Origin of the sequence: Bifidobacterium ramosum (genome assembly GCF_009299505.1) — a bacterium.
Classification (GTDB): domain Bacteria; phylum Actinomycetota; class Actinomycetes; order Actinomycetales; family Bifidobacteriaceae; genus Bifidobacterium; species Bifidobacterium ramosum.
Map to the genome: position 1 here is coordinate 115,343 of NZ_WBSM01000002.1, position 57,671 is coordinate 173,013.

General features: G+C 62.8%; 43 protein-coding genes, 2 tRNA genes and 4 pseudogenes (2 of these 49 running past the window's edge). 40 read left to right on the plus strand and 9 right to left on the minus strand.

The genetic code is table 11. The features are described from left to right. From DSM100688_RS03265 to rlmH, 3 genes are all read left to right on the plus strand, one after another. A protein-coding gene (locus DSM100688_RS03265; RefSeq protein WP_152357741.1) for a glycosyltransferase crosses the window boundary here: on the plus strand, positions 1-1,820 show its 3' portion. Its footprint begins 259 nt before the window's first position; the window shows 1,820 of its 2,079 coding nt (coding positions 260-2,079); its start codon lies off the left edge, out of view; it ends in the stop codon at positions 1,818-1,820. Positions 1,821-1,972: 152 nt separating this feature from the next. Next, a complete protein-coding gene (glf, locus tag DSM100688_RS03270) occupies positions 1,973-3,151 on the plus strand; it encodes a UDP-galactopyranose mutase (protein WP_152357742.1) in 1,179 nt (392 codons plus the stop codon). Positions 3,152-3,270: 119 nt separating this feature from the next. Further along, positions 3,271-3,750: a 23S rRNA (pseudouridine(1915)-N(3))-methyltransferase RlmH gene (rlmH, locus tag DSM100688_RS03275; RefSeq protein WP_152357743.1), complete on the plus strand. Its 480-nt coding sequence runs from the start codon at positions 3,271-3,273 to the stop codon at positions 3,748-3,750. 379 nt (positions 3,751-4,129) lie between these two features. Here the strand turns inward: rlmH and DSM100688_RS03280 are convergent, their stop codons facing one another. Further along, positions 4,130-4,513: a hypothetical protein gene (locus DSM100688_RS03280; RefSeq protein ID WP_163146813.1), complete on the minus strand. Its 384-nt coding sequence runs from the start codon at positions 4,511-4,513 to the stop codon at positions 4,130-4,132. A 608-nt stretch (positions 4,514-5,121) separates the two neighbouring features. On the opposite strand from DSM100688_RS03280, the gene DSM100688_RS03285 reads away from it, so the two are divergent. Next, positions 5,122-5,541 (plus strand): glycerophosphodiester phosphodiesterase, encoded by a 420-nt coding sequence (locus DSM100688_RS03285; protein WP_152357745.1) that lies wholly within the window; start codon positions 5,122-5,124, stop codon positions 5,539-5,541. A gap of 270 nt (positions 5,542-5,811) precedes the next feature. After that, a tRNA-Ser gene (locus DSM100688_RS03290) sits at positions 5,812-5,899 on the plus strand. A gap of 589 nt (positions 5,900-6,488) precedes the next feature. Here DSM100688_RS03290 and DSM100688_RS03300 read toward each other — a convergent pair. Then, on the minus strand, positions 6,489-7,133 hold the full coding sequence (locus tag DSM100688_RS03300; RefSeq protein WP_152357747.1) for an NAD(P)-dependent oxidoreductase: 645 nt from the start codon (positions 7,131-7,133) through the stop codon (positions 6,489-6,491). A 171-nt stretch (positions 7,134-7,304) separates the two neighbouring features. Here DSM100688_RS03300 and DSM100688_RS03305 point away from each other — a divergent pair, with 171 nt between their 5' ends. The 8 genes and pseudogenes from DSM100688_RS03305 (at position 7,305) to DSM100688_RS03345 (ending at position 19,005) form a co-directional block, all read left to right on the plus strand. After that, positions 7,305-7,634 (plus strand): winged helix-turn-helix transcriptional regulator, encoded by a 330-nt coding sequence (locus DSM100688_RS03305; protein WP_152357748.1) that lies wholly within the window; start codon positions 7,305-7,307, stop codon positions 7,632-7,634. A gap of 322 nt (positions 7,635-7,956) precedes the next feature. Continuing rightward, positions 7,957-8,310: pseudogene (locus DSM100688_RS03310) on the plus strand (DUF488 domain-containing protein); the annotation flags it as partial. Between the two features lie 364 nt (positions 8,311-8,674). Beyond that, positions 8,675-10,216 carry an AlbA family DNA-binding domain-containing protein gene (locus DSM100688_RS03320; RefSeq protein WP_152357749.1) on the plus strand — a complete coding sequence of 514 codons (1,542 nt, stop codon included), beginning with the start codon at positions 8,675-8,677 and terminating at the stop codon, positions 10,214-10,216. Positions 10,217-10,548: 332 nt separating this feature from the next. After that, positions 10,549-12,660 (plus strand): InlB B-repeat-containing protein, encoded by a 2,112-nt coding sequence (locus tag DSM100688_RS03325; protein ID WP_163146812.1) that lies wholly within the window; start codon positions 10,549-10,551, stop codon positions 12,658-12,660. A 296-nt stretch (positions 12,661-12,956) separates the two neighbouring features. Then, a pseudogene (locus DSM100688_RS12310) lies at positions 12,957-13,115 on the plus strand (S-layer homology domain-containing protein); the annotation flags it as partial. 6 nt (positions 13,116-13,121) lie between these two features. Then, positions 13,122-15,212 carry an S-layer homology domain-containing protein gene (locus tag DSM100688_RS03330; RefSeq protein WP_239519320.1) on the plus strand — a complete coding sequence of 697 codons (2,091 nt, stop codon included), beginning with the start codon at positions 13,122-13,124 and terminating at the stop codon, positions 15,210-15,212. Between the two features lie 124 nt (positions 15,213-15,336). Then, entirely contained in the window at positions 15,337-17,229 is a 1,893-nt protein-coding gene (locus DSM100688_RS03335; RefSeq protein WP_163146810.1) for an S-layer homology domain-containing protein, read from the plus strand. A 969-nt stretch (positions 17,230-18,198) separates the two neighbouring features. Continuing rightward, complete coding sequence (locus DSM100688_RS03345) at positions 18,199-19,005, plus strand: hypothetical protein (protein ID WP_152357754.1); 807 nt, start codon at positions 18,199-18,201, stop codon at positions 19,003-19,005. 115 nt (positions 19,006-19,120) lie between these two features. On the opposite strand, the gene DSM100688_RS03350 is transcribed toward DSM100688_RS03345, so the two are convergent. Next, positions 19,121-20,752, minus strand: coding sequence for a hypothetical protein (locus DSM100688_RS03350; protein ID WP_152357755.1), 1,632 nt, complete (start codon positions 20,750-20,752; stop codon positions 19,121-19,123). Positions 20,753-21,020: 268 nt separating this feature from the next. After that, positions 21,021-22,034: a ribose-phosphate diphosphokinase gene (locus DSM100688_RS03355; RefSeq protein ID WP_152357756.1), complete on the minus strand. Its 1,014-nt coding sequence runs from the start codon at positions 22,032-22,034 to the stop codon at positions 21,021-21,023. 212 nt (positions 22,035-22,246) lie between these two features. Between DSM100688_RS03355 and rpsF the strand changes: the two genes are divergently transcribed. From rpsF to DSM100688_RS03410, 11 genes are all read left to right on the plus strand, one after another. Further along, positions 22,247-22,543: a 30S ribosomal protein S6 gene (gene rpsF / locus DSM100688_RS03360; RefSeq protein WP_152357757.1), complete on the plus strand. Its 297-nt coding sequence runs from the start codon at positions 22,247-22,249 to the stop codon at positions 22,541-22,543. Between the two features lie 57 nt (positions 22,544-22,600). Further along, a complete protein-coding gene (locus DSM100688_RS03365) occupies positions 22,601-23,278 on the plus strand; it encodes a single-stranded DNA-binding protein (RefSeq protein ID WP_152357758.1) in 678 nt (225 codons plus the stop codon). A gap of 125 nt (positions 23,279-23,403) precedes the next feature. After that, on the plus strand, positions 23,404-23,652 hold the full coding sequence (gene rpsR, locus DSM100688_RS03370) for a 30S ribosomal protein S18 (RefSeq protein WP_033496388.1): 249 nt from the start codon (positions 23,404-23,406) through the stop codon (positions 23,650-23,652). Between the two features lie 19 nt (positions 23,653-23,671). After that, positions 23,672-24,118: a 50S ribosomal protein L9 gene (gene rplI, locus DSM100688_RS03375; protein ID WP_152357759.1), complete on the plus strand. Its 447-nt coding sequence runs from the start codon at positions 23,672-23,674 to the stop codon at positions 24,116-24,118. 490 nt (positions 24,119-24,608) lie between these two features. Further along, positions 24,609-24,682: transfer RNA gene (locus DSM100688_RS03380), tRNA-Lys, on the plus strand. A gap of 292 nt (positions 24,683-24,974) precedes the next feature. Next, on the plus strand, positions 24,975-25,706 hold the full coding sequence (locus DSM100688_RS03385) for an MIP/aquaporin family protein (protein WP_152357760.1): 732 nt from the start codon (positions 24,975-24,977) through the stop codon (positions 25,704-25,706). Between the two features lie 211 nt (positions 25,707-25,917). After that, entirely contained in the window at positions 25,918-26,889 is a 972-nt protein-coding gene (locus DSM100688_RS03390; protein ID WP_239519319.1) for a DUF3152 domain-containing protein, read from the plus strand. 4 nt (positions 26,890-26,893) lie between these two features. Next, complete coding sequence (locus tag DSM100688_RS03395) at positions 26,894-27,934, plus strand: glutamyl-Q tRNA(Asp) synthetase (protein WP_152357761.1); 1,041 nt, start codon at positions 26,894-26,896, stop codon at positions 27,932-27,934. A 198-nt stretch (positions 27,935-28,132) separates the two neighbouring features. Next, on the plus strand, positions 28,133-28,972 hold the full coding sequence (locus DSM100688_RS03400; protein WP_152357762.1) for a YggS family pyridoxal phosphate-dependent enzyme: 840 nt from the start codon (positions 28,133-28,135) through the stop codon (positions 28,970-28,972). A gap of 339 nt (positions 28,973-29,311) precedes the next feature. Then, positions 29,312-30,328 carry a class C sortase gene (locus DSM100688_RS03405; protein ID WP_239519335.1) on the plus strand — a complete coding sequence of 339 codons (1,017 nt, stop codon included), beginning with the start codon at positions 29,312-29,314 and terminating at the stop codon, positions 30,326-30,328. A gap of 125 nt (positions 30,329-30,453) precedes the next feature. Further along, a complete protein-coding gene (locus tag DSM100688_RS03410; RefSeq protein WP_152357764.1) occupies positions 30,454-31,275 on the plus strand; it encodes a fumarylacetoacetate hydrolase family protein in 822 nt (273 codons plus the stop codon). Positions 31,276-31,747: 472 nt separating this feature from the next. Here the strand turns inward: DSM100688_RS03410 and DSM100688_RS03415 are convergent, their stop codons facing one another. Beyond that, on the minus strand, positions 31,748-32,677 hold the full coding sequence (locus tag DSM100688_RS03415; RefSeq protein WP_152357765.1) for an AEC family transporter: 930 nt from the start codon (positions 32,675-32,677) through the stop codon (positions 31,748-31,750). A gap of 238 nt (positions 32,678-32,915) precedes the next feature. On the opposite strand from DSM100688_RS03415, the gene clpB reads away from it, so the two are divergent. Beyond that, complete coding sequence (clpB, locus tag DSM100688_RS03420; RefSeq protein WP_152357766.1) at positions 32,916-35,576, plus strand: ATP-dependent chaperone ClpB; 2,661 nt, start codon at positions 32,916-32,918, stop codon at positions 35,574-35,576. Between the two features lie 91 nt (positions 35,577-35,667). On the opposite strand, the gene DSM100688_RS03425 is transcribed toward clpB, so the two are convergent. Then, positions 35,668-38,448 (minus strand): HAD-IC family P-type ATPase, encoded by a 2,781-nt coding sequence (locus DSM100688_RS03425; RefSeq protein ID WP_152357767.1) that lies wholly within the window; start codon positions 38,446-38,448, stop codon positions 35,668-35,670. A gap of 133 nt (positions 38,449-38,581) precedes the next feature. Here DSM100688_RS03425 and DSM100688_RS03430 point away from each other — a divergent pair, with 133 nt between their 5' ends. The 12 genes and pseudogenes from DSM100688_RS03430 to rho all read left to right on the plus strand — a co-directional run bounded on the left by DSM100688_RS03430 (position 38,582) and on the right by rho (position 51,012). Further along, a complete protein-coding gene (locus DSM100688_RS03430) occupies positions 38,582-38,863 on the plus strand; it encodes a metal-sensitive transcriptional regulator (protein WP_152357910.1) in 282 nt (93 codons plus the stop codon). 95 nt (positions 38,864-38,958) lie between these two features. Next, entirely contained in the window at positions 38,959-40,314 is a 1,356-nt protein-coding gene (locus tag DSM100688_RS03435; protein WP_152357768.1) for a DNA recombination protein RmuC, read from the plus strand. Positions 40,315-40,340: 26 nt separating this feature from the next. Beyond that, the gene (locus tag DSM100688_RS03440; RefSeq protein WP_152357769.1) at positions 40,341-40,997 is read left to right on the plus strand and encodes a type I phosphoribosyltransferase; all 657 of its coding nucleotides are present in this window, start codon (positions 40,341-40,343) and stop codon (positions 40,995-40,997) included. A 60-nt stretch (positions 40,998-41,057) separates the two neighbouring features. Next, positions 41,058-41,582 (plus strand): annotated as a pseudogene (locus DSM100688_RS12315) (RNA methyltransferase); the annotation flags it as partial. Between the two features lie 45 nt (positions 41,583-41,627). Then, positions 41,628-41,939, plus strand: a pseudogene (locus DSM100688_RS12320) (TrmH family RNA methyltransferase); the annotation flags it as partial. Between the two features lie 73 nt (positions 41,940-42,012). Beyond that, positions 42,013-42,312 (plus strand): Asp-tRNA(Asn)/Glu-tRNA(Gln) amidotransferase subunit GatC, encoded by a 300-nt coding sequence (gatC, locus tag DSM100688_RS03450; protein WP_152357771.1) that lies wholly within the window; start codon positions 42,013-42,015, stop codon positions 42,310-42,312. Between the two features lie 8 nt (positions 42,313-42,320). Further along, positions 42,321-43,859, plus strand: a complete 1,539-nt coding sequence (gatA, locus tag DSM100688_RS03455) for an Asp-tRNA(Asn)/Glu-tRNA(Gln) amidotransferase subunit GatA (protein WP_152357772.1) — start codon at positions 42,321-42,323, stop codon at positions 43,857-43,859. 27 nt (positions 43,860-43,886) lie between these two features. Continuing rightward, a complete protein-coding gene (gene gatB, locus DSM100688_RS03460) occupies positions 43,887-45,383 on the plus strand; it encodes an Asp-tRNA(Asn)/Glu-tRNA(Gln) amidotransferase subunit GatB (RefSeq protein ID WP_152357773.1) in 1,497 nt (498 codons plus the stop codon). A gap of 205 nt (positions 45,384-45,588) precedes the next feature. Then, positions 45,589-46,686: a GNAT family N-acetyltransferase gene (locus tag DSM100688_RS03465; RefSeq protein ID WP_152357774.1), complete on the plus strand. Its 1,098-nt coding sequence runs from the start codon at positions 45,589-45,591 to the stop codon at positions 46,684-46,686. Continuing rightward, a complete protein-coding gene (locus tag DSM100688_RS03470) occupies positions 46,686-47,000 on the plus strand; it encodes a DUF2469 domain-containing protein (RefSeq protein ID WP_033494454.1) in 315 nt (104 codons plus the stop codon). The genes DSM100688_RS03465 and DSM100688_RS03470 overlap by 1 nt, the downstream gene beginning before the upstream one ends. Positions 47,001-47,104: 104 nt before the next feature. Then, complete coding sequence (locus tag DSM100688_RS03475; RefSeq protein WP_152357775.1) at positions 47,105-48,694, plus strand: NAD(P)/FAD-dependent oxidoreductase; 1,590 nt, start codon at positions 47,105-47,107, stop codon at positions 48,692-48,694. A gap of 194 nt (positions 48,695-48,888) precedes the next feature. Beyond that, on the plus strand, positions 48,889-51,012 hold the full coding sequence (gene rho, locus DSM100688_RS03480) for a transcription termination factor Rho (protein ID WP_152357776.1): 2,124 nt from the start codon (positions 48,889-48,891) through the stop codon (positions 51,010-51,012). 252 nt (positions 51,013-51,264) lie between these two features. On the opposite strand, the gene DSM100688_RS03485 is transcribed toward rho, so the two are convergent. Then, the gene (locus DSM100688_RS03485; RefSeq protein ID WP_152357777.1) at positions 51,265-52,542 is read right to left on the minus strand and encodes a pyridoxal phosphate-dependent aminotransferase; all 1,278 of its coding nucleotides are present in this window, start codon (positions 52,540-52,542) and stop codon (positions 51,265-51,267) included. A gap of 170 nt (positions 52,543-52,712) precedes the next feature. Between DSM100688_RS03485 and DSM100688_RS03490 the strand changes: the two genes are divergently transcribed. The 3 genes from DSM100688_RS03490 (at position 52,713) to DSM100688_RS03500 (ending at position 56,072) form a co-directional block, all read left to right on the plus strand. Continuing rightward, the gene (locus DSM100688_RS03490; RefSeq protein WP_152357778.1) at positions 52,713-53,210 is read left to right on the plus strand and encodes an Lrp/AsnC family transcriptional regulator; all 498 of its coding nucleotides are present in this window, start codon (positions 52,713-52,715) and stop codon (positions 53,208-53,210) included. Positions 53,211-53,274: 64 nt separating this feature from the next. Continuing rightward, positions 53,275-53,715, plus strand: coding sequence for a chorismate mutase (locus tag DSM100688_RS03495; RefSeq protein WP_152357779.1), 441 nt, complete (start codon positions 53,275-53,277; stop codon positions 53,713-53,715). A gap of 86 nt (positions 53,716-53,801) precedes the next feature. Next, positions 53,802-56,072 (plus strand): hypothetical protein, encoded by a 2,271-nt coding sequence (locus DSM100688_RS03500; RefSeq protein ID WP_152357780.1) that lies wholly within the window; start codon positions 53,802-53,804, stop codon positions 56,070-56,072. Between the two features lie 94 nt (positions 56,073-56,166). Here the strand turns inward: DSM100688_RS03500 and DSM100688_RS03505 are convergent, their stop codons facing one another. Next, positions 56,167-56,643, minus strand: coding sequence for a hypothetical protein (locus DSM100688_RS03505; RefSeq protein ID WP_152357781.1), 477 nt, complete (start codon positions 56,641-56,643; stop codon positions 56,167-56,169). A gap of 338 nt (positions 56,644-56,981) precedes the next feature. Next, positions 56,982-57,671: the 3' end of a valine--tRNA ligase gene (gene valS, locus DSM100688_RS03510; protein WP_152357782.1), read on the minus strand. The gene runs 2,079 nt beyond the window's last position; 690 of the gene's 2,769 nt are visible here — the last part of the coding sequence; the start codon falls outside the window, past its right edge; the stop codon is at positions 56,982-56,984.

Below are 57,671 nucleotides of genomic sequence, written 5' to 3' on the forward strand. Positions count from 1 at the left end.
ATTCGACCGGCAGCTACTACAACGCGTTCCCGGCCGCCTACTGGGCGCAGTGGACCAACGTGCAGAACGTGGCACTGCGCATGCAAGTACGCGGCAACGCGACCGTCACCGTGCACCAATCCGACTCCCATGCGCGTGACCGTATCGTCTCGACTGTGCCGGTATCGTCATCCGCGACCCCGCAGACGGTGGAAGCCACCATCTCCATAGCCGGTATGCGCGCCGGCGGCTGGCTGTGGTTCGACGTCGCCGCGAACGATACGGATTCGGTCACATTGGCCGACGCGGTATGGCTGTCTGCGGCTCCCGAAAACCGCACGCTGACCGCATCGCTCGCGATCACCACCATGAACAAGCCCGAATGGTGCATCCGGCAGTTCAACCTGCTCGCCAACATGGCCGACATGAGCCTAATCGACGCGATCTACGTCGTGGATCAAGGCAGTGATCTCGTCACCGAACATGACGGATACGCCGAGGCGAAAAACCGGCTCGGCGACAAGCTTCGCATCATCCGCCAGGGTAACGTCGGCGGCTCCGGCGGCTTCGCACGCGGTATGTACGAGGTCGAACGGCACAACGAAAGCGGCTACGCGCTGCTGTTGGACGACGACACCGTGCTCGAGCCGGAATCGATCTCCCGCGCCATCGCCTTTGCGAATCATTGCATCAAGCCCACGTTGGTCGGCGGCAACATGCTGTTCCTGAGCGAACCGACCAGGCTGTGCGCGCTCGCCGAAGTCTTCAACCGCACGCGCGTGTTCTGGACGCCGGCCGAAGGCACGCCGAAGTTCGACGATCTTGCCGCACGGCCGTTCCTCGACTCAACGTACCTGCACAAGCGCGTGGACGCCGACTACAACGCGTGGTGGATGTGTCTGATCCCAGTCGAGGCGATCCGCAAGATCGGTCTGTCGTACCCGTTCTTCATCAAAAACGACGACGTCGAATACGGCGTGCGCGCGCAGCAGGCCGGCTTCCGTACCGTCACTGTGCCCGGCGTATGCCTGTGGCACCAGTCGTTCGTCGACAAGGACGACATCCTCGACTGGCAGGCGTACTTCCACGTGCGCAACAAGATCATCATGGGACTGCTGTATTCACGGTTGCCGTGGGGCGGCGATCTGTTCCGCGAAATGCTGCGCGCATCCATGTCCGCGGCGATCAAGATGCGGTATTCGGCGGTGACTCTGCACCAGATGGCCGTGAACGACGTGCTGCAGGGCGCCGAACATATCGGTGACATTCTCGAATCGCGACTGCCGCAGATTCGCGCGGCGCGAGAGGCCGAGCCGGATACGCGGATGGAACCGTTGAACGAGTTGCCGGATACGCTGCTGGTCAAGGATACGAAGACCGCCGGCGAGGCCTTGAGCGGGATGGGAGCCATGCTGCATCAGCTCGTTCCGCCGCGTCGCGATGTTCGCAACGTGGTTGACGGTTACGTGGAGCCGCAGAAAGCCTACTGGAAGGTGGACGATACGCGTGCCGGACTGGCTGCGAGCGTACCATTGGACGGTTCTGCCGAGGGTATTCAGTCGACGTTGGATTCGCTCGACATGGTCGCGCACGATTCCACCGAGCATTGGCGCGTGATGGGGCACATGGATTCCGCGATCTTCGTGAACAAGGACAAGGGCACCGGTGTGCTGCTGCGTCGCCGTCCGTTCATCGCCGCGCTGCGACTCGCCAAAGTCGCGTTCCTGTACGGCCGGCTGGCGTTCAGGTGGCGCAAATACCAATCCGCCTACCGCAAGGCGTTCGCCACGATGGTGTCGCCCGAATGGTGGCAGCGGTATTTCGCCGGACCCGTTGACTGACGATTCGTCCTGCGTCTGACGGTTCGGCATGGTGCCGGGTCGAGACCAGACGCGACAATGAAAGGAAACATTGCCCATGTGCGATCGCCGGTAACCGGTGTGGTTCCGGTGCGGCACACGGGCACTTTAATGACAACGGAAGGTTGTGAGGTATGGCGGAAAACGTGCAGTATCCGGATTTGGTGATCGTCGGCGCTGGCCTGTTCGGTCTGACGGTGGCGCAGCAGGCGGTCGAGCGTGCGGGCGCGCGCGTGCACATCATCGACGTGCGCGACCACATCGGCGGTAACGCGTACTCGTACTTCGACAAGGAGACGGGCGCTGAGATCCATAAGTACGGCGCTCACCTGTTCCACACGTCCAACAAGCGCGTGTGGGAGTATGTGAACCGCTTCACCGAGTTCACGAACTACGTGCACCGCGTCTACGCGACGCACGACGGCGTGGTCTACCCGCTGCCGATCAACCTCGGCACGATCAACCAGTTCTTTGGCGCGTCCTACACGCCCGACGAGGCACGCAAGCTCATCGAGGAGCAGGCGGGCGAGCTGGCCGGCACCGACCCGCAGAACCTCAACGACAAGGGCATCCAGCTGATCGGCCGCCCGCTGTACGAGGCGTTCATCAAGAACTACACCGGCAAGCAGTGGCAGACCGACCCGGCCGACCTGCCGGCCGACATCATCAAGCGCCTGCCGGTGCGCTTCAACTACGACAACCGCTACTTCAAGGACACGTGGGAGGGCCTGCCGAAGGACGGCTACACCGCGTGGATGGAGCGGATGATCGACGACCCGCGCATCACGGTGTCGCTGAAGACCGACTTCTTCGACGAGTCGCAGCCGTACAACAAGAAGGCGCTGCTCGCGGCCGGCGTGCCGGTCGTGTACACCGGTCCGGTCGACCGCTACTTCGACTACGAGCTGGGCGATCTCAAGTGGCGTACGGTCGACTTCAAGGAGGTGCGCTACGACGAGGACGACCACTTCGGCTGCCCGGTGATGAACTACTCCGACGCGGACGTGCCGTACACCCGCGCGATCGAGTTCAAGAACTTCAACCCGGAACGTTACGACTCGCAGAACCACGAGAAGACTGTGGTGTGGGAGGAGTACTCGCGCTTCGCCGAGCGCGGCGACGAGCCGTACTACCCGATCAACACCGACGAGGACAAGGCGCTGTACGCCCGCTACGCCGAGAAGGCCGCGGCCGAGCCGAAGGTCGTGTTCGGCGGCCGTCTGGGCACGTACAAGTACTACGACATGCACAACGTGATCGACACCGCGCTCACCGCGTTCGACGAGCAGGTGCTCCCGCTCATCGCGAAGTAACACACGCCCGGATGCCGGGCGGGGATGACTGAGGGTAGTCGGAAGGCCGGTCGTTGCCGGCACTCCGACTACCCTTTTTGTGTGGGGCTTCTGCGGTCAACGAGTCATAAGGAGAACGTATGCAGATCGACATCATCGCCGTCGGCAAGGTCAAGGAAGCATATCTGCGCGACGCCATCGCCGAGTACAGCAAACGGTTGAGCCGTTACTGCAAGCTCGACATCATCGAGGTCGCCGACGAGAAGACGCCCGAGCATGCGAGCGAGGGCGTCGAACGGCAGATCAAAGCCAAGGAAGGCGAACGGATCACGCGTCATCTGCGTGACAATGCATATGTTATCGCCCTTGCGATCGATGGCAAGATGCTCTCATCGGAAGGGCTCGCGAACGAGATCAACCAGCTGGGACTGCGCGGCGTGAGCCATATCCAGCTCGTCATCGGCGGTTCGATCGGACTGGATGACGCGATCCTGCGTCGCGCGGACTACAAGCTGAGCTTCTCGAAAATGACGTTCCCACACCAGCTCATGCGGGTCATCCTGCTCGAGCAGATCTACCGCGCGTACAAGATCAACGCGCACGAGCCGTACCACAAGTAGCTGTCGCTGATGTGCGGAGACGTCGGTGGCACGCGGCAGGTGCCGGTGGCGAGTGTGCGTCCGCAGTATACGGGTATCAACGGTGAGCGGACATCGGCAGCACGCTGACATCGCGTCGGCAGCGAGTGGACGTCGGCAGTATGCAGACATCGGCAGCGAGTGAGCATCGGCAGCGAGTGAGCGTCTGCAACGGAATTCTGTTCTTTTGCCTCTCTCCCGTCACCTGTCTCTTCCCCTTAACGGACATACAGCCGATTTCGGCCACGTATCGGCTGTATGTCCGTTAAGAGGAAGAGCGTGCGGGGAGAGGGAAGCTCAAGGGGGAGGGGCGTGACGGGATGATGGGGCGAGTGTATCGCGTTGCGCTGCGTGTCGTACGTCAGGATAACGGATGGAGCGCGCGGTACTGCGACGAGTATCGGATGCGTGCAGGCGGATTTGGCACGGCAGTGTCGGTGGCAGTTGATGCTGCCGGCTGTGGCTGCTCGGCGTCCGCTTGCCGAAATTGCGTTCGCGGGATGAACGATACCGCGGCGACGGGACGCATGCGGCCGGTGTTGGTCGGGAAGAAGCTGGGCGGTAACGGTTCGGTGACGTCGGATGTGCGTATGCGGGCCTCTTCGGGATCGACGGCATCGTCGTCATGCTGGAATTCGTCACGTGGAATGACGCGCGTCGACATCAGCGGTGCAGCCGTCTCATCATGGTGACAGTCGATGCCGTCGTCATCGGCATGATCCCGGCGATCCCCTAGATCATCCATGCGCGGCTCCCATCGCGATCGTCTCGACACAACTCCACCGAGCGTACCGCGATTACGCACATCCGCGGTCATCGACCCGATTTTGTGTGCAAATTCCCCACTATACGGTGATTATTCCGCGTTTTCTTCACATATTCAGGGCAAAGATGATCACTACTGTTCATTTTTGCCCGTTATGCCGATATCGCCGTTGTCGCCGTAGCGGCGATCATCAATCGATCGCAAGGTAACGTTTCCGCACGGCAATCGCACACATCGGCGGCGGCAGGCGGCCTGTCCTGTATTCACGGTGACGGTCGGTCGTCGCACTCGTGAACAACACGCCGTCATGATCATAAACGAACATCATATATGTTCATTTATGTCATTGCCGCACAATGCGTAGGATGCGCGTCGTTGCAACGGCATGCGATGTCGGAAGTGCGTAGTGAACCCGGAAAAATCGCACAATATTAACGATATTCGCACATTGGAACCATGCTAACGTAGGTCATGTCAGATCAAGCGGTAACCGATATCACACCAAGAATATGAGCGTTTTACGTGGTAGAAATATCATGTTCATGTTCTATTTAACGGTGCGACGCGGCGTCAAGGAAAGGAACATCATGGCAGACGACAAGACGATCACCGTCAACACCGCCCTGTTCGCGCACAATGCGGAGGAGAAGACTGCGGAGGCCAACAAGGTCGCGAAGTCGTTCGGCATCAGCGACAAGGCGCTGGCCGCCGTGGAGGATTTCAAGAAGCAGCTCACCGACAACAACGCGTGGGATCTGCCGTTCATGGGGTATGTGAATGAAGACGGCTACGGCTACGCGTACGTGCCGGATCGCGCGGTCTCGCCGACGACCGGCTGGGATGCGCACAAGGCGTTCAAGGAGCTGCCTGAGGACGTGCAGACCGCGTTCGCGATCCGCATGCTGTTCACACACCGCGACGTGGATCGCTACGGCGCGGATATGTTCCTGCACTACGAGCGCGGCTTCGTGGTGCGTTTCGAGGGGCCCGGCTCCAATAATTACTGATCGGATTGGTCGCGTCGCGTCGCCCGCTCGTCTCCGTGCACACGGCGCGACACGCCGAACGGCACTCATGCAACACTGTTCCGCGGATACCGTTGCCTGTTGGCGAAAGCCGTTGGAAACACTGGGAAAACATGGAATATACCATCTTGGTGATGTGCCTCACGAGTTCGAATCTCGTATCCTCCGCCGGAACCTGATTTGGCATATCCGGAAAACATGCTAATATCTACTGACTGTGTGCTGATGCGTTTTTGCTGAGGTAACACGAATGGAGGATTCGCCTAGTGGTCTATGGCGCACGCTTGGAAAGCGTGTTGGTGTAACAGCCTCACGAGTTCGAATCTCGTATCCTCCGCCAGAAGGTCCTGAAAACCGTTACGAGAGAACGGTTTTCGGGCTTTTTCGTTTTTGCTGGCAAAATGCCGGGGTTAAGTAAAGAAACGTGGGTCTTATCCGCGCGTGTTACCGGCGTGTTGGAGGGGATTCAGCACGGGCGTCCCGCCCATCCTGTTCTAATACCGAACCCTCCCTCGTAGGCGTCGATCCCCTCGGCCGGCAGCTGCACCATGGTCGCGGTTCCCGGCACCGGTTCGTCGTCCCCGACGGGTTTCCTCCCCGTTGCCGCCCAGTGCGCGGCGGTGACGAACGACGCGGGGTCGGGCTCCGCGGTGAGCATGTATATCGTCCATTCGCAGCAGCGTTTCATATGCGCCTCCGACAGTCCCCGGTGATGGTCGAGCGTGCGTTTGACGATGGCGTTGACCCTTAACCCCCGTTTTTTACCAGGACATGAGGATACTGGACGCAAGCGGACGCGCGTGGGGGGGGCGGAAGCGTCCGCTTGCGGATAGAGCGGAGGCCATTCCTGAGGAAAGCGGACGCCTATGGGGCGCTGCTGGATCGCGGCCGGGACTTGCCCGGGACGGTAGTTGTCGCGACTATCATGACTACCAGCGCACGGAGATGCGTTCGTTGACGTGCGCTGCGGCCGGCTCGGCGACGGCCTCGTCGACGATGGCGATGGCGTAATCGGCGTAGCTGATCGCGCTCTCGCTAGTCGTCTCGTTCACGCTGAACTCCTCGCCGGTCAGCGCGTACCTGCCCGTGCGTGGGCCGCCCGCCTGGAAGTCGGCGGCGGGGGAGACGAACGTCCACTTGACGTCGCTGCGATCGCGCAACTCGGCGAGTGCCTTGCCCTGCGCCTTGGCGAGCGGCTTGTACTCGTCCGGGAAACCGTCGGTGTCGTAGAGCTGCGTGGTGTGTTCGGGGTCGACGTACAGGCTGCCGGCGCCGCCGACCACGATCAGTCGTGTGTCGGTGCCGGACAGGATGTCCGCGAGATGCTTGAGCGACGTGGAATGCTGCGGCAGCGTTTCCGGCGTCCACGCGCCGAACGCGTCGACGACCACGTCGAAACCGGCGAGATCGGCCGCGGTCAGGTCGAACAGGTCCTTGGTCAGTGCGTGCGGGGCGACGGTCTTGTTCTCGGCGCGCACGATCGCGGTCACGTCGAGTCCGCGATCGACGGTCTCCTTGACGATGAGACGGCCGGACTTGCCGTTGGCGGCGACGACTGCGATGCGCTTGGTCATGGGGTGCTCCTTGCTGATGTGGTCTTTCGTTGTGTTTGGCGGTCTTGTGCTTCCGCCGTTGTGACAGTACGATATTGGAGTACTGATCAAAATGGAAGAAGGCACCATAAAGTGCCATAGTTACATAAATGGAACTATTGGAAGATTCCAACGATTTGAGGAGGTTGATTCATGGTCGATGTCAACACGCTTCCGGCGTGTCCTGTGGAGACGACGCTCACGCTGATCTCCGACAAGTGGAAGATTCTCATCGTGCGTGACTTGCTGCCCGGCACCAAGCGTTTCAGCGAACTGCGCCGCTCGATCGGCCACATCTCGCAGAAGGTGCTCACTTCGAACCTGCGCAAGATGGAGGCCGACGGGCTGGTGCACCGCAAGGTCTACCCGGAGGTGCCGCCGCGCGTCGAATACTCGCTGACCGACACCGGCCGCAGCCTCAAAACCGTCATCGACGCCCTATGGGACTGGGGCGAAAACTACAAGGCCAAGCTCGAGGCCTAACTTGCTGCTGCACCGTATCCGTCTCTGAGCCGGTGACAAATGAGAGAAGCTTGTTGCTTCGGTATTCATCGTCTATTCGAATCTCTCTGCGTTACATTGAGGCGTCGTCGCAAGGCTCGGGCACCGGTGCATGAGGTGCATGAGATGCCCGTAATGTCGGCCTTGAGAAGATGTGTCGCGTACTTCATCTAACGAAAATGCGGGCGTCGTAAGGGTGCCGTAAGAACGCGAAAGGCCGCCGCGTTTCGCACATCACGGCAATGACGAACTCGAAGTCGAGCAGCGCATTGACTTGCCCGTCTCATGGTCCGATGATGGTGGCGTGAACATCATGGTGAAACGCATCTACGACGAGCCGGAATCCGGTGACGGCTACAGAGTGCCGGTGGACAGGCTGTGGTCGCGCGGCATGAGCAAGGAGCGCGCCGCCCTCGATCTGTGGATGAAGGACATCGCGCCGTCGCCCGGATTGCGCAAGTGGTTCGGCCATGATCCGGTCCGCTTTGATGAGTTCGCCGAATGATACCGGGCGGAACTGGACGCCAACGTGCAGGCCGTCGACGAGCTGCGCGACATCATCATGGCCCGCGGAACCGTCACACTCCTGTACGCGGCAAAAGACCCGCTGATCAATCATGCGGTTGCCCTGCGCGACTATATGAACGACGTCGTTAGCTCACCGTCGGCGAATGACCATCCGGCCGCTCAGCGGTGGCCTGCGCAGCCTGTACCGGACACGACACATGACGTATGCTGCGGCGAGCGTGCGCGACGGCACGGTGCGATTGACGACGTTCGTCTGTCATCTTATTTCCGGCACGCCTCGGCTTATCGATACGCGGATATCCGATAGCTGGAACCGGCTGAGATGCCTCGGTCGGATTGGGCGCCGGTCGATAGGGGAGTGGTTGGCATCACTCAAAGAAGCAGATACTGTACTGCGCGCCACCGGTGGTGTGACACCCATACGATTTCGTGTGTCGAGTTACCTGGATTGACCTGCGTTACACTGGACGAACAGACGATCCGGGGGAGGCGACATGAACGCTACGGAACTTTCCACCGTGCTTGAGTGCGGTGAGAACATCTCAGTCGAGTTCAAGCGCTGCGGCGTCCAACCAGAGGCGGATACGTTCGAGACGGTATGTTCGTTCAACAATCGATTCGGTGGTTCGATTTATCTTGGGGTGCTGAATGACGGGACTGTCGAAGGCATCGATCGTGAACAGGCTATCGCCATCGAACGTAATCTTGTGAACGTGATCGGCAATCCCAAACTGTTCAACGTCGCGCCGGCCATCGAAACCGAACGCATCGAATACGACGGCAGGCTCGTGATCCGCGTCTGGGTCCCCGCCGGCCCGGCGGTAGTCAGTTTCAAGCATGTGATCTACGACCGTGTGGCCGACGTGGACCGGCGCATCACCAGCGAGACGCAGATTGCGCAGATGCACATCCGCAAGCAGAACCATTTCAGCGAACAGCGCGTGTACCGGTACTTGAAGCCGTCGGATTTCCGATTCGATCTGCTGCCGCGCGTGCGCAAACTGGCCGCACTGAAGACCCCCGGTCACCCGTGGACCGAGATGGACGACATGGAACTGATGCGCAGCGCCGACCTGTACGGCGTGAACTACGACACCGGCGAGGAAGGCTTCAATCTTGCCGCCGTGATGCTGCTCGGCAAGGACGAGGTTATCTCGCGCATTGCGCCCGCCTACAAGACCGACGTGATCGTACGTCGCGAGAACCTGGATCGTTATGACGACCGGCTCATCGTGGCCACGAATCTGATCGAGGCGCAGGCGCGGATCTCCGAGTTCGCGAAGCGATATTTGCCAGACCGGTTCATGCTGGAAGGTGACCAGACCGTCAGCCCCCGCGACATCATTATCCGCGAGCTGGTCTCGAATCTGATGATCCACCGCGAGTTCGTCAGTCCGTACCCGGCCAAGTTCCTCATCCTCAACGACGGCATCCGCACGGAGAACGCCTCCAAGGCCATCTTCCAGGGCCAGCTCGCCATCACGAGCTTCAAGCCGGTGTCCAAGAACCCGTTCATCGCGAAGTTCTTCCGCAACATCGGCCTGGCCGACGAGCTCGGCAGCGGCATGCGCAACCTGTACAAGTACTCGAAGCCCTACTCCGGCAAGGACCCCGTGCTTGACGACGGTGACGTGTTCGAGGCGTTCGTCCCCGTACGCTGGGTGGAAGGCAACACCGATGAGGGCGACGTGACGGCTCACGATGAGACCGCACGTGACCCGAGTGAGCGGGAACATGACCTGAATGAGACTGTAAACACTCTCAATGAACAGGAAAATGACCCAGATGAGACTGTAAATGAGACTGTAAATGAGACTGTAAATGAGACCGTGCCAAGAGAGCTTCGACTTTTGGAGTTGCTTCGCCTGAATCCGTCGATTACCTACCGACAGGCAGCAACCGCACTGGACGTATCCTACGCCACTGTGTGGAGGACGTTTCACGTACTACGCGAATCCAAAACTATCGAGCGTGTCGGTTCGGACAGACGTGGCACATGGCGCGTTCTCACCCCGCCACAACCATCACGTAAGTAACGTGAAGACCTGCGTCGATGCACCAAGAGGCGGCGCGGGAACAGACCCCATCAAGAGCACGCCGAATGAGCGAGATGATGAGTCTGTAAGTCTGACGAAACGCGAAAAGCCAACGGGGAATAAGGCTCTGGCATTGCGAAGGTCGGTGTCTCGTATCCTCCGCCATCGCTCTTTTCCTGCCCAAAGGAAAAGGGTTTTTATTGTTAAACGGCGGTATTCCAGAGTTATAGGCCAAAATGTGTGTCCGATGGTCTGGCCTTTGTCGGTCTCCACGGTTTCGTTACGTCGTGTTCATTCGGGGGGAGGCTAATGTTTTCAGGGAATCGATAAAATTGAAGGCGATTGTTGCATTATTCGTTTATCGGGAGATAGGGGAGAAGATCATGCAACACGATTCAGGGAAAAACAGGAGCGCGAGCCCTTTCGGCGCGGGGTCGTTGACTCGGTTGTGGAGGGCATTCGTCGCCGTCCTCGCTACCTGCGCCATGATGCTCGTAGCCGTTCCTGCCGCCAGCGCGAATCAAGGGGATGACAGCGCTGATACTGCGAAGCCCATCAGTACTGGTCAGACGGTGAGTGGGAAGATCCTTTATGGCAAGGATGCCGGCAGCGATGGTGATTTCGATTGGTACAAGTTCTCGGTGCCCTCCGCCGGCACAATCAGCCTGACGTTCTCGAACCAGCAGGGGTCATCGCAAAAGTGGGAAGCGACGCTGTACGATTCCAACCTCAAGGCATTCACCTCCTATACGTTTGGCGCGAATGCCATCAATCATCCTGACACTGCGAAGATCGGCGTTCCGGCCGGCACGTATTGGGTGAGCATTGACAGCAGTCATTGGGATTTCGACAGTTCCTATGCGGGAGGTCTCGAATACCATTTCCGTGTCAACTACACGAAGACATCCAATTGGGAGACCGAATGGAACAACGAGGCCGAGCATGCCGATCCGATATCCACCGGCCAGACGGTGAGCGGCACGATTCTCTACAGCCGCGACATCGGTGGCGATGGTGATTTCGATTGGTACAAGTTCTCGGTGCCCTCCGCCGGTGCAATCAATCTGACGTTCTCGAACCAGCAGGCGTCGCACGGCCAATGGACTGCGACGCTATACGACCCCAATCTTCAGGAGTTCGCCTCCTATACATTCGGCGCGAACGCCGTCAACCATCCTGATACGGCGAAGATCGGCGTTTCGGCCGGCACGTATTGGGTGCGCGTCGACAGCAACAGTTACGACTGGTATGACTCTTATGCAGGCGGGCTTGAATACCATTTCCGCGTGAACTACACGAAGACGTCCGATTGGGAGACCGAGTGGAACAACGACTTCGACACCGCCGATCCGATATCCGTCAACAAACCCATCAACGGCGTTTTGATGAACGGCGATGACGTCGACTGGTACAAATTCAGCACGTCCAGCGCCGATACGTTCAGAATCCAGTTCGCCAATCAGCAGAAGGCCGAAGGCGAGTGGTACGTCTCCGTGAAGGACAAGGACCTCAACGAGGTATACGGGGAGAAGTTCTCTGCCGCAGGGACGTCCCATTCCGGAAAGACGGTGACGCTTCCGCGGGGCGTTCACTATGTAACGGTGGACGGTAAGGATGACGTTACCGGTCTACGGTACACGCTCACTGCGAATTGGGGCAAGCCGCGGTTCACGGTCCGGTTCGACTCGAACGGTGGCTCCGGTGTCGCGTCGCAGACCGTGGTGCAGGGCGCGAAGGCTAAGCGGCCCGCGAATCCAACGCATAGCGGCAAGGTGTTCGCCGGCTGGTATACGGCGAAGTCCGGCGGTGCGAAGGTCGATTTCAACAGGGCCGTGAATGGCAATGTGACATACTATGCGCATTGGAACGATCCGCCGTTCTCCCGGTTCTGGGACGTGACCCGGGATACGCCGCATGGTGAGGACATCAACTGGTTGGTGGGTCAAAAGATCACGACCGGATACAAAGATGGCTCGTTCCGTGGCGGTCGGTCGGTGGTGCGTCAGGATATGGCGGCGTTCCTGTACCGTCTGGCGGGTTCGCCTTCGTTCAACGAGAATAAGGCGCGCAATCCGTTCGTGGATGTGAACCGGAATACCCCGCATTACAAGGAGATTCTGTGGCTCGCGTCCACAGGTATCTCGACCGGTTGGAATACGCCGCACGGCAAGGAGTTTCGTGGTATGCGGCCCGTGGTGCGTCAGGATATGGCGGCGTTCCTCAAGCGGTTCGCGGATTACCGTAAGGCGAAGCCGAAGCTGGGTAACGCGGTGAACTTCCGTGATGTGAATGGTTCAACGCCGCATGCTGCGGATATTGCGTGGCTGGCACGTACCGGTGTGACGACCGGTTGGAAGGATGGCACGTTCCGTGGAATGAACGCAGTGGTGCGTCAGGATATGGCGGCATTCTTGCATCGCATGAAGGCCAACGTCGTCAAGTAGCTGCGGGTCTTTTCCGCTCCCCCTCACTTCGAGGGGGAGCGGAATGATGAACGGGTTCTTCCTGACGAGATTGGCGATGATAGGATTGTGGCAAGGGCGACGGGGTGGTCGTGACTGTTGCCTGGACAGGAGAGTCCCGCAGGTGGAAGAGGGTTGTCATGGCTGGTTTGCGTAATGGTGCGTGGTACGTGTTGCGTCGCGTGTGGGGAGTGGTGTGTGCGTCGGCGATGTTGTCGTCCGTGGCAGTCGCGTCGCCGACCGTGGCGCTCGCCGATGATGATGCGGCGGGTGCGTCTATGGTCGGTGATGCGCGTGCCGCGTCGTCGTTCGTGGATGTGAACACGCGGACGCCGCATGCGGACAGCATTGCATGGTTGGCGAAATCTGGTATTTCGTCTGGTTGGACTCGTGCGGACGGGCGCAAGGAGTTCCGTCCGGCGAATGAGGTGACGCGTCAGGATATGGCGGCGTTTCTGTATCGCTTGGCGGGGTCGCCGAAGTTCGATGAGAAGCAGAATCCGTTTGCGGACGTGACGAAGGATACCCCGCATTACAAGGAGATTCTGTGGCTGGCTGCGACGGGGATTTCGACGGGTTGGCCGGATCATACGTTCCGTGGGATGGACACGGTGAAGCGTCAGGATATGGCGGCGTTCCTGCATCGGTTGGCCGACTATCGGAAGGCGAAGCCGAAGTTGGGGAACGCGATCAGCTTCAAGGACGTGAATGCATCGACCCCGCATCGGGCGGATATCATCTGGCTGACACGTACCGGGGTGACGACGGGTTGGAAGAACGGCACGTTCCGTGGCATGAACGCGGTGATTCGTCAGGATATGGCCGCGTTCCTCCAGCGGATGAAGACGAATGTACTGGACGCCAAGTCGAGTGATGTGAAGCCTGCGGTGTCCGCGAAGATTCGGGAGGCCGGTGATGGTTGGGCGATCGATCGTGACGGCTACCTGTGGACGTGGGGTGACAACGAGTATGGGCAGGTCGGTGATGGTACGACGAATACCCGTCTGACCCCGTACAAGGTACAAGGCCCGAAGAACGTGAAAACGTACAACGACGGGTACGACGGACACTACGTCACGCGATATGCGATCACCGCGAATGGCGAGTTGTGGACGTGGGGCGATAACAGCTATGGCCAGGTCGGCAATGGCGGCAAGACCGGCATAGGCACGGACTCGTGGCTTACTCCGTATAAGGTGCCGTTGCCTATGGCGGTGAAGGATGCCGAGATACGCAACGGTGCCATGTATGCGGTGACTGTGGATGGTCGTCTGTGGGCGTGGGGTGACAATCTGTACGGCCAGTTGGGCGATCCGAGCGCTGGAGAGGGACAGACGACGCCTCATCAGGTGCCGGGATTGACGGGCGTCACGCTGATGGATGCTCCTCTCAATGTTCTTACGATGTTCGTCACCACCGGTGACGGGAGTCTGTGGGCGTGGGGCGATGGTGGCGCCGGAACGGTCGGAGACGGGCATTCGGGTGAGCTGAGGAAAGATTGCTTATACGCTTGCCCATACTACCGAGCCACTCCGTATCGGGTGCCTGGTCCGACGCATGTGCGGCGGATAATGGCCGATGATATGGGGTTCACTGTCTATGCGATTGATGGTGACGGGAATCTGTGGGCGTGGGGTAATAACCACAACGGTGAAATCGGTGACGGGACCAGACAGGGGGATGATGATGGGTCTCATGCGACGCCCTATAAGGTGCAAGGGCCGACGCATGTTCGTTCCGTGACGGTTGGCGGGTCCGGTTTTCAAGTGGTGCTCGCCGTCGACGGTGACGGCGGCGTCTGGACATGGGGGAGTGGCGCGAACGGTCAGCTCGGCAATGGTGACTATGTGCTCTATCAGCTCACGCCGTATAAGGTGCAAGGGCCGACGAACGTGGGATCCGCATCGGTGGATGGCATGGGAACGGCGTATGCGGTGGATGGCGCCGGTGATTTATGGCTCTGGGGGCGTTGGGGCGATCGTCTTGCCAGTGGATATGGTGATGATGCCCTTGCCCCGTTGAAGGTCCCCGATCTGCATGGGGTGACGTCTGCCGTCACTGATGGTTTCGGCATGATGTCCGTGACCACGCGGGACGGAGCCTTGTGGCGCTGGGGACGCAATGATAGGGGTCAGGTCGGCGATGGGACGAAGACCGATTGGAGGAGGACCCCGTACCGGCTGAATGATCTGACCGGCGTAAGTGCCTCGGACAATGGTCTTCTGACGCAGTCTTCGACTGTGAACCACGCCATTTCCGGTGACGGAAACCTGTGGACGTGGGGGCAGGGACTGTATGGCGAAGTAGGTGACGGTTCCACGAAGAATCGCCTGGCTCCATACAAGGTTTCCGGTCCCGCGAAGGTGAAGCAGGTGATGTACCATGAACACAGTCTGTTCGACACGGTCGCTTATACGGTCTATGCGTTGACTGAGGACGGCAATCTGTGGTCGTGGGGATACAACAAGGAGGGCGCCGTCGGTGACGGCACTACCACGAACCGCCTCACCCCGTACAAGCTGCAGTTCAAGTGAGTCAGGAAGCAACGGAGACGACAGAAGGGAGACGGTCATGGCTGGTTCGATGACACGATTAATGCAATCGGTGGGGCCGGTGGCTGGTTCAGTGGGGCGGTCGGCACATCGCCCGATCCGTGCGATGATCTTCGCTGTCGCGGCGTGTGTGGCGGCGGCATGCATGTCGCTGTCCGGCGCTGTTCCGACCGCCGTCGCGGAGGGCGTCGGCGATGTGCCGGCATCGTCCGACAACATGTGGCGGAACGACTACGAAGGCAATTGGGCCGCCCCTGTATCCAGCTATCTGCATCAGCGCGACGACGGCAGCCTGGAACGCGTGGAGTGGATTACCGGCTGGTCGGGCTCGCGAGAGGTCCGGTCGTTGCGGGTGGAGCGGTACGACGCGTCGTTCCGGTACCTGTCAGGGAAGAACATCGACACATCGCTCATCAGACCGACCGGGCTGCGAACCGACGACGGTCTGCTGTGGGGCGGATTCTTCGCCGGCTCAAGCGCGAACTACGTCGTGACGGGCCAGGCGAACCGTGCGGAGAACGACGCCCTGCCTGTGGTGCGCATCACGAAGTTCACCAAGGATTGGCGGTACGCCGGCAAATGCGAGCTGTCCGGCATCAACACGTACATCCCGTTCGACGGCGGCTCCCTGCGCATGACGGAGCTGGATGGTCAGCTGTGGATCCGTACCGCGCACACGATCTACAAGCTCGCCGACGGCCTGCATCATCAGACGAACATGTCGTTCGTCATCGACGAGGCGACGATGACGGTCGTCGACAAGGCGGTGAAGGTCGCGGACAGTCGGTTCGGCTACGTGTCCCATTCGTTCAACCAGTTCATCCTGACGACGGGTGGTAAGGTCTACGCCGTGGATCACGGCGACGCCTACCCGCGTGCGATCGTGCTTACTCAGGTCGACGGCGGCAGCCGTCAGGTTCATCCGATCGCCGGCGAGATCGGCGACAACTACACTGGCGTCGCGGTGGGCGGTTTCGAGTCGGCCGATGCCGGTTCGCGCTTCCTCATCGCGATGGCGGTCGATTCCGTCGGGGGACTCGGCTCCGATACACGCAAAAGCCCGGTCTTGCTGACGGTGAACGGCGCCGATCCGGCAACGGCTACGGTTGCGGAAACGGTGGTGCAGTCATATGCGAAGGGTGGTGCCACGGATGCCACGAATCCGCAGCTGGTGAAGATCGGCGAGAACCGGTTTCTCATGATGTGGGGTGAGCGTCGGGAGCATAAGGAGTCCATCCGATACGTCTTCCTCGACGGGCACGGCAATCGTCTCGGTGCCATCCGTTCGGCCGACGGCCGTCTGTCCGACTGCCAACCGATCGTCGTCGGTGGCAAGGTCGTCTGGTATGTCACCGACGATTCCGCCCCGACGATGTACGCGATTGACGGCGGTTCGGGCGCGTTCTCCTCCGTTCGTACTTATACGCCGTTCTCCGACGTGAATGCCGGGACTCCGCACGCCGCCGACATCACGTGGCTGTCACTGCGTGGTATCACGACCGGTTGGATCGATGCCGACGGCAGGAGCACGTTCCGCGGAATGAATGCGGTGACGCGTCAGGATATGGCGGCGTTCCTGTATCGTCTGACGGGTTCGCCGAAATTCGATGAAAGCAAGGCCAGAAACCCGTTCGTTGATGTCACGAAGTCAACTCCGCATTACAAGGAGATCTTATGGCTTGCCTCCACCGGTGTTTCAACGGGTTGGAAGACGGCTCGCGGTGCGGAGTTCCGTGGCATGAACGCTGTGGTGCGTCAGGATATGGCTGCGTTCCTGCACCGTCTCGCGGATTATCAGCAGGCGAAGCCGACATTGGGTAAAGCTGTCTCATTCAGAGACGTGTCCAAGTCGACGCCGCATGTGGATGACATTGTGTGGTTGTCTCGCACGGGCGTGGCCACCGGTTGGAGTGACGGTACGTTCCGTGGCATGAACGCGGTTGTCCGTCAGGATATGGCGGCGTTCCTGCACCGCATGAACGCCAATGTCCTCAAGTAGGTGGTTTTCCTCGTCAGAGTGAGCCGGGGCCGTTAGATCGTGCCGTGTCGTTTTTCAGCTCTTCTTCGCATGTCGGCGCAGAGAACCGGAGGGTGAGCGTTGAGTAATTGATATCTGTCCGACTCGTCCTGCAATACACTGGACTGGCGGACGATTCAAGGCGGCAGCATGAACGCTGCGACACCCAACCCGAGGCAGACATGTTCGAGACGGTGTGCTCGTTCAACGACCGGTTCGGCGGGTCGATCTGCCTCGGCATGCTCGATGACGGTGAAGTGTTGAGTTGTTTGTCCCTGTACGCTGGGCGGAAGGCAGCACTGCCGAAAACGGTTTATCTGCTCGTGGTGAGAGTGTAACAAAAGAGCAACGGCTTCTGAAACTGCTTCGCCGCGATATGTCAATCACCTATGCCACTATGCCGAGAACCTTCCATACACAGTGGGAATCCACGGCAATCGAGCCATCGGTTCGGGCAGACGCGGCACATGGCGATCGGATGCGGCGGTGAGCCGGCGAAAACTAGCGTTCGATGCCGTATTCGGCGTACATGTAGGCGTCGTACTGGCTGTCGTTGGCGTACGACGCGGTGCCGTGGTACATGTCATGATGGTTGTTGTTGGTCTGCATGATCATTCCTTTGTTCAAGCCTCATCACTGTCAGGATCCGGTCTACTCCATGCGTGTTTCCGTGGGGTATGTGTTCGGCCAAGCGTAGGTGAACGCATGTCGTCGTCATCATGAATCGGCGGACCGGCGATGCCTCAGTACGATACGGCGGTGTGATACGGCCATGCGACGGTCTTACGGCAACCGAACAGGATCATGTGCGTGTTGCGGCCGCTTGCGACCCGCATCGCCGCGTGATATGCTGATCCCCGCTATGCAGCGATAATCATATTCCTTTCTGCGATCAAGGGCCTCGGGGCCATTTCCGGGGAGTAGTGCGCCCTTGCACAGGAAAGGAAATCCATGAACCTATCGGCGCTCGCCGAACGAATCCGAGCCATCCGCACCACCGACGTCACGGATACCGGCGCCGGCCTTATCGTCCGGGACTCACGGACGCCATATCTCAAACTGTACATTCGCCCGACAGGCCAATGCCGATCTCGTTGGGAATATCCGCAGCCGGACCGCCGCGGACGCATCCCCGGGCTGACCGCGGCCGATGCGGCGGCCGTCGCCCGCATGCCGAGACGAACCGTCGACCTCGGCGCGTTCCGGCTCCCTGACGACCTTTCGGCCGCGACGGACACGGTCCGGCGGCATCTCGACCGTCAGGCGTTCCAGATCGCGCCGCACCGTCTGCATCACCCGGCGCCCCAACCGAAGGTGCTGCAGACCTACCGGCATCTGATCGACGACCTGCTCGACCCTGATGTTCCCGACAATGATCCGCTGGTGGTGCGCGGCCGCGCCCTGCTGGCGAGCGCGTTGGCCACGCCGGCCGGACCGAACCTGATCGCCGCGTTCGTGGACGATGAGGTGGAACGTCTGACCGAGCGCCGGCAACCAAGACACATGCCGTCCATCCGGATACGGTATGAAGGCCATGACCGGTCGGCGGTCAGGAACGCTGCCGCGCTGTTGGCCGCGTCGCGGACCGTATTATCGGCCGCGGACCCCCGACGGCTCGACGTCATGCTGACGACGCTGCTCGACCTCGTCAACCGCGTGCCGGATCGCGTGTTGGCCGCGAACCGCATGTCGCGCGTCGAGTATGCGCCGGCGCTCGCGCTGATCGCGTGGTGGTCGCAACAGGTGCCCCGGTCATAACGTCCGCGCACGGCTGGAATCCGCCGGTCGCGCAGACACTCGCAATGTCGGTGCGACCGGCGAATGCGTCCTTGGCGTATGAATTCACTCAATGTATGAACGCGTCTGCATCACATCACGCATCGACCTCCTCATCGTCCACCTCGACGTCGAGATCCATCCAGTCCGCAACCAGCCGCGCGTACCGTCCCATGTCTCCTTGAATCAGCGCGGCCGCGCAACGTCGTGCCACCGTACGGTCGGGGATTCTCGCCAACATCACCGCGGCCATATCGGACTGTGCGCGTGCCATCTCGCGCAGCACCCGCTCCCGTTTGCCCGGCGCCAGTTTCATCAGCTCGTCCATCTCCAACGATCGATCATGAATCTGCGCCACGGGCAGTAATATCACGCCTTCGGATCGCGCCACTTCGATCATCGTCTCCAGCCGGGCGACGCCACGGTCGAACCGATCCTGATCGCGCGCGTTGAAGCCACACACCAGATCCGCAGCCAGTCCGGCGCCCATCAGCGTCGACGCGATCATCGACAGATACACCACGTTGCGCCACAACGGTTCGTCCGGTATGCCCCGTTCGCTTTCGATCATCGACAGCCATTCGTCCGCCGTCGGCGTGCCTTCGTTCCATAATGAACGATATGCGGCGATCAGATGGCGCGCATCGTACGCATACCGCCAATCCATGTCCGTCAATTCCGGGGTGCCGCCGTCCTCGCGACCGGTCAACGCGTCGATGTCGGCATCCTCCAACCCCAGTCCCCGCGACGCGAGGCCTTTCGACCACGCATACTGGCGATCGGCCTGATCCCGCAACTCGTCGACATACGCCATCGTATGCCGATGCCGCATGTCCGGCGCGGCACCCATGCTCATCACCGCTCCATCCTCGCGCAGCAGCCGCATGCCAAGCTCCGGCCGGGTGAGCAGCATGAACGCCACCATGCCGGCCCGTGACTCGTCACCGCCCCACCGCAGCATGGAATACGCCGCCAGCCGGTGCATCTGCTCGCAATGCTCCCACATGTCCTCGGTGAGCTGACCGCGAATGCCGTATCGCGACGGTCCTTTCGTGTGGGCGCGCCGGCGGAGTTTCTCCGGCCCGAGCATGCGGATCAGCAACGGCATCCGGTCGGACGGTTCGCTGACGAACACGGCTTTGGTCGAATCGTTGATCAGGTCGTACAGCCAGACCGCCATGCCGTACCGGCGCACCGTATTCGCGCAACCGATCAGGAAACGTTTGCAGTCGTCGATCAGACCGGCATCGAAGCTGGACGCCGACACGCAGAACATGGCCGGCCACGACGTACCGCCGAACAGATCGGTGACCAACTGGAACAACAGCTCGTCGTACGGCGGCGGATCATCCGTGAGGGAACGCTCGTCGCCGGTGCGGTTTTCGATGTCACGGTCTTCGGTGTCGATGATGTCGAACGATATGCTGCTAGGCACCACGTCAGCCGACCCGCCAGTGCCGTACAGCATCGCGTGTTCGGACTCACGCATCTGTCTCAATAATTCGGCCTTGCGCAACGAATGATCGCATTCATGATCCAGCCCGTCTGCGCTGCTGATTGCGCAGCCCTCCACGCAACCGTCCGCCGCGCCGCCGTCCCGTACCTGCCGCCTGTGACGCTCCACCGCAACTCGCAGGGCCTCCGGCGACGTCAATTCGTCGAACCGCCGTTCCAGACGGTTCGCCAGTTGCAGAAATCCCGTGCCGTCCATCGTATATGAGTCGTCCATGACCATCCCTTCCGTACGCGCCATACCATGCCGCACCGTTTGCGGTTCCGGCGCTTGTCGGCCGGTCTCGTCACTCTCGCACATCCGCCGACACGCCCGCAACCACCTCCTGGGAAATTGTGGATATGTGGACAAATGTGGATAACTCATGGGTTTCGGGAGATGGTGGGGTGGCGAAACATTGAGACGGAGAAACAGGGTGATGCAACAAAAAGGTTGGAATCAGCGATGCCGATTCCAACCTTGGACCAGAACTATAGCGTGCGTGTCACGCGTAGATGTTGCGGGGGCGCATGTCCGACGGCAGCCCCTCGAGCAGGTGCGTGACCGAGCGCGACTCGAACACGGAACGGATGCCGGCGGCCAGCAGCGGCGCGACCGACAGCACGGTCATGTTCGGCAGACGCTTCTCCTCCGGCACCGGCACGGTGTTCGTGACGATGATCTCGCGCGCGCCGCAGTCGCGCAGCCGTTCGATGGCCGGACCGGACAGCAGACCGTGCGTGGCGACCAGCGTGACGGACGCGGCGCCCGCATTGCGCAGCGTCCGCACCGCCTCGCAGATCGTGCCGGCGGTGTCGATCATGTCGTCTACGACCACGCAGTCGCGGCCCTTGACGTCGCCGATGATGCCGTGTGCGGTCGCGTGGTTCGGGCGCGTCGTGTCGCGCGTCTTGTGGATGAACGCGAGCGGCAGGTTGCCGAGCTTGGCGGCCCACTGTTCGGACACCTTGATGCGTCCGGCGTCCGGCGAAACGATCGTCGCATGCTCCATTGGCACGTTGTTGCGCACGTAGTCGAGCAGCACCGGCGTGGCGGTCAGGTGATCGACCGGACCGTTGAAGAAGCCCTGCTCCTGCGCGGCGTGAAGGTCGATCGTCATCATGCGGTCGGCGCCGGCGGCGCGGAACAGGTCGAAGATCAGGCGGGCGGTGATGGGCTCGCGGCCGAGGTGCTTCTTGTCCTGACGCGAATAGCCGAGGAACGGTGCGACCACGGTGACGGAGCGGGCCGATGCGCGCTTCATCGCGTCGATCATGATGAGCTGCTCCATGATCCACTTGTTGATGGGGTCGGTGTGGCACTGCAGCACGAACGCGTCCGCACCGCGCACCGGCTCGGTGTACCGCACGTACATCTCACCGTTCGCGAAGTCGTACGCCGTGGTCTCGAGCACCTGTGTTCCCAGGCACGACGCCACCTCATCCGCCAGTTCCGGGTACGCGCGTCCGGTCACCAGCACGAGTCGCTTATCCGGTGTGCCCTCGAGAATCGCCGACATAATCCGCCTTCCAAACCAATAACAAATACGTGGAAACAAGCCACATTCCAATATAACAACGACGGTGGAGACGACACTCACCGCGTGAGCACGACGACTGTCCGACGGCCGGGTTATTCTGTACAGGTTGCCCGCGCCGCGTGCGCGAGCGACGCGTATACACACTCCTGCCGCGGAAAGTCCGTGGCCGAATAGTCCGAAGGAGGTGGGTGATGTCTGCGCATAAGTACGAACTGATGTTCATTGCCGATCCCGAGCTGGATGAGCGCGGTCTGAAGAAGCTGACCGAGCAGTATCTGGAACTCGTCACCAAGGAAGGTGGTTCCGTCGAGAACACCGACATCTGGGGGCGTCGCAAGCTCGCTTACGAGATCGCCGGCAAGACCGAAGGCAACTACGTCGTGGTCAACTACACCGCCGAGCCCGACACCAGCGCTGAGCTCGATCGTGTGCTGAACCTCAACGAGTCCGTGATCCGTACGAAGATCCTTCGTAAGGACGCCAAGTAAAGCTTTCCTCAGCGATACCGCTGAATCGTAAGCAACCGTAAGTAAGAAGGTAACGTCATGGCAGGCGAAACGATTATCACCGTGGTCGGCAACCTCACGTCCGACCCCGAGCTGCGTACCATCGGCTCCGGCGCGAACGTCGCGAGCTTCACCATCGCCTCTACGCCGCGCACATTCAACCGCCAGTCCGGCCAGTTCGAGGACGGTCAGGCGCTGTTCATGCGGTGCAGCGCATGGCGTGATCTGGCCGATCACTGCGCACAGACCCTGACCAAGGGCATGCGTGTGATCGCGCAGGGCCGTCTGCAGCAGCGCTCCTATCAGGCGCAGGACGGCTCGACGCGCACGGTCGTGGAGATGCAGGTCGACGAGATCGGTCCGTCGCTGCGTTACGCCACCGCCCAGGTGAACCGCATTTCGAGCGGTCAAGGCGGTTTCGCGGGACGCGGTCAGGGCTTCAACGGTGGCCAGAACGCCGGCAACGGCGGTTTTGGCGGCAATGGCGGCTATTCGGGTGGTGCCGGTTACTCCGGCGGCAACGGATACCAAGGCGGCGCCGGATATTCCGGTGGCGCGTCCGCCTCGCACGCACCGCAGTCGGCTCCGGCCCAGCAGCAGCCCGCCGCGGATCCGTGGGGTTCCCCGGACACCGCGAGCAGCGGCATGACGTTCGGCGGCAGCTCCGATTTCGGTGGATCCACCGACTTCGGCGCATCCGACGAACCGGAGTTCTGATCCGGGCCCCGTACCACGCCACGCCGCGAACGTCCCGTCGCACCGCGCACCGTCGCATGACGTGCGCGACCGCAGCGTTTGCTTACGAAGCGAATAATTCATGAGTTTGTAAGGAGAACATCCAAATGTCACGCAAGAGGCCGCAGCCGCCGGTCAAGCCGTTCAAGAAGAAGCCGAACCCGCTGAAGGCTGCCAAGATCACCACGATCGATTACAAGGACGTTGCGCTGCTGCGCAAGTTCATCTCCGATCGCGGCAAGATCCGTTCCCGTCGTATCACCGGTGTCACCGTGCAGGAGCAGCGCGAGATCTCGAAGGCGATCAAGAACGCCCGCGAGATGGCCCTGCTGCCGTACGCCACTTCCGGCCGCTGATCTGAGGAGGTAAAGGAACATGGCTGATACCAAGGTTATTCTTACCGATACCGTTGCCAACCTCGGTCACTCCGGTGACGTCGTCGAGGTGAAGTCCGGCTACGCCCGCAACTACCTGTTCCCGCAGGGCCTCGCCTTCGCGTGGAGCAAGGGTGCCGCCGCCCAGATCGAGGCGATGAAGCGCGCCCGTCTGGCCAAGGCCGTCGCCACCCGCGAAGAGGCCGTCGCCGCCAAGGAGATCATCGAGGGCACCACCGTCGAGATCGCCGCCAAGGTGTCCGAATCCGGCAAGCTCTTCGGCTCCATCACCGCCGAGAAGATCGCCATCGCGCTGTCCGACAAGGCCGCCGTGAACCCGAAGAACATCGAGGTCGAGCCGATCAAGACCACCGGTGACTTCCCGGCCAAGGTCGCCCTGCACCCGGAGATCACCGCGTCCTTCTTCGTGAAGGTCGTCGCCGAGTGATTCATTCCGGCTCGCGCCGGGATCATCCAGACTCTATAGGGATATAAGTCTGAGCTTAAGCATTGCCCCGTCATGCGGTTCGCCGCTGGCGGGGCTTTTTGTGTATCCGGGCGGGGTGTGGGCGGTTGCGTGTGCCGAGGGGCCGAGTGTGCGTGCTGAGGAGATGGGCGTGTGTGGCGGCATACCTGCGTGCAGAAGCGCCTCTCCTGTGACGTTCTCATTTTCTATAACGGACATACAGTCGATTCCGGGGAGGTGATCGGCTGTATGTCCGTTGGGGAGGGGAGGGGTCGGCGTGGAAGGATATATGTAATGAAAATGTGAAGATATGATTCCGGTCGATGATTTGCAGTCTCCTGCGGTGGTTTCCGATGAAAAATCGCGATTTTGAAATCGTTGGAAATAAAGGCGACACGCCGTGAGTTGCGCGCCGGAAGAATCTGAGTATATTTATCACTCGTTGCAAGGAACACTTCAACAGCTAGCCAACGCCCCTGTAGCTCAGTTGGTTAGAGCAGCTGACTCTTAATCAGCGTGTCCAGGGTTCGAATCCCTGCGGGGGCACAGATAAGGCCGGAATCGCAAGATTCCGGCCTTTTTTTGTTTTTTCGACTCGGTTTGCTGATGGCGGTTTTCGCTCGCTGAGACGATCGTTGGCGAGCGAAAACCGCCACGCAGTATGTGGCGTGGCAGAAAACGCTCGCTGACGGACGCCTCAGCGAGCGTTTTCTGCCACGCGGAGACCGGAGGGGGTAAGGGCTGTCGTACGTTTAGCCCTCGGCGTAGAATTACGGAGTTTGCTTGGCGCGTTCGCGCCGCAGTCGCATCATCCGTTCAAGAGAGAAAAGAAGCAGCAGTGGAATACTCCCTCTTCACCAAACTGGCGGCCGAGTTCTTCGGCACCGCCATTCTCATGATCTTCGGCAACGGCTCCGTGGCCAACGTCGAGCTCAAGAACACCAAGGGCCATCACGCTGGCTGGCTGAACATCGCCATGGGTTACGGCTTCGGCGTCATGTTCCCGGTCCTCATGTTCGGCGCGGTCTCTGGCGCGCATATCAACCCGGCCATGACCCTCGCGCAGGCCATCAACGGCATGTTCCCGTGGAACGAGGTGCTGCCGTACATCATCGCGCAGCTGCTCGGCGCGGCGCTCGGCCAGTTCATCGTCTATCTGACCTACTACCCGCACTACAAGGACACCGAGGACGCTGAAGCCATCCTCGCCACGTTCTGTACCACCGACGCCGACAACAAGAAGCTCAACTACTTCCTCAACGAGATGTTCGGCACGCTCGTGCTCGTCTTCGGCGCGCTGTGCTGCCTGATGGACCCGTGGGGCGAGAAGGACCCGGCCGCGGCCGCGATCGTCGTCGGCTTCATCGTGTGGGGCCTCGTCACCTCGATGGGTGGCCCGACCGGCCCTGGCCTGAACCCGGCCCGTGACCTCATGCCGCGCGTCCTGCACGCCATCCTGCCGATTCCGTCCAAGGGCACCTCGCGTTGGAACGAGGCGTGGATCCCGGTCGTCGCGCCGATCGTGGGTGCGATCATCGGCGCGTGGCTGTTCAACGCGTTCTTTGCGTGATCCGCTGCCGACGGTGGCGGATGCACCGCTGATGATGGGATCGGAGGTGCCGGTCCGATCATCGCGGTGACTGTGCGGGCGATCCTCCTGCCGATGCGGGAGGGTCGCCCGCATTGATATGGATGTGGCTATACTGTGTGCGGCATGCGATGGTTGTGCTGAATATGTGATCGTTGATCGCATGTCGTGAAGAAATCGTTGAGGGGTGATCATGAAACGGCCGATACTGCCTCCGTTCCGTTTCCTCGATCTGCTACGCGGCCGGCTCGGTGGCCGATGGAATACGGATCGCGTATCCATGATCCGGCGCGTCGCCGTCGTGCTCGTGGCCGTGCTGCTGACGGCGGGTGTATGGTGTTCGACGGCTTCGGCGGGATGGATGCTGCGCGGATACCGCGTGGCGGCGATGACCGGATCGTCGCAGGCCGCCGACGACCGTTCGACGAATGATCGCAATGCTGCGGAGGCGACGACCAAGGCGGATGACGGTCACGGCTCGTCCAAGACCTCGAAACCGTCCGGCACCTCAGAGCGGGCGAACGATGCCGCCAAGACGACGGATGTGAAGGCCGCCGACCGCGCCGCGATGCTGGCGGCCGACACCGCAGCGAAACCACTGAGCGATCGCGAGCAATCGGCTATCCTGCGGAAGGCCGAATCCACGGCGAAGGCCGCGAACGACGGTGCCGACCCGGTCGTATACACTTACTGCCTACAGACCCGCGGCGACGTGGGCAGCACGACCGCATTCGCCAATACCGTCTTCTCCACGTTGAACGATCCACACGGATGGCCCCGGGCCGGCGCAACGTTCCGCCCGGTCGCGGAGCGCGACTGCGGCACCGCCGACATGGACATCATCCTCGCCGCAGCGAACACGATGTCCGAGTTCTCCCCGTACTGTTCGCCGGAATACAGCTGCCGTGTCGGCCAGCAGGTCATCATCAACGACGACCGTTGGAACAACGCCGTGAACGCATGGCTCGACGCAGGCGGCACGTTCGAACGCTACCGTGAAATGGTCATCAACCACGAGGTCGGTCACCGGCTCGGACACATCGACAACGAAACGACCTGCGCGGGTGCGGGCCAGCGTGCGCCGCTCATGCAGGAGCAGTCCATGCATCTCGACGGATGCGTGGCCAACGAATGGCCGCTGGACGATGAATTGTGGATAGGGTGAACGCATGACCGGACGATTCGCGCCGACGCCTTCGGGCCGTATGCATCTGGGCAATATCTATGCCATGCTGGCCGCATGGCTGTCGGCCCGTGCGCAAGGAGACCGCATGATCCTGCGTATCGAGGACATTGACCGGCCGCGCGTGCTGCGTGACGCCGACCGATGGATCATGGACGACCTGACCTGGCTGGGATTGAACTGGGATGGAGATCCCGTGTATCAATCCGATCGTTTGGATAGGTATGGTGAAGCTATTCGCGCGTTGTGCGGGAATGGTGATGATGGCGGGACTGATGTAAGGGCGGTGTGCGCAGACGACGGCCGTTGTGACGATACGGTGTACGGGTCGGAGACCGTGTATCCCTGCTTCTGTTCGCGCGCCGACATCCGTGCCGCGTCCGCGCCGCAGGAGGGCGACGGATTCGTCGTGTATCCGGGCACGTGCCGGTGTCTGCTGATCGAGGATCCCGACGCCGTGACGGCCCGGCTCAAAGCCGGGCGACAGCATTCGCTGCGACTGTTCGCGCCCGATCGCAACGTGACGTTCGACGATCATGTCTTCGGACGACAGACGTTCAACCTCGCCCGTGATCTCGGCGATACGGTGATCAGACGCGCCGATGGGCTGTTCGCGTACCAGCTGGCCGTCACCGTCGACGATCTCGACATGGGCGTGACCGACATCGTGCGAGGCCGTGATCTGCTCCGGTCGACCGCGTTGCAGCTGTACATCCGAGAACGGTTGCGACAGGCCGGCTGGCATGCCGGTGCCAGCGCCTCCGAGCCGGAGTTCGCCCACCTGCCGCTGATCGACAACGCCGCCGGCCGTCGCCTCGCCAAACGGCAGCGTTCACTGGATATGGGTGTGCTGCGCGCCCGCGGCGTCACCGCGGCGCAGGTGATCGGCTACTGCGGCTGGCTGCTCGGTCTGCAGAACGGGCCGGAGCCGTGCGCTGCCGCCGATCTGCTGCCTGCGTTCTCGTGGAATGCGGTCGCCGCTCATCGTGAGGACCGTTGTGTGCCGGATGATCCGTTCACCATATGATCATGATCTTCGACGGTTTGGTCGTATCCGATCATCGGCGAACATATTCGTTCGTATCCAGTCGTAACCGGTCATGGACAAGCCGGCACGACACGAATCTTCACTGGTCGATCACCGTGGTCACAGTGAAATACGCAACATTGATCACCGTATGAATCCGGCTACTATGAAAAACAACTATGACATAAGGGGAGCGGTATGACGGCTTATATGGACCACAAGGACCTCGCCAATGAGATCATCGACACCGAACGGACGCGGCAGATCGCGGACGGCGTACATCGCGTGCTGGACACGATCGCGCAGGCCGAAGCCGACGCCGGGCGCAAGGCCGGTTCCGTGCGGCTGCTGGCTGCCACGAAGACGCGCGACGTCGGCGAGATCATGGCCGCGATCGACGCCGGCGTGCGCATGATCGGCGAAAACCGGCCGCAGGAGGTCGTCGCGAAGGCCGCGGGACTGCAACGGCTATGCGCGGAACGCGGGTTGTCGCTGAGCGCGACGGACGCCGCGGCCGAACAGTCGTTGCCGACACCGAACGCTAACGTCGCACACATTCCGTTCCATCTGATCGGCCAGTTGCAGGCCAACAAAATCGGCAAGGTGCTGCCCGTTGTCAACACCATCGAATCCGTCGATTCGATCGACCTCGCCGAAAAGATCTCCCGCCGCGCCGTCATGCACGGCATCAACGTCGGCGTGCTGCTTGAGGTCAACGAGTCCGGCGAGGCCTCCAAATCCGGCTGCGACCCGGCCCATGCGATCCTGCTCGCGCAGCGCATCGGTTCGCTCGACGGCATCGAGCTGCAGGGCCTGATGACCATCGGCGCACACGTCGACGACGAACGCACGATCCGCCGCGGCTTCGCGCACCTGCGCAAGACCCGCGACCAGATCCTCGACGCGGGCGCGCCCGGCACCGAGCATTGCACCGAGCTGTCGATGGGCATGACGCACGACATGGCGCTCGCCATCGCCGAAGGCTCAACCATCGTGCGCGTCGGCACCGCGATCTTCGGCGAACGCGCGTTCATCTGATGTGGAGCGGGGCTGCGGCCTCCACGCCAGCCGTCACCCGGTCCATCGCCCGTCCGGCATGACTGTTCTGGGTGGGTTTCCTAGGGTTGCCCACGCCGACGGGCCGATATGCGTGTACGGACCGAGGTTTTCGGCGCGGTTTCCTTGGGTTGCACACGCCGGGCAGGGCCGTGGCGTGTGCAACCCAAGGAAACCCACCCCACCCCGTGCCCCCGTGATGAAAGGGGGTGTGGGTGCGCGGGGATCGGCGGTAGACTATCGATGGTGTGCGGCCGCGGTATGCGCGGCAGAAGGAAGGGGAGTCGTATGTCTCGTGCAACACAGGCTGCAGGGCGTCATATGCCCCGTCGTCCGCAGGGCGGCGCGCAGCCGGTGGTCTACGGCGACCTCGCGTTCCCCGATGTCATCGACGTAACCGACGTAGCCACGGAACGCCGCCGTCTGCGTCGCTCGCTGTTCGTCATGCGCATCCTGACCATCCTGTTGCTCGCCGCGGCGATCGGCGTGGCCGGATTTCCCGTAGCCATGCAGTACAAAAGCTCGCTGGATCTCGCGCGCACGTCCAGCGAATCCGCGCAGCACGTCGAAGGATGGCCGTACCCGCAGGCCGAGGACGCACTGAAGGCAGCGCACGACTACAACGCCAAACTCGCCGAATCCGGTCAGCCGATCCTCGGCGAGGCTGTCGATCCGTTCTCATCGCAAAGCGGTGGTTCGCATGCGAAAGGCGAGGATTCGGCCGCGTCCAAAGACAAGGAATACCAGTCGCTACTCGATTCCGGCAACGGCGTGATGGGCACGATCAAAGTGCCGACCGTGTCGATCGAACTGCCGATCTACCATGGCACCAGCGAGGAGGCGCTCGCCTCCGGAGCCGGCCACCTGTACGGCACGAGCCTGCCGGTCGGCGGCGCGTCCACGCACTCCGTGATCACCGGTCACCGCGGTCTGGTCGAGGCGCTCATGTTCACGCGACTCGACGAGGTCAGGAAAGGCGACTTCATGTACGTCGAGGTCATGGGCGAGACGATCGGCTATCAGGTCGACCGGATCAGCGTGATCCTGCCGGACGACACGAGCCAGTTGAAGATCGTCAAGGGAGAGGATCGGCTCACGCTCATGACCTGCACGCCGTACGGCGTGAACACGCATCGTCTGCTGGTGAGCGGTCATCGTGTGGAGATCCCCGTGCCGGCGCCGGAGCCGGCCGACATTCACGACGGGCGTACCGACGCGCTACTCGTCGGCGGCGGACTGCTGCTCGGCGGATGGCTGCTCGTCGCGATCGTCACGCGGCTGCGGCATACGCCGTGGATGGTGATGCGGCACGCGGGACCGTCGCGGTACCGGAGGTAGATGTGACGGACGGTTCGTGACGGTTTCGCGCGTGGCTGTATCGTGACCGTAACGTGATCATATGTGCGGTTGGCCGTTCGCAGGCAGCTTCACCAGCGACTACACGGGCGGCTACACTGGACGGCATGAGAATTGCACGATTTTCCCTCAACAACACCCCGCGGTACGCGTTCGTGCAGAACGACCCGACCGACGGCAAGGACTATCTGATCGAGCTCGAAGGCTACCCGTTCGGCGCCGGCACCATGCAGCCGACCGGCAACCGGTACGCGTTGGACGCCGAAGGTGTGCGTCTGCTCGCGCCGGTGCTGCCGTCCAAGGTGTTCGGTCTGGCTAAGAACTACGAGGCCCACGCGCAGTTCATGCACGAAGCCGGCCATTCCGAGATCGCGCACGCGCCGGAGAACATGATGATCTTCACCAAGCCTTCGACTTCCGTGATCGGTCCCGACGACCCGATCGTCATTCCGCCGTTCAGCCACGACATGAACTTCGAGCCGGAGGTGGCCGTGGTGATGGGGCGCATCGCCAAGAACGTGCCGGTCGAGAAGGCCATGGACTACGTGCTCGGCTTCACCTGCGTCAACGACGTGACGCTGCGTGACCTGCAGGGCGTGGATCCGATGTGGACGCGTGCGAAGGGCTTCGACACGTCGTGCCCGCTCGGCCCGTGGATCGTGGCGCGCGACGACCTCGACTGGCGCGATGCGAAGATCTCGTTCACGCTCAATGGCGAGGACGTGCCGATGGCGAGCGGCACCACCGCGAACCTCATCCATGGCATCCCCGAACAGATCGCTGCGATCTCGAGCTTCTCCACGCTGCTGCCCGGCGACGTGATCCTCACCGGCACGCCGAACGCGTCTGGTACGCTGCGCCCCGGCGACGAGCCGATCGTGCACGTCGAGGGCATCGGCGACCTGCGCAACGTGGTCGTGCAGGGGTAAACGAAAGTCCGGTGGACTTTCGTCCTGCGCGAGCCGAGCGTGAGCGAGGCCAGAATTGAGTCGGCCGTAGGTCGTCCGAAATTGCGGGACCGTGCAGGGGTAAACGAAAGTCCGGTGGACTTTCGTCCTGCGCGAGCCGAGCGTGAGCGAGGTCATGTTGAGTCGGCCGTAGGCCGTCCGAAATTGCGGGACCGTGCAGGGCTGAGCCGACGGACGTGCTCAACGCGCACTGAGACGTACGTTCAACGGACATACAGCCGATTCGGGTATCGTTTTCGGCTGTATGTCCGTTTGTGTATTCAGGCTGACGACTCAGCTGGATTGTGGTAACGGATTGTGTTCAACGGACATACGGCCGATTCGGATGCGGTTTTCGGCTGTATGTCCGTTGGGGGTATTCATACGCCCGTTTTGTTGCGCCCGTCGTTGACGTGCGCCCATTATTGATGTGCGTCTGTTGGCGTGCGTCGGCCTACGCCGTCGGCAGCAGGGCGTGCAGGATCGTCATGACGATGAGGCTGAGGATCGCGGTGACGGTCAGGGAGAAGCCGGCGAGCTTCGCGTTGCCGGTGAGCGAATCGGTGAATTTGGTCGAGAAGATCGTGATCGGGGCGAACGAGCCGAGCACGATGATCTCGCGGATGCGCATGTCGAACGGCAGAATAAACCACGCGGCGACGGCGATGATCACGCCGAACACGGCGCGCCACGCGATCACTTTCAACAGCTCGATCCGGTCCTTGCGATTGTCCGGAATCTCCATCATGAGTCCGATCATCGCCATCGCGCAGAACGCGTTCGCGTTGGCGAACGGCGTGATCAATGTGATGATCGGCTGCGGAATGGTGATGTGCAGGAACATGAACACCAGCATCAACATGTAGATATCGAACGAAATCGATCCCAGGAAATCATGCGCGATGTTGCGCAGCCGCAGACTGAGCGGCAGCGATCGGAAATTGTCGTCCATGTGCAGCAGCGTGCGCGTGATCGTCAGTGAGCCCGCCGTCGCGACCGTCGCGTTGCCGATATCCAGCATGATGATCGGCAGGCCGGCCGACGCGCCCATGAACGTCTGCACCACCGGCAGGCAGAACGCGCCGAGGTTCAAACCGGATGCGTTGAGCATCTGGAACGCGCGGTAGTTGCGTTCGTCGCCGCGCGAGCCGAGAAACACGACGAACAGCGGGATCGCGCAGGCGAAGAAGCCGAACAATACGATCCACAGCATGCGCATGTCGTGCCTGTTCGTGGCGAACGACAGGATGATCGCGCACGGCAGCGTCATGTTGAACACGATGCCCTGTGCCACCTTGTAGTCGCGCTCGCCGAAGATGTGCAGATGCTTGAGCGCGTACGTGCCGAGGATGGCGATGAGCAGCGCGCCGGATTGGAAGATCATGGTCTCTCGAAGTCTCTCTCGCGAATGGTTCCGGTGCCTAGTCTAGGCGCGGATATGTTGCGGCGGTGTGCGGCGTATTGCGGTGTGGATGGATGACGATTTTCCAAACTTGAGTGTGTCAGACTCAAGTTTTGGGAATAGAATGGGTGGCAGTCCGGTTGAGTAAGTCAGAAACGAACGAAGACCCTGCGGTCGAATCTGATCGATCGCAGGTACAAGACTTATTTGGGAGGTCGGTATGGAACAGAAGTTCACCACTATGGCCCAGCAGGTGATCGGCGACGCGATCCAGAGCGCGTCCGCCGCGGGCAACGCGCAGGTCGAGACCCTGCATGTCATGGACGCGCTCCTGCGTCAGGAGAACGGCGTCATCCAAGGACTTATTCAGGCCGCGGGCGGCAATCCGCAGGCCATCGGCGCTGCCGTGAGGAACGCGCTCGTCGCGCTGCCGAGCGCCAGCGGTTCCACCACGTCGCAGCCGCAGGCCAGCCGCCAGCTGACCGCCGCGCTCGCGCAGGCCGAGAAGGAGATGCAGGCGATGGGCGACGAATACGTCTCCACCGAACATCTGCTCATCGGCATCGCGGCAAGCGCGCCGAACCAGTCGGCCGACATCCTCCGCCAGAACGGCGTGACCCCGGAGGCCCTGCGCAAGGCCGTCCCCGGCATCCGCGGCGGCGCGAAGGTCACCAGCCCGGACGCGGAAGTCTCGTACAAGGCGCTCGAGAAGTACTCGACCGACCTGACGGCCGCCGCGAAGGAAGGCAAGCTCGACCCGGTGATCGGCCGTGATCAGGAGATCCGCCGCGTCATCCAGATCCTAAGCCGCCGCACCAAGAACAACCCGGTGCTGATCGGCGAGCCTGGCGTCGGCAAGACCGCCGTCGTCGAAGGGCTCGCGCAGCGCATCGTCGCCGGCGACGTGCCGACCACGCTGCAGAACAAGAAGCTGATCTCCCTCGACCTCGGGTCGATGGTGGCCGGTTCCAAGTACCGTGGCGAGTTCGAGGAACGTCTGAAGGCCGTCCTCAACGAGATCAAGAGCGCGAACGGCGAGATCATCACGTTCATCGACGAGATTCACACGATCGTCGGCGCGGGTGCCGCCGAAGGCTCGATGGACGCCGGCAATATGTTGAAGCCGATGCTGGCGCGCGGCGAGCTACGCCTGATCGGTGCGACCACGCTCGACGAATACCGCGAGAACATCGAAAAGGATCCGGCATTGGAGCGTCGTTTCCAGCAGGTGTACGTCGGCGAACCTTCCGTCGAGGACACGATCGCGATTCTGCGCGGCCTCAAGCAGCGCTACGAGGCGCACCACAAGGTGACGATCGGCGACGATGCGCTGGTCGCGGCCGCGACGCTGTCCAACCGGTACATTTCCGGCCGTCAGCTGCCCGACAAGGCCATCGATCTGGTCGATGAGGCGGCCGCACACCTGCGCATGGAACTCGACTCCTCCCCGGAGGAGATCGATGAGCTCCAGCGCAAGGTGACGCGCTACGAGATGGAGGAGATGCAGCTCAAGAAGGCCGAGGATCCGGCAAGCAAGGAGCGTCTCGAGAAGCTGCAGGCCGAAATGGCCGACGCGCGCGAGAAGCTCGCCGGACTCAAGGCCCGTTGGGATGCGGAGAAAGCCGGCCACAACAAGGTCGGCGACCTGCGCGCCCAGATGGACGCGCTGCGCGTGAAGGCCGACAAGTTCACCCGCGAGGGCAACCTGGCCGAGGCAAGCCGCATTCTGTACGGCGAGATCCCGGCGATCCAGAAGCAGCTCGACGCGGCCGAGAAGGCCGACGCCGAGTCCACCGAGGGGGCGGACGGCGCGAACAAGCCCGAACCGATGGTCCCGGACCACGTCGACGCCGATTCGGTGGCCGGCATCGTCTCCGAATGGACCGGCATCCCCGTCGGTCGCCTCATGCAGGGCGAGAACGAGAAGCTCCTGCACATGGAGGAGTACCTCGGCAAGCGTGTGATCGGCCAGAAGGAAGCCATCGCGGCCGTGTCCGACGCCGTGCGCCGCTCGCGTGCCGGCATCTCCGACCCGAACCGTCCGACCGGCTCGTTCCTGTTCCTCGGCCCGACCGGCGTGGGCAAGACCGAACTGGCGAAGGCGCTCGCCGACTTCCTATTCGACGACGAGAAGGCCATGGTGCGCATCGATATGAGCGAATACATGGAGAAGGCCTCCGTGTCGCGTCTGATCGGCGCCGCGCCGGGTTACGTCGGCTACGAGGAGGGCGGCCAGCTGACCGAGGCCGTGCGGCGTCGCCCGTATTCGGTAGTGCTGTTCGACGAGGTCGAGAAGGCCAATCCGGAAGTCTTCGACGTGCTGCTGCAGGTGCTTGACGACGGTCGCCTAACCGACGGTCAGGGCCGGACCGTGGACTTCAAGAACACGATCCTCATCATGACCTCCAACCTGGGCTCGCAGTTCCTCGTCAACCAGGACATGGACGCGGACGCCAAGAAGAAGGCCGTGATGGACGCGGTGCACATGAACTTCAAGCCGGAGTTCCTGAACCGTCTCGACGAGATCGTCATGTTCCACCCGCTCACCCGCGAGGAACTGGGCGGCATCGTGAACATCCAAGTCGCGCAGGTCGCGTCTCGCCTCACCGATCGCCGTATCCGCCTCGACGTCACCGACGCCGCGCGCGAATGGCTCGCCGACACCGGCTACGATCCGGCGTACGGCGCGCGTCCGCTGCGTCGTCTGGTGCAGACCGAGGTCGGCGACCAGCTGGCCCGCATGCTGCTCGCCGGCAAGGTGCACGACGGCGACACGGTGCTCGTCGACCAGACCGGCGGCGATCACCTCGAGCTCAACGCCATGCCGACCGATCCGGACGACGACGGTTCGGTGCACGTCGACGACGTGAAGGCCGACTGATAGCCGGTTGTTGCTGCCGTGGCGTGTAGCTGACATGATGAAGGCCCGGAAGGATATCCTTCCGGGCCTTCGCTCGTTGCATGCAGTGTGACTACTGCTCGAGGAAGATCTGCGGGGCCTTGGCGAAGTTGTTCGCGCAGTGTTCGCCGCAGAAGTAGTACGTCTTGCCGTTGTATTCGCGGGTGATCGCGTCCGCGGTCACGGCGACGGTCATGCCGCACACCGGATCGGTGGCGGTTTCGCCGTCGGTCGGCGCGGCGTGCATGTGCATGTGATGCATATCCATGGGATGCTCCTTGTCGTTGGAATTGGTGGACATTGTACTGTCGGAACCGTGGGACTGGCCGTTCGGTTCCAAGTGCGTGAGTTCGGTGTGCTCGTCGATGATGACCTGCGGTTCGCGGGTGGACGTTGCGGTTGCGGTTTCGTCGGCGGTGGCGGCGATGCGTGTCGTATCGTCACCGTCTGCCGGCACCGCGACGTCACTGATCCGCACGCCATGCAGCCGGTTCGCGTTCAGCACCAGACACACCGAGCTCAACGCCATCGCCAGCCCCGCGATCATCGGGCTGAGCAGCCAGCCGGTGAATGGGTACAGCACGCCGGCCGCGACCGGGATGCCGATCACGTTGTAGCCGAACGCCCACGCCAGATTCTCACGAATGTTGCGCATCGTCGCGTTCGACAGGTTGATCGTCTTCAGTACACCGCGCAAATCGCCGTTCATCAGCGTCACGTCGGCCGACTGCATCGCCACGTCGGTGCCGGTGCCGATCGCGATGCCGAGATCGGCCTGCGCGAGCGCGGGTGCGTCGTTGATGCCGTCGCCGACCATCGCGATCAGACCGTCCGGTACATTGCCGATCGTCGGCGACGGTGCAGTTGCGGACGTTGCGGCTGCGGTTTTATCCGTACGGACGGCGTGCGTATCGTGCGTCAGATCGCGTGCGGCCTGCAACTGGCGGATCCAGTATGCCTTGCCGTCCGGCTTGACCTGCGCGATCACCGTGTCGATACCGACCTCGCGGGCGATGCGCACGGCGACCTCGGCGCGGTCGCCGGACAGCATCACCGTGCGGACGCCGGCCGCACGCAGCGCGGCCACTGCCTCACGCGAGCCTTCTTTGACCGGATCATGCTCGTAGCTGGGTGCCGCGCCGCCCGTCGTATCCGCATCCACCACGCCGCGCGTGATCGTGCCGGTCTTGTCGAACACGACCGTGCGAATGTCGTGCGCCTGTTCCAACGCCTTCGCCGACGTGACCAGCACGCCGTTCGTTGCACCCAGACCCATCGCAGCAGTCACCGACAGCGGTGTTGCCAATCCCAGCGCGCACGGGCAGGCGATGATGAGCACGCTCACCGCCGTCACCAATGCATGCGCCAGCCGTGGTTCAGGTCCGATCGCCAGCCAGATCGCGAACGTCCATACCGCTACGATCATCACCGCCGGCACGAAAATGCGGGCGATCTTGTCCGCCAGCTTCTGCACCGGCGCCTTCGTGGCCTGTGCGCGTGAAACCATCGCGATGATCTGTGCCAGCACCGTCTCGCCGCCCACCTGCGTGGCGCGCATCAGCAGATCGCCCTTGAGCAGCACCGTCGCGCCGGTCAAGGACCGCGCGGCTGGACTGGTGCTGTCGTTTGCGCTGCCGTCGTGATCGGCTGCGTGCGTATCCGCGGTTTTGACGACCGGCTTCGATTCGCCGGTGATCATCGACTCGTCCACGGTCGCTTCGCCGTCGACGATCTCGCCGTCGACCGGAATGCGCTCGCCGGCGTGGACGACCAGCAGGTCGCCGGTCTTCACATCGTCGATAGTGATATCGCGAACGTTTGCGTCGTGGTACCAATCTGTGTGCTCGGCATCGGCGTTTGCCGTCAGGATATGCGCGGTGCGCGGGCGCAGCTTGATCAGCGACTGCACGGCTTTGCCGGTGCCCTCGCGGGCCTTTGTTTCGAGCAGACGACCGACCAGCACCAGCGTGATCACCACGCCTACCGATTCGAAATACGGTTCACGCGAACCTTCCGGGAACAGCGACGACATCACGCACAGCGCAAGGCTGTACACGTAGGCGGCGGTCGTGCCAAGCGTGACCAGCGAGTTCATGTCGGGCGCGCGGTGGATAAGCGCCGGCCAGCCGACGCGGTGAATCGGCGCGCCACAGTAGAACATAACCGGGGTGACGAGCAGCGCCTGCAGCCACGGGTTCATCAGCCACATCGGCACGATGGCGTGGCCGCCGGGTAGCAGCATGAGCATCATCGGCGCGAACACCGGCAGCGTCAGCACGGTGCCGATGATGACGAGTCTGGTGAGCTGGCGAATCTCCTTGGTACGCTCCTCGGATTCGCGGCGTTCCGCTGTCAGCGCGTCGGTCGGGGATGCCGGGGTGGTGCTTGCTGTTGCCGCTGATGTCGTTGCTGCCGCTGGGCGTGCTGTCGTCGTGCCCGCACTGCCAACGTTTGCCGTTTCACTGCCGCCGTCACCGGTCACCCGCAGCAGCCCATGCACCATATTCATACCGCAGGCGAACGGATACTCACCGGCCGGCAGTGCGGGCAGCTGCACGTCGGTACGCACGTTGCCGGGGAGCATCGCGTCGAGCGCGAGGTCGCCGAACACGACATGCGACGTGCATTCGCCGGTTTCCTGCCGGTCAAAGGTGAGCGTGATCGGCGTGCCGGCCTGCATCTCGATTACGGCGGGGGAGTAGCCGCCCTTGACGGTGATCGTGGCGGTCTGCATGCCGTCCGTCAACGTGCCGGCGGTGCCCTGCTGCGGCGCGAAGAAGAACCGTATGATCAGCCATGTCAATGCGGCGGCCGCCAGCACCGCGGCCGCGATGAGAAAGATGTTTGGTTCCATGACCTGCTCCTTCTGCCGGTTTCCTCTCTGTATCGTATCGCCGTGTACTAGAGTATACCCAATACCCCTATGGGGTATAATGGGTGTCGTGGTTCAGCTCATGGGTGAATCGTCTGATCGATGGGAGGTTGCGATGCATGGATATGACGAGGACAAGGCCAAGGTGGTCGCGCGGCTGAGGCGCATCGAGGGGCAGATTCGCGCCGTGACGCAGATGGTCGAGGATGATCGGTACTGCATCGACGTGCTCACGCAGATCTCCGCGGCGAATTCGGCGCTCAAATCGGTGGCGTTGCTGCTGCTGGACGATCATCTAAGCCACTGTGTGCGGCGGGCGTCGATCGACGGCGGCGAGGTCGCGGACGAGAAGCTGCGGGAGGCGTCGGCCGCGATCGCGCGACTGGTGAAGTCGTAGGGGCTGCATGGCTTCCGGCGGTGTCGTACGCGGCTGATGACCGCTTGCGACACGCGTGCAGGGCATCGTCCATGCCGTACGTTTCACTAGAACATATGTTCGACAATGTGATGACGGTGGCCGTGGTGATCGCGGTGATGATCGTGGCGGCGGCGTTGGGGCTGGCCGCAGGGTTCCTGCTGGGCAAGTCGCGCGGGCAGGAGATGGCCCGCGGCGCGCGGACGGGCGAGCTGGAGGCGGCGCGGGCGGATGGTGATGCGGCCCGCGCCCAAGTGGTGCAGCTGACCGCGCAGGCGGCAGAACTGCGTGGTCAGATCGAGGGGCTTGGCCAGCAGCTGTCCTTCGCCAAATCGCAGTTGGCACAGGCCCAGCAGGCCGAGCAGATCCGCATCCAACACGAACGGGACAAGGCCGCCGCCGAGGCGGAACGCAAGCGTGCGGAGCAATCCGCTTCGCTGGAGGAGCAGAGCAAGGTGCTGTCCGCATTGGCACCCGTGCAGAAGAACCTCGACGCGTTGCAGCAGAAGGTCTCGCAGATCGAAGAAGGGCGCAAGCGCGAGATGGGCGCATTGGGGGAGCAGCTCAAAGGCCTCGGCGAGCAGCAGGCGCGGTTGGATCGCGAGACCAGCTCGCTGTCGGCCGCACTGCGCAACAACAAGGTGCGTGGCGCATGGGGCGAGGCGCAGCTACGTAACATCGTGGAGTCGGCGGGGCTGCTGGAGCATGTCGATTTCGACACGCAGGTGGTGGTGACCGGCACGGACGGGCGCATCCAGCGACCGGACATGATCGTGCATCTGCCGGGCGGCAAGACGATTCCGATCGATGCGAAAGTGCCGTATGCGGACTACCAGCGGGCATGCGAGATCCCGGAGACCGCGTCGCCCGAAGAGCTGGACCGGCGCGCCGATCTGCTGCGGGCACATGCCAAGGCGTTGCGTGACCATGTGAAGACCCTGGGCGACAAGGCATATTGGAACGCATTCGACATCGCCCCGGATTTCGTGGTTGCCTTCATTCCGAACGAGGCGCTGCTGCAGGCGGCCCTCGAGGCCGATCCGACGCTGATGGACGACGCGTTCGCTCGCAAGGTGGCGCTGACGTCGCCGGTGACGTTGTGGGCGGTGCTCAAGTCGGTGGCTTACGCGTGGCAGCAGCAAAGCCTGACCGATGACGCGAAGAGGCTGTTCGATCTGTCCCGCGAGCTGTACGAGCGGTTCGCGGTACTGGGCGAGCGTGCCACCAAACTGGGCACGGCCATCACCAAAACGGTGGGCGCCTACAACCAGTTCGCCACATCGCTGGAATCGCGGGTGCTCGTCACCGCGCGCAAACTGCAGAAGATCGACGGCAGCAAGATCATCGAACCGGTTGACATCATCGATTCCGGCAAGGCCGATATCCGAGAGCTCACCGCGCCGGAAATCCAGCCCGACGACAACGCCGATTGACGGCACGAGACGATAGGCTAACAACCATGACCGAAGAGAAATCCTTCCGCAAGACAGGCGTTTCCGTTGCCGCCGGCGGCGCGTCCGCCGCGTCCGATGCCGAGACGCCGTTCGCGCTGCTCGACCCCCGCGACCAGCTCAAGCAGCTGCTGAAGACCGAACTGGCCGGTCGTCCGTTCTGCGAGCTGTCGGATGTGACGTTCGACCATCGCGGTGCCGCCATCGTCGGCCATATCCTGCTCGACACCTTGGAAGAGCAAGGCTATTCGGTCGACGATTTCGACGCGGTCGGTGCATTGACGGCGGCCGCCGTGCCGCTGGTGTCGGCGATGATCCTCGCCGCCGCCTCGCGTGGCGAGGATCTGGACGGATTCGTGATGGACTTCGTGTATCCGTCGATCAAGGGTCCGTCGATCAAGGGCAAGCGCGTGATCCTGCTGGATTCATGGCTGTCGGAGAAATCCTATGTGCAGACCTCGTCGCTGGTCACCTTGCGTAACGGCAACGAATTGAGTCTTGATTTCGGCGTCGTGGAGCATGAAGGCGCCGAAGTGGTGGCCATCGCCTCGCTGATCGGCGGCGTCGACATGGATCAGCCGACCATCAAGGTCGTCAACCCGGTCGACGACGGTGTTCACGAACTGCCGTTCGTCGAGGTCTACCACGAATCCGAACTGCGCTGACCGATGCCAACATTCGGCTTCCCTGGCAGGGGAGCGTTACGCAGCGACTGAGGGAGTTCAATGCATACGCCCAATCCCGTTTCGTTAGCAGCCAAGATGTCCGGCGAACCGTCCTTCCGCGAGGTCGGCGTCGGACCGTGGGCTGAGGTCCATCCCGATGAGCCGCGCCCCGACGATCCGGCATCCCCGAACTTCGACGCAAGATTTGACCCGCAGCTGCTCGATGAGGGTGACCGCCGCAACGTGCTCGACCGGTACCGCTACTGGACGGTCAACGCCATCAAGGCCGACCTCGACGCACGTGGCCGTCACGATTTTGAAGTCGCCGTCGAAAACTGGACGCACGACTTCAACATCGGATCCATGGTGCGCACCGCCAATGCGTTCACCGCGAACCGTGTCCACATCGTCGGCCCGCACAAATGGAACCGCAAGGGCGCGCTGATGACCGAACTGTACCAGCACGTCGAATACCACCCGTCCATCACCGAACTGATCGAGTGCTGGCATCACCGCATCGCCGGCGAAATCGCCTACGAACGTGCGCAGGCTAAGGCCGCCGCGATCAAGGCCCATACGATCGCATCGTCATGCGCGACCGGCACACCGCCGATCGACGATCGTGCAGTCGCCTCCGCCGCCGTAACCGCAGTGGCCGAAGCGACCGCCGACATCGCCCGTGCCGATGCGCGCATCCGCGAGCTTGAAGCCGCGCGCGTCATCGCACTCGACATCATTCCGGGCGCCGTGCCGATCGAAACCTACCGGTTCCCGAAACGCTGTCTGCTGCTGTTCGGCGCGGAAGGTCCGGGCCTGAGCCGGAAAGCCCTCGATCTGGCCGACGACGTCGTCTACATATCCCAGTTCGGTTCCGTCCGGTCCATCAACGCCGGAGCCGCCGCAGCAGTCGCCATGCACAGCTACATCGCCCAGTACCGGTGACACAGCGGTGCCGTCTGTGACGCGATGAGACGGCGTAAGAGGCGTGTCACAAATGACTCGTATAGTAGGGCGCATGCCTACATTCACACGCGAAGAAATCGAGCATTTGGGCGATCTCGCCCGAATCGCGCTCACCGATGAGGAAATCACCCGTCTGCAGGGCGAGTTGAACGTCATCGCCGACTCCATCAACAAGGTGCAGGAAGTCGCCTCCGACGATGTGCCGCCGACCGCCAACCCGATCCCTCTGGAAGCCTACCTGCGTCCGGATGTGGCGGAGACGCCGCTCACGCAGGCCGAGGCCCTGTCGGGCGCTCCGAAGACCGAGGCCGGCATGTTCGTCGCGCCGCGCATTCTGGGAAGCGAGGAGTGAGAACCGTTATGACGCAAGCAACCAACGAACTGGTCAAGCTCACCGCGGCCGACATGGCCGCCGAGATCAAGTCCGGCGAGGTCTCCAGCCGTGAGCTGGTCGACGCGCACCTCGAAGTCATCGAGGCCGCCGAACCGTCCATCAAGGCCTTCCTCAAGGTTTCCGGCGATGTGGCCCGCGAGCAGGCCGACGCCTTCGACGCCAAGAGCGCGGACGAAAAGGCACAGCTGCCGGAACTGGCCGGCGTGCCGATCGCCATCAAGGACATGATCGTCACCAAGGGCATCGAAACCACCGCAGCTTCGAAGATCCTCGAAGGCTGGATTCCGCCGTACGACGCCACCGTCATCGAAAAGCTCAAGGCCGCCGGCATGCCGATCCTCGGCAAGACCAACCTCGACGAGTTCGCGCAGGGCTCCTCCACCGAGCACTCCGCCTACCAGACCACCCACAACCCGTGGGATACCGAGCGCGTCCCGGGCGGTTCCGGCGGTGGTTCGGCCTCCGCAGTCGCCGCATTTGAAGCCCCGCTCGCCCTCGGTACCGACACCGGCGGCTCCATCCGCCAGCCGGGCGCACTGACCGGCACCGTCGGCGTCAAGCCGACCTACGGTGGTGTCTCCCGTTTCGGCGCGATCGCGATGGCCTCCTCGCTCGACCAGATCGGCCCGGTCTCGCGCACGGTGCTCGACTCTGCGCTGCTGCAGGAGATCATCGGCGGCCATGACCGCCGCGACTCCACCTCGATTCCGGAAGGACCGCGCCCGATGGTCGCCGCCGCCCGCGAAGGCGCCAAGCGCGACCTCAAGGGCATGAAGGTCGGTCTCGTCAAGGAACTCGGTGGCGACGGCTTCCAGCCGGGCGTCCAGGCCCGCTTCAACGAGGCCGTCAAGAAGCTCGAGGAGATGGGTGCCGAGGTCGTGGAGGTCTCCTGCCCGCACTTCGAGTACTCGCTCGGCGCGTACTACATCATCATGCCGTCCGAGGTCAGCTCCAACCTGGCCCGCTACGACGGCATGCGCTACGGCCTGCGCGTCATGCCGCCGACCGGCGTACCGCAGACCGCCGCCAACATGATGGCCTACACCCGTGAGGCCGGCTTCGGCGACGAGGTCAAGCGCCGCATCATCCTCGGCACCTACGCCCTGTCCGCCGGTTATTACGATGCCTGGTACGGCTCTGCGCAGAAGGTGCGCACGCTCATCATCCGCGACTTCGAGAACGCCTTCAAGCAGGCCGACGTGCTCGTCGCCCCGACCAGCCCGTCCACTGCGTTCAAGTTCGGCGAGAAGATGGACGATCCGCTGGCCATGTACATGAACGACATCGCCACCATCCCGGCCAACCTCGCCGGCGTGCCGGCCATGTCCATCCCGGCCGGCCTGTCGGATGACGGCCTGCCGGTCGGCTTCCAGTTCATCGCGCCGCAGCAGCGCGACGAGGTCATGTACAAGCCCGCCGCCGCGCTCGAAGCCGCGCTCGAGGAGGATTGGGGCGGCCCGATCTGGCAGTCCATGAAGACCCCGTGGCTGAACGCCGCCGAGTAAGGCATCGGAAGAAAGAGAACAAGCACTATGGCTGAAAAACTGATGAAGTACGCCGATGCCACCAAGAAGTACGATGTGGTCTTCGGCCTCGAAACGCACGTCGAGCTGTGCACGAACACCAAGCTGTTCTGCCCGGCGCACATCGAGTTCGGCGGCGAGCCGAACACCCAGCTGACCCCGGTGAGCCTCGGCCTGCCGGGCAGCCTGCCGGTCGTCAACAAGACCGCCGTCGACTACGCGATCAAGCTGGGTCTCGCCCTGCACTGCGAGATCGCCGAGTGGAGCCAGTTCGCCCGCAAGAACTACTTCTACCCGGACATGCCGCGCGACTATCAGATCTCGCAGTACGACAAGCCAACCAACGGCAACGGCTACCTCGACGTCGAGCTTGAGGACGGCACCGTCTTCCGCGTGCCGATCGAGCGCGCGCACATCGAGGACGACGCCGGCAAGAACACGCACGTCGGCGGTGCCGACGGCCGCATCGAAGGCGCCGACCATTCGCTGGTCGACTACAACCGCGCCGGCGTGCCGCTGATCGAGATCGTCACCAAGCCGATCGAGGGCGCGGGCGACCGTGCCCCGGAGATCGCCGGTGCCTACATGCGCGCCATCCGCGACATCGTGCGCGCGCTCGGCATCTCCCACGCCCGCATGGAGCAGGGCAACATGCGTGCCGACGTGAACGTCTCGCTGCGTCCGTCCGCCGACGCCCCGTACGGCACGCGTTCCGAAACCAAGAACGTGAACTCGTTCCGCGGCATCGAAAAGACCATCCAGTACGAGATCCGCCGTCAGGCCGCCCGCCTCGACGAAGGCAAGGAGATCCTGCAGGAGACCCGCCACTGGGACGAAGCCACGCAGACCACGGCCGGCGGCCGCGTCAAGTCCGACGCGGACGACTACCGCTACTTCCCGGACCCGGATCTCGTGATGCTGCACATCACCAAGGAGCACATCGCCGAGATCGAAGCGCAGATGCCGGAGATGCCTCGCGAACGCCGCAATCGTCTCAAGGCCGAATGGAACCTGACCGACGTGCAGATGCGCGACATTATCAACGCCGACGCGCTCGACTTGATCGAAGACACGGTCAAGGCAGGCGCGACCGCCGCCGGCGCCCGCAAGTGGTGGCTGGGCGAGCTGAGCCGCGAGGCCAACGCCAAGGGCGTCTCGCTCGAGGAGCTGCCGGTCACCCCGGCCGACGTGGCCGAGGTCGAGAAGCTCATCGCTGATGGCAAGCTCAACGACAAGCTCGCCAAGCAGACCGTTGCCGGCGTGCTCGCCGGTGAGGGCACCCCGGACGAGGTCGTCAAGAAGCACGGCTACAAGATCGTCGAGGACACGGGCGCGATCGAGGCCGCCGTCGACGCGGCGTTCGCAGCCAACCCGGACGTCGTCGAGAAGCTCAAGAGCGGCAACATGAAGCCGATGGGCGTCATCATCGGCGCGGTGATGAAGGCGACGCGCGGCCAGGCCGACGCGAAGGCCGTCACCAAGATCGTGATGGGCAAGATCAAGTAGCGCACCCGACGCCGTGTCACATTGCCGACACGGCGCGGACCTACGCAAGGGCTCTCTCCGAACCAGTCGGAGGGAGCCCTTGTCGTAGTCATACCGTGTTCGTACGGTCGGTGAACATCCGTCCCGTTGCTTCCCAGCGAACGGTCAGGCGGGTAGGATATCTTCTGTACCGACTTCTACCAGCGTATGTTGAGGGAATACACGAATGTCTGAAACCGCCGAAACGCCGACGTTGCAGGAAATCTCGCGCGAACTGCCGCCGAAGATCGTCATTCCTGAGATCAAGGGCGAGATGGTGCACCTGCGCCCGGCGACCATCGAGGATCTGCCGCGTCTGGACGAGCTGGACGCCTACTACAACGCATCGCGCATCACCGGCAAGGATCCGCAGGCCGAACGCGCCGTCGTGCACGCGTGGGTGCGCCGCTCCGTCGCATGGGCGAACGGGCAGGCCGCTTCCGAATCCGGCGTGGGCGACCCCGAGTCGCGCCGCACCATCGCATGGGCCGTACTCACCGATTCCGACCATGACGACGACGGCCGCATCGACGCCGCCGATACCGACAACGTGATCGGCATGGTCTTCCTCATCGACATCGACGGCTGGGCCCGCTCGGCCCGCATCCAGGTCGTGCTCGGCAAGGATTACCGCGGCCGCGGCTATTCGCGCGACATGATGCCGCGCGTCATGACCTACGGCTTCGCGCCCGAACCGTCCGGCCTCGGCATGCATCGCATCTGGGTGGCCGTGCCCGAGAAGAACACGCGTTCGCTGTCCGTGTACCAGTCGCTCGGCTTCGTGAAGACCGGTTCGTCGCGCGACGCGTTGTGGGACGCGGAAAACGGCCGCTATCAGGACCTGATCGTGCTGGACACGCTGTTCGACGAATACGACCCGATCCGTTCGCTCGACGCGTTCGGCATGCATGTGATCGAGGACAACCCCGGCATGCACGAGGCGCTGGCCATGCGCGAGCATTCCATCGCCATCCGGCAGCGTACGCGTACGGACGGCGCGGCGTCGGCGTCCGCGAATAACGACGCCGACCGCGCGCGTCGCGACGCGTTCGAACGCATCGGCATCGATCCCGACGCGGTACGATCCTCCGGTGAGGGCGATCACACGCACCGTGACGGCACGTCGCGGGCCGACGCCGGCGAACAGCCGTCTCCGGCCTCCGCCGACGCCGCCATCGACGGCGACTCCACGTGGCCATACGGCCAGTCCGAACGCAAGTCCTCGAAGAACGCCTGGTGGCGTAATCTTGGGCTGAGCCGCAAACGCGACAACGAGGAGGACTGATGAGCGCCGAAGATCTCGACAACTACGAAACCGACGCGGAACTCGCCCTGTACAAGGAATACCGTGACGTCATCAAGCTGTTCACCTACGTGGTGGAGACCGAACGCCGCTTCTATCTGGCGAACAAGGTCGACTTCAACGTGCGTTCAGCCGGGCAGGACGTGTATTTCGACGTGCAGCTCACCGACGCGTGGGTGTGGGACGTGTATCGTCCGAGCCGGTTCGTGAAGAACGTGCGTATTGTCACGTTCAAGGACGTGAACGTCGAGGAAGTGCAGAAAACCGACATCGACATCCCGGACGACATCCACTGACCATCGCGTGATTTCTGGCGTAAGTGTGTGGAAACGCACCCGTGTGGTGTGCGATTCCGATGGGTGGGGTAGACTGTCGTTGATTTTGTTATAAGGAGATTTACGTGACGCAGAAACAATCCGTGGTGATCATCGGCGGCGGCCCTGCGGGCCTGACCGCAGCCTGGGAGTTCGTCAAGGACGGCGGCGCCGATCAGTACGACGTGACCGTGCTCGAGGCCACCCGCGAATTCGGCGGCATCTCGCGCACCGTCAAGCACAACGGCAACCGCATGGACATCGGCGGCCACCGGTTCTTTTCCAAAGATAACCGCATCATGGACTGGTGGAAGGATGTCCTGCCGCTGCAGGGCGCGCCCAGCTATGACGACAAGAAGCTCGGCCGCGAGCATGAGATGGAACCGGGTGGCCCGGATCCGGAGGTGACCGACGAGGTGATGCTCAAGCGTCACCGCGTGTCGCGCATCTTCTACGGTGGTCGTTTCTTCGATTATCCGATCTCGCTAACTCCGGCCACGTTCAAGGCAATGGGCTTTGTGATGACCATGCAGGCCGGTTTCAGCTACCTCGGCTCCATGGTGCACAAGCTGCCCGAAACGAACCTTGAGAACTTCTACATCAACCGTTTCGGCCGCAAGCTGTATTCGATGTTCTTCGAAGGCTACACCGAGAAACTGTGGGGCCGCCACCCCTCGCAGATCTCCGCCGATTGGGGTGCGCAGCGCGTCAAGGGCCTGAGCGTGCTCGGCGTGCTCAAGAACGCGTTCGCCAAGCTCAGCCCGAAGAAGCGCTCCAACGCCGAGGTCGAAACCTCGCTGATCGAGGAGTTCTGGTATCCGAAGTACGGTCCGGGCCAGCTGTGGGAGACCGTGGAACGTCGCTGCGAGGCGCACGGTGCGAAGGTGATCACCGACGCGAACGTCGTCGAGATCCGTCAGGACGGCGGCCATATCAGTGCCGTCGTCTACGAGGATTCGGAAGGCAACCGTACCGAGCTCGCCGCCGACCAGTTCATCTCGTCCATGCCGATCAAGGATCTCGTCAACGCCGTGGACGCTTCCGACAAGCCCGCGCCGAAGGACATCACGACCATCGCCAACGGCCTGCCGTACCGCGACTTCGTCACCGTCGGCCTGCTCGTCAAGCGCCTGCGCCTCAAGAACACGACCGACATCCCCACGCTCGGCAACCCGCCGATCGTGCCGGACTGCTGGATCTACGTGCAGGACCCGGGCTACACCGTCGGCCGCATCCAGATCTTCAACAACTGGAGCCCGTACCTCGTCAAGGACGTGGACGACACCGTCTGGATCGGTCTCGAATACTTCTGCGACGAAGGCGACTCGTTCTGGAACATGAACGAGGAGGACTGCGTCAAGTTCGCCATCAACGAGATGGTGCGCATGAAGGTCATCGCCAGCCCCGACGACGTGCTCGACACCCACCGCGAGAAGGTCAAGAAGGCGTACCCGGCCTACTTCGACACCTACGCCCAGATGGACGAGCTCGTCGAATACCTCGACCACTTCGGCAACCTCTACTGCGTCGGCCGCAACGGCCAGCACCACTACAACAACATGGACCACTCCATGGCCACCGCCATCGAGGCCGTCGGCAACATCAAGACCGGCAAGACCTCCAAGAAGAACGTGTGGTCAGTCAACACCGAGAAAAGTTACCACGAGGAAAAGTAGTCCTTTTCCATCTGATGAAACGGCTCGTCGCGATGCGGCGGGCCGTTTTGCGTTGGTCGGGGTTGGGTTGTATGGTTAATGCCAGTTCGCGACGCATGGAGTGCGGCGGACGTTCGATAGCGGCGATGGCCGCACATCATTCTTAGTGCAGAGCTCGGCAGTGTGCCGGCGTTGCTCAAGGAAAGGTATTACGAGTGGCAACCAGCCAGAATCTTGAGGATATGAAACTGCCTGAGCTCAAGGAGCTCGCCAAGCAGATGGGACTTCGCGGCACATCGACGATGCGCAAGCCCGAACTGATCGCCACCCTGCAGGCCGCCCGATCCGGCGGCGAGGCGCCGGCCGGCGTCACCGTGCGTACGCCCCGCGCCGGCAAGAAGACCGAGACCACCACCGCGCAGAACGAGCAGGCGGCATCCGCCGAACCGGTCGAGCCGACCCCGGCCGAGACCGAGCAGGCTCCGTCCGCAGCGGCCGCCGAACCGCAGACCGCGCCCGCCGCCGAATCCGCCGCGCCGGCCGCCGACCAGCAGCACACCAAGCCGGCCCGCAAGACCCGTTCCCGCGCGGCGTCTCTGAAGCAGGCCGTCGGCAACGCCGATCAGCCGTCCATCGAGCTGCCGAAGATCACGAAGGACGAGACCACGTCCGCGCGCCGCCGTCGCCACGAGGAAGAGGCGTCCGCGCTGCTGCTCGACGACCTCGGACTGGAACCGACCGGCGATCACGCCGCTGACCGTGCGGAACGTACGGAACGACGCCGTCGCGACGACGATCGTCCGCAGCGTCGCCGTCGCGATTTCGTCGCCGACGCCGAACAGCCGCGCCGTCGCCGCCGTGCCGATGATCAGGCCGCGCCGGTCGCCGACGGCGACGACAACGTGCGCGATCTGGACGACATCCTCGCCACGCTGCCCGGTCAGCATGACGTGGTCCGTGACGAGCAGAACGACGACGAGCCTGCTGAGCGTGAGTTCACACGCCGCAACCGCAATCGTGGCGACCGTAACGCCGATCGTGCGGATCGCGGCGGTAACGACCGCCATCAGCGTCGTCTGCGCGGCCGCGATCGCGATTACGACGACCGTGCCGACCGTGACGCACGTGATGACCGCGACGTGCGTAACGACCGTCCGGCCCGCGACGTGCGCCGCGAGGAGCCGCAGGACGATCTCGTGCCCGTCGCCGGCATCGTCGACGTGCTGGATTCCTACGCGTTCGTGCGCACCTCCGGCTACCTGCCCGGTCCGAACGACGTGTACGTGTCGATGGGCCAGGTCAAGAAGTACGGCCTCAGGAAGGGCGACGCCGTGCACGGCTCGATCCGCGCGCCGCGCGACAACGACCGCCGCAACCAGCGTCAGAAGTTCGTGCCGTTGCAGTCCATCGATTCGATCAACGGCATGAGCGTCGAGGACGCGGCCAACCGTCCGCAGTTCTCCAAGCTCACCCCGCTCTATCCGCAGGAGCGCTTGAAGCAGGAGACGACCCCGAACAAGCTCACCGGCCGCATCATGGACATCGTCTCGCCGATCGGCAAGGGGCAGCGTGGCCTCATCGTCTCCCCGCCGAAGGCCGGCAAGACGATCACGCTGCAGAACATCGCCAACGCGATCGCCACGAACAACCCGGAAGTCCATCTGATGGTCGTGCTCGTGGACGAACGCCCGGAGGAAGTCACCGACATGGAGCGCACCGTGCAGGGCGAGGTCATCTCCTCGACCTTTGACCGTCCGGCCTCCGACCACACCACCGTCGCCGAGCTGGCGATCGAACGCGCCAAGCGACTCGTGGAGCTCGGCCAGGACGTGGTCGTGCTGCTCGACTCGATGACCCGTCTCGCCCGCGCCTACAACATCGCCGCGCCGGCGTCCGGCCGCATTCTGTCCGGCGGCGTGGACGCGCAGGCCCTGTATCCGCCGAAGAAGTTCTTCGGCGCGGCCCGCAACATCGAAAACGGCGGTTCGCTCACCATCATCTCGTCCGCGCTGGTGGAGACCGGTTCGAAGATGGACGAGGTGATCTTCGAGGAGTTCAAGGGCACCGGCAACATGGAACTGCGTCTGTCGCGCGAACTCGCCGACAAGCGTCTGTTCCCGGCCATCGACATCAACGCGTCCGGCACGCGCCGCGAGGAGCTCATCACTTCGCCGGCCGAACTGCCGATCGTCTACCGTCTGCGCCGTCTGCTCGGCGGCCTTGAGCCTGAGCAGGCCTATCAGACGCTCGTGCCGCGCCTCAAGAAGACGCCGACCAACCGCGACTTCCTCGCTGCGATCACGCAGCAGGCCAACTCGAGCGCCGTCAACGGCAACTGATGGAGTGCGGGGCGGCCGCATGATCGGTACGGTCGGCGTGCCGCTGACGTACCGATCGCAATACAACAACGGACATACAGCCGATTTCGATGGGATGATCGGCTGTATGTCCGTTGTTGTATGTCTGTTATTCGTTTCCGTGGTGCGTTGATTGCACGTTGATGGTGCGTTACGTTGATGACACGCTGACTACACGTTGAAATATGTACCGTGGCATTGCCCGGACGCCGACGACGGCGTCCGGAACGTCGCCTACGCCATGACGGCGAGATGGTGGAACTCCGGTGTATGCCGTCCCAGCAGCGGATCCGCGTGGGACTCGGCGAACCGACGCAGCCGGCGCACGCCCTCGCGCAGCTCGTCAGCGTCGCCCGCGTACGACAGCCGCACGAATCCCTCACCTTCCGCACCGAACGCCGTGCCCGGCACCACGGCCACCTTCGATTCGTCCAACAGCCGACGACTGAACTCGTCGGAACTCATTCGCGTGGCGCGGATGTCGACGAACGCGTAGAACGCGCCCTGCGGCTCGACCAGCCGCACAGCCGTGCAGTCGGCGAGCCCGTCAAGCACGATCTGCCGCTTAGCGCGGTATTCCTCGCGCATGGCGATCACCGGATCCATCGGCCCGGTCAGCGCCGCGACCGCCGCATACTGCGCGGTCGAATTGACCGACGAATGCATAAGCTCGGCGATCTTGCTGGTCTGCTCGATGAGTGCGGCCGGCGCCAGCAGATACCCGATGCGCCAGCCGGTCATCGCGAACGTCTTCGACAGGCTTTCGACCACGACGGTGCGCTCGTGCATGCCCGGCACGGTGGCGATCGACGGGGCGACCGGGAATGGACGGGCGGCGGTCGCCGGATCGACCGAAGCGTCGGAGGCGTCGGCATCGTCCTTGAAGATGAACGGATGATATACCTCGTCCGAAATCGCCCACAGATTGTGCCGCGTGCAGACGTCGGCGATGCGCGCCAGCTCGTCGGCGGGCGTGACCGCGCCGGACGGATTGCCCGGCGACGTGAGGATGACGGCGCGCGTGCGCGGCGTCACCGCGGCCTCGATGTCGTCGGCGTTGAGCCGCATCTGATGTTCCGGCGTGAGCGCGACCGTCACCGGCACGCCGCCGCACATCATCACCTCGGCCTCGTACGACGTGAAGAACGGTGACGGGATGATGACCTCGTCGCCCGGGTCGAGCACGGCCTTCAACGCGAGGAACAGGCCGATGGTCGCGCCGTCGATGGCCTGGATCTCGTGCTCCGGGGCGTAGTCGAGGCCCTTGACCGTGTGCGAATACCGCGCCACGGCCTGCCGGAACGCGTCGATGCCCAGCACGTTCGTGTACTTCGTGTGCCCTTCGCGGATCGAACGGCACGCCGCCTCGACGATGTGCGGCGCGGCGGTGGCGCTCGGCTCGCCCACGCACAGCGAGATCACGTCGGGCACGCGTTCGACGCGATCGAAGACGTCGCGGATGCCTGACCGAGGGATATCGAGTGCGCACTGCGCGATCACCGGAGCTACCATGTTGCCACCTTTCGTTACATTTCCAACAAAACATAATATATATCGTAAATATTACGAAGTATAGTGACATTGGGTGGAAAAATATTTGGTATTGCGTGATCGTCTGGGAAGATATACGGACGTCGTGCCGAAATCCGCGCTCGACGCACGGGCGACTACTATAAGGAGTCATGAGCGCACCGCATGACCGTACCGAGACGAACGAACAGCCGGCCGCACCGGCCGCATCTGCGACGCTGACTGGCGACATCGACGCCAAGGACTCGATGATCCTCGACATGCTCGAGGCCGACGGTCGCGCCACGCTGTCGCAACTCGCCAAAGCCACCGGGCTGTCCGTGTCGGCGGCGCAGTCGCGCGTGCAGAAACTCGAACGGCGCGGCGTCATCACCGGGTACGCGGCCGTCATCGACCACGAACGCCGCGGCCTGCCGATCAGCGCGTTCGTCTCCGTCACGCCGCTCGACTATACGAAGGAATCGGACATCCCCGAGAAACTCCACAGCATCCCCGGCATCGTGTCCTGCTATTCGGTGGCCGGGGCGCCCAGCTTCGTGCTGCTCGTGCGCGTCGCCACGCCCGGCAGGCTCGAGGAACTGCTCAACCGCATCCATCGCACCGTGCCGGTGAGCACCGAAAGCACCGTCATCCTCAAAACCTACTTCTGATCCACCGCAAAACCTGCCTCTGACCTGCTGCCGGCGGCACCCGTGCGGTGATACGCTTGCAATCATGAGCGAAACGCAAGAACCACAGTCCGACGGCAGCGACTGGCTGCCGGCCGCGGCCTCCACGCACACCCCCGAATCCGAAACGGTGATCGATGCCGCCGCTGCGGCCGAGCATCCCGAAGTCGCCGACACCGTTGCGAAGATCAAAGCCTTGCGCCAGTCCATCGACAACGTGGACACGGCCATCGTCTCCCTGCTCGCCGAACGGTTCAAGTACACATCGCAGGTGGGCGTGCTCAAGGCGCGCGCCGGGTTTGCCCCCGCCGACTATAAGCGCGAGGATTATCAGATCGAACGCCTCCACCGCATCGCCGTGGCGGCCGGCCTTGACCCGGACATCGCCGAGATGTACCGCGAGTTCGTGGTGACCGAGGCGAAGAAACGCCATGCACGCATCGCGGCGGCGGGCGGTGATCCGGGCGTGCTCGACGTGTTCGCCTGATCCGTTTCGCCGGAGTGCGCGTCAACGGGGTCGGTGCGGGGTAAGATCGCTGTCGTTTGCGTACGGCATCGAGTACAGGAGGCAGCATGGGACGTGTCGGTCGATTCCTGACACGGGTTGGTGCCGCCTGCATATCGTATGCGGTGACGTTGGCGATGCTGCTCGCCGCCGGTTCCGGTGTGAGCGGTGCCGCTGCGGATGACGCGCGTGCGGCGAGCGGGTACGTCGGCCATGACGTGTATGCGTCGCTGTCGGCCGACGGCGCGCTGTCCGGTGGCGTGTATGTGATGGACGCCGGCACGACGCAGGATGCGGGTTCCGGTTCATCCGGAGCCTCCGGTTCGTCCGAGAATACGTCGGCGACGGGCGTGCGTCGTATGGCGGTAGGCGACGAGGCCCTGCCATGGACGGTGCGGGTCACGTACTCGCTGGACGGTCCGGAAGTGGACGCCGATACGGTGAACGGCGCCAGCGGACTGGTCGGCGTGCGTGTCGACGTGACCCGCAACGATATCGCCTCGGCCGACGTTCGGGCCGCGGCGAGTCGGTTGGTGCCGATGATCGCATTCACGGTTCCGGGCGACATCGCCGACGATCTGACCGCCAGCGACGGTGCGACGGTGGCGCGCGACGGATCATCAATCGTGGTCGCCGCGATCGGCGACGATACGGTGCTGACGCATGACGGCAACGACGATGCCGGTGACGATGTCGCGAAGGCGCTGACGGGCGGTAGTCAGTCCGGCACCGATGACACCGTGCTGTCGGTGTCCGCGTATCTCAATGCGACCCGGTTCTCGATGAGCGCGATCGTCCTGTCCGCCGTGCCCGCCGCCGATGCGGCCTCGTTCGCCGCGCAACACAACAAGCTGACGGCCGGCGCGACCTCCTTGACCGACACGCTGACCGGTGCCGGCGACCAGCGCAACGACGACCTGATCAACGAGCTGACCGCATTGCGCGATCGGGAACGTGCGCTCGCCGACACTACGATCGCCGAACGCGACAAGGCCCACCGGCAGGCGTTCGACGCGTACATGGCCGCCTACGTCGGCTCGTACACCACGCATCTGAGCGGTTCGATCGGCAACACGACGCAGATGGCGGCGTTGATCGGCACGGCCGGCGAACTGACCGGCGACACGCCGTTGGCGCAGGCCGTCGTCGACCTCGCCAACGCGGTGAACGCGGTGAGCGCCGCGCACCGGCACACCGGCGCGGCCGACGAGGTGGACACGATCATCCGCCGTATCCGCCAGCAGGGCGTCGCCGGGCTGAGCGGCGAACTCGAGCAGGAAGCCGGGCATGAGTCGCAGCTCGGCTCGTCCGGCTACAGCGCCGGCCAGTCGCAGCTGTCGCAGGCCATGATCCCGTATTCGATGGCGTACACCGACACCTACACCGAGCATCTGAGCGAGCTGACCGGCGGCACGACCGCCGGAGCCTCGGCGTATCAAGCGCAGGCGATCGCGCAGACGAACGAGTCGTTCAGTACCGACGCCGATCTCAAGGCCGATCAGGCGAAGGTGGACGCGGCGATGGCGGCGCTCGCCACGGCCAGCGAACATACGGGACGTGCGCAAGCGATTCGGCAGTTGCTGCTGCGGTTCGAGGACGAGTTCGAGAACGGGGACGGGGATGCGGCAGCCGATGCGGAGACCGGTGGCGGGAACGTCCGAGCGACGACGGCGTTGCAGTCGGCGCTGACCGCGGCGGATGCGGACTCGGGAACGGGCACCGATATCTCGGCGCAGGTCATGACCAGTGGTGGGATCGCGGCGGTGAGCGAACGCGCGCGGCTCGAGCGGCTGCATGCGGCGCGCGAACGTGCGGCCGCCACCGTGCGGCGGAAGACGCAGAACGGCGACCGGTCCGCCAGTCTGGTGGATGATCAGGTGTCGATGAGCAAAAGCGACGTGATGAGCTACGCCGGGAGAGTGGCCGCGCTCGGTGGCGGTGCGGGTTCCGGCAGCTCCGGCGGTTCCGACAACGGCATGCAGCGTGCGGATGGGTCGTCGTCGGGATCGGATCATGCGCGCGACGATACGGCGACGTCGGATTCGTCGACGGACTCGTCATCGGATTCGTCGTCGACGAACGACGTCACGTCCGCATCGGTGCCGGACGAGCAGCCGTCCGTCGCCTACGGTATCCGCGGTATGTCCTCCGGCAGCATGCTGACGCCGGACACGTCCGCGATCATCGACGATACGGTAGCGATCGGCGACGCGGCCGATATACTGACCTCCGCTACGGCCGCGCTGGCCGACGCCGGCGTGTTGACCGATCTTGCGTCACGGCATACTGCACAGACCGACGATCAGACGACCCGGTTTCTGCTGGTCTACAGCATGTGACATGCGTCGTGAGCATATGACATACGGTTACGATATTGCGCCGCGACGTATGGTGATCGCGTGACGGTTGTGACGAGGGAATCGCCGCAACCGTTTACTGATAACGGATCTGGTTGCCGCCAGTCTCCATATCGACGCTGCCGGACAACAGTTCGATGAGTTGCTGCACCAGCGGCACCACGAGGAACGTGCCGCCGATCGACCACAGGTTCAGGAAAATCGTGGAGGCCCCCATCGGCACGAGCACGATGCGCGCCGCGACCATGACGAGGCCGACGATGGGCAGCGCGAAATGCGTGACGATGGGGAAATGACGCTTGGTGCGGAACTGATGCCATGCGACGACCAGCAACGGCAGGACCATCATCCATGCGCCGGCGGCGGTGACGACCTCGCGCACGGGCAGGTGCAGCGTGTACCGGGAGCCGGGCAGGAACACGGAGACGGCGAGCAGCGCCAGTCCGGCGAGCACGATGCGTTTGAGCGGTTTGTCGTTGATCAGTTCGTCTTCGGACAGATCGTCGATCTGGTTATTGATGTCCGTGCCTCGTATGTCTGACGCATTGCTCATATCGATCACCCCGTCACGATGGTATCGCACGGTTATGGCATACGATATGTCCGTTTCACAGTTGGTTTCCTCTTGTCGCGTATGCGCGTGCTCATGCGTGCACTCATACGATTCCCGTACTTCGCACGCTCATACAATTTCCACCGTGCGCCGCGCAACATCTTCCCAACGGACATACAGCCGATTTGCCCACCCGAATCGGCTGGATGTCCGTTGAGGGGAGGGAGTTGTGATGGTGATGGACGATCGCATGAGCTGTACGGCATAACAAAAACGGACATACAGCCGATTCGGGTGGGCAAATCGGCTGTATGTCCGTTGGAGGTAAGTAGTCCTAGCTACTTCTTCTTCACCGGCGGCTCGCCGAGTTCGCTGTCTTCGACGATGACGTCGATGGCGGCTTCGGCTTCGGCCTTCGCCTTGGCGGCGGCGTCGACCGCGGCTTCGGCGGTCTCGTGCGCGGCCTTGATCGCGGCGGCGGCGCTCACGAAGGAGATGCGGCCCACCACGCGTCCGGCCTCGGCGATGTCGTTCACGGCGCTTTCCAGCGACTCGCGCACGTCATCGGCCACGCCGAGCTTGACGGACAGGATCGGCGTCTTCATCGAGACCTTGGCCTTCGACTTGATGCCACGCAGCGCGGCCAGCGCCTCGCCGGCGTGGGCGAGCAGCTCCGGCGCCACCTTGAACGCGGCGGCCTCGTACACGTCCGGGGTCGGCCATGCGGCGCGATGCACCGAACCGGAACCAGCGTGCATCCAGCTCCACACCTCTTCGGTGGCGTACGGCAGGTACGGGGCGAGCAGGCGCGCGAACGCGTCAAGGCCCAGACCCAGCGCAGTGCGGGCGGACTTGGTCGCGGCCTCGGAGGGCACGTGGCCGGTCGCGTCGGCCGTGCCGTATGCACGGTTCTTGACCAGCTCGATGTAATCGTCGCAGAACTGCCAGAAGTAGTTCTCGATGACCTCAAGCGCCTTGGAATGCTCGTAGGATTCGAGCGCTTCGGTGGCCTGGCGCACCACGAGCGC

What these genes read in the sequence shown, in the direction of transcription:
- glf (WP_152357742.1), top strand. Translation starts at nt 1,973, where the DNA reads ATGGCGGAAAACGTGCAGTATCCGGATTTGGTGATCGTCGGCGCTGGC.
- rlmH (WP_152357743.1), top strand. Translation starts at nt 3,271, where the DNA reads ATGCAGATCGACATCATCGCCGTCGGCAAGGTCAAGGAAGCATATCTG.
- DSM100688_RS03280 (WP_163146813.1), bottom strand. Translation starts at nt 4,513, where the DNA reads ATGGATGATCTAGGGGATCGCCGGGATCATGCCGATGACGACGGCATC.
- DSM100688_RS03285 (WP_152357745.1), top strand. Translation starts at nt 5,122, where the DNA reads ATGGCAGACGACAAGACGATCACCGTCAACACCGCCCTGTTCGCGCAC.
- DSM100688_RS03300 (WP_152357747.1), bottom strand. Translation starts at nt 7,133, where the DNA reads ATGACCAAGCGCATCGCAGTCGTCGCCGCCAACGGCAAGTCCGGCCGT.
- DSM100688_RS03305 (WP_152357748.1), top strand. Translation starts at nt 7,305, where the DNA reads ATGGTCGATGTCAACACGCTTCCGGCGTGTCCTGTGGAGACGACGCTC.
- DSM100688_RS03320 (WP_152357749.1), top strand. Translation starts at nt 8,675, where the DNA reads ATGAACGCTACGGAACTTTCCACCGTGCTTGAGTGCGGTGAGAACATC.
- DSM100688_RS03330 (WP_239519320.1), top strand. Translation starts at nt 13,122, where the DNA reads ATGGCGGCGTTTCTGTATCGCTTGGCGGGGTCGCCGAAGTTCGATGAG.
- DSM100688_RS03335 (WP_163146810.1), top strand. Translation starts at nt 15,337, where the DNA reads ATGATCTTCGCTGTCGCGGCGTGTGTGGCGGCGGCATGCATGTCGCTG.
- DSM100688_RS03345 (WP_152357754.1), top strand. Translation starts at nt 18,199, where the DNA reads ATGAACCTATCGGCGCTCGCCGAACGAATCCGAGCCATCCGCACCACC.
- DSM100688_RS03350 (WP_152357755.1), bottom strand. Translation starts at nt 20,752, where the DNA reads ATGGACGACTCATATACGATGGACGGCACGGGATTTCTGCAACTGGCG.
- DSM100688_RS03355 (WP_152357756.1), bottom strand. Translation starts at nt 22,034, where the DNA reads ATGTCGGCGATTCTCGAGGGCACACCGGATAAGCGACTCGTGCTGGTG.
- rpsF (WP_152357757.1), top strand. Translation starts at nt 22,247, where the DNA reads ATGTCTGCGCATAAGTACGAACTGATGTTCATTGCCGATCCCGAGCTG.
- DSM100688_RS03365 (WP_152357758.1), top strand. Translation starts at nt 22,601, where the DNA reads ATGGCAGGCGAAACGATTATCACCGTGGTCGGCAACCTCACGTCCGAC.
- rpsR (WP_033496388.1), top strand. Translation starts at nt 23,404, where the DNA reads ATGTCACGCAAGAGGCCGCAGCCGCCGGTCAAGCCGTTCAAGAAGAAG.
- rplI (WP_152357759.1), top strand. Translation starts at nt 23,672, where the DNA reads ATGGCTGATACCAAGGTTATTCTTACCGATACCGTTGCCAACCTCGGT.
- DSM100688_RS03390 (WP_239519319.1), top strand. Translation starts at nt 25,918, where the DNA reads ATGAAACGGCCGATACTGCCTCCGTTCCGTTTCCTCGATCTGCTACGC.
- DSM100688_RS03395 (WP_152357761.1), top strand. Translation starts at nt 26,894, where the DNA reads ATGACCGGACGATTCGCGCCGACGCCTTCGGGCCGTATGCATCTGGGC.
- DSM100688_RS03400 (WP_152357762.1), top strand. Translation starts at nt 28,133, where the DNA reads ATGACGGCTTATATGGACCACAAGGACCTCGCCAATGAGATCATCGAC.
- DSM100688_RS03405 (WP_239519335.1), top strand. Translation starts at nt 29,312, where the DNA reads ATGCCCCGTCGTCCGCAGGGCGGCGCGCAGCCGGTGGTCTACGGCGAC.
- DSM100688_RS03410 (WP_152357764.1), top strand. Translation starts at nt 30,454, where the DNA reads ATGAGAATTGCACGATTTTCCCTCAACAACACCCCGCGGTACGCGTTC.
- DSM100688_RS03415 (WP_152357765.1), bottom strand. Translation starts at nt 32,677, where the DNA reads ATGATCTTCCAATCCGGCGCGCTGCTCATCGCCATCCTCGGCACGTAC.
- clpB (WP_152357766.1), top strand. Translation starts at nt 32,916, where the DNA reads ATGGAACAGAAGTTCACCACTATGGCCCAGCAGGTGATCGGCGACGCG.
- DSM100688_RS03425 (WP_152357767.1), bottom strand. Translation starts at nt 38,448, where the DNA reads ATGGAACCAAACATCTTTCTCATCGCGGCCGCGGTGCTGGCGGCCGCC.
- DSM100688_RS03430 (WP_152357910.1), top strand. Translation starts at nt 38,582, where the DNA reads ATGCATGGATATGACGAGGACAAGGCCAAGGTGGTCGCGCGGCTGAGG.
- DSM100688_RS03435 (WP_152357768.1), top strand. Translation starts at nt 38,959, where the DNA reads ATGTTCGACAATGTGATGACGGTGGCCGTGGTGATCGCGGTGATGATC.
- DSM100688_RS03440 (WP_152357769.1), top strand. Translation starts at nt 40,341, where the DNA reads ATGACCGAAGAGAAATCCTTCCGCAAGACAGGCGTTTCCGTTGCCGCC.
- gatC (WP_152357771.1), top strand. Translation starts at nt 42,013, where the DNA reads ATGCCTACATTCACACGCGAAGAAATCGAGCATTTGGGCGATCTCGCC.
- gatA (WP_152357772.1), top strand. Translation starts at nt 42,321, where the DNA reads ATGACGCAAGCAACCAACGAACTGGTCAAGCTCACCGCGGCCGACATG.
- gatB (WP_152357773.1), top strand. Translation starts at nt 43,887, where the DNA reads ATGGCTGAAAAACTGATGAAGTACGCCGATGCCACCAAGAAGTACGAT.
- DSM100688_RS03465 (WP_152357774.1), top strand. Translation starts at nt 45,589, where the DNA reads ATGTCTGAAACCGCCGAAACGCCGACGTTGCAGGAAATCTCGCGCGAA.
- DSM100688_RS03470 (WP_033494454.1), top strand. Translation starts at nt 46,686, where the DNA reads ATGAGCGCCGAAGATCTCGACAACTACGAAACCGACGCGGAACTCGCC.
- DSM100688_RS03485 (WP_152357777.1), bottom strand. Translation starts at nt 52,542, where the DNA reads ATGGTAGCTCCGGTGATCGCGCAGTGCGCACTCGATATCCCTCGGTCA.
- DSM100688_RS03490 (WP_152357778.1), top strand. Translation starts at nt 52,713, where the DNA reads ATGAGCGCACCGCATGACCGTACCGAGACGAACGAACAGCCGGCCGCA.
- DSM100688_RS03495 (WP_152357779.1), top strand. Translation starts at nt 53,275, where the DNA reads ATGAGCGAAACGCAAGAACCACAGTCCGACGGCAGCGACTGGCTGCCG.
- DSM100688_RS03500 (WP_152357780.1), top strand. Translation starts at nt 53,802, where the DNA reads ATGGGACGTGTCGGTCGATTCCTGACACGGGTTGGTGCCGCCTGCATA.
- DSM100688_RS03505 (WP_152357781.1), bottom strand. Translation starts at nt 56,643, where the DNA reads ATGAGCAATGCGTCAGACATACGAGGCACGGACATCAATAACCAGATC.